A 56,151-nucleotide genomic window follows, 5' to 3' on the forward strand; every position below is an offset into this window, starting at 1 on the left:
CCATGTCGCGACGTATTCGAAGCTGGTGCTGGGCGTCGTCCTGCTCGCGCTCGTGGTGTTCGTGACCAGACGGGTGATCAGGTCCCGTAACGAGCGGCGGCGCGAGTGAGCCGCCGCAGGATCTCCTCCCCCGCGGCCACCCCGGTCTCCGTCAGCGTCTCCACGTGCGGGGCGCTCCAGCCGGTGTCGGCCAGCTCGCCGTGGCCGGGGCGCCAGCCTCGGTCGGCGGCCAGCAGCAGGTCGGCGTCGAGGAGGGAGTCACCGGCGGCCAGGGTCAGGTCGGCGCCGGTCCGCCGGGCGACCTCACGCATGGCGGCGGACTTGGTCAGCGGACGCGGTACGGCGTAGATCTTCCGGCCCTGGAGGGAGACGGTCCAGCCGCGGCCGTCGGCCCACTCGGAGAGCTCTTTCACCCAGCCGTCGGGCAGCAGCGCGCGGTCGACCACGAGATAGGCGAAAAGGCCCTCGGCGACGCGCTCCTTGAGCAGCCAGGCGGGGTCGGCGGCGGCGAGAAGGTGCTCCCTGACTTCCCTGAGCGGTGCGCAGCTCACGGCGAGGCGCTCCTTCACCCGGGTCTGCCAGGCGGGGTCGGACTCGCCGTCGACGAGGAGATGCCCCCCGTTGGCGCAGATCGCGAACCGGGGGGCGGGACCCGGCAGATGGATCCGGAAGTACTGCTCACGGGTGCGGGTCGTGGTGGGTACGAAGACCGAGGTGGCGGCCAGGTTCTCGAGCAGCCCGGCGGCCGTCTCCGTCAGGTACGACAGGGGCCGGCTCTGGTAGATCTCGACGCAGAGCAGGCGGGGGGCCCCGGCGTCCGGCATGGGGAGCTGGAGCGCGGCGGCCGAGTAGACGAGGGTGCGGTCGAGGTCGCTGGCGACCAGCGCGGGTGAGGGGGTGGGCGCGTTCACGAGGTGGCCACCGCCGTACCGTCCGCACCGGTGGCGCCGCGGGTGTAGCGGGGGTGGATCAACCCGACGCAGGTGTAGGGAAGTCCGTCGACCTCTTCGACCGGTACGCCGCGCTGCTCGGCGAGCAGCCGGACATGATCGAGGTCGGCTCCCGCACCGCGTTTGGCGAGGATCTTCCAGGGGACGCGGCGCAGCAGGACGCGGGTGGTCTCGCCGACGCCGGGTTTGACGAGGTTCACGTCGTGGATGCCGTACTCCTCGCTGATCCGCTCGACGGCGGCCCAGCCTTCCCAGGTGGGTGCGCGGTCGGTGGAGAGGAGCTCCTTGACCTCGGTGTCCACCGCGTCCGCGACGTCGTCGAAGCGGGCGGCGACGGTGTCCAGGAAGTAGCCGGACACATCGGCGCTCGCGAGTTCACGGTAGTGCTTCGCGCCGTGGAAGTCGTCCGGGCCGACGAGGTCGGCGCGCAGGACGGTGCGGGAAATGAGCCCGGAGACCGTGGAGTTGAGGCAGGCGGAGGGGATGAGGAAGTCCTCACGGGTGCCGTAGGTCCGTACGCAGCCGCCGGGGTCGGCGAGTACGGCGATCTCGGGGTGGAAGCCGCCGAACTCGGCCAGCGCGTCGGCCAGTTCGCGGGTGATGGCGCCCTTGCCGGTCCAGCCGTCGACGAAGACGATGTCGGCCGGGTTGTGGTGGGCCGCGAGCCAGCGGATGGCGTTGGTGTCGATGCCACGGCCGCGCACGATGGAGATGGCGTAGTGCGGCAGATCCAGGCCGTGCCGGTGCTGGGCCCAGCGGCGCATCAGGACACCCACGGGTGTGCCGGCGCGGGCGAGGGAGACCAGGACGGGCAGGGCCTGGGTGGCTTCCGGCGAGGCGGGGTCGGCGTAGCGCTGCGGGTGCTCGGCCAGCACGGTCTCGGTGACGGTGCCGACGGCGCGGGCTATGCGGGCGGCGGAGGCGCCGAGCGCGGAGCGGAAGAGTTCCTGGTACTCGGCGCTCGGCTGGTACTCCACGGGCAGTGACTCCGCGTAGTGGGCGCCACCGCTCTGGATCGCCTCTTCGCGCTCCTCCGTCGGCGCTTCCAGTTCCACGTCGGACAGGTCCTGGAGGAGCCAGCCGACGTCGTCGGCGGCGTACGAGGAGAAGGCGGGGCCACGCAGGGGGTCGGGCAGCACGGGGGATTCCTGCCGGTCGGGGAGGTGCGGGAGGGCGGGGAGGTACGAGGGGACGACGGCGAGCAGGACTCGCGGGACATGGGCGGCGAGCTGGGCGAGCAGGCCGCCGGGGGCACGCAGCTCCGGGGAGTCACCCAGGGAGTCGACGACCGCGACGACGGCGTCGAAACCGCCACCGGCCACGTTGTAGGCGTACCGGTCGCCGGCGCCGTCGCCGGCCGCCTCCCCGGCGGGGAAGGCCGCGGTGTCGTGGGCCGGGAAGACGAGGCGGCTGCGTATCGCGTAGCCCGGGTCGTCCACGGCGAGGACGGGCGAGCGGGTCGTGGTCGAGTAGCGGACCTCGATGCCGGGGACGGAGCGCTCCAGCTCCAGGGCGAGGCGCAGGGGCGCGTACATCAGCTCCTCGAAGCCGAGGACGAGGACGCGCCGGGCGTCGCCGAGGTTACGGGCGAGCGCGGCGGCCATGCCGGGCGCGGCGCCCTCCAGGCGGGCGCGGTGGGCGGGCGTGAAGCCGTGCCGCCCGCCGTCGGGCAGCCCTGCGGGCCAGCCGAGCGGTACGCGCACGAGGTCGCCGTCCGCCGTGGGGGCTGGAGCCTCCGCGGCCTCCCCCGAAGCGGAGTCGTACTCCGCGACCAGTGCCTGGCCCCGGGCCAGTACGCCCTCCGGCAGCGTGACCGTGCCCGAGGCCATCGCCACCAGGTCGACGCGGGCACCGATCTCCTGGGCGAATTCCGCGAGCCGTCCCTGGTCGGCGGCCGAGCGCATGTCGACGAGAGCCACGATCACGTACCACCGGCGCGGGTAGCGGGCGTGCAGAGCGCGAATCGTGTTGAGAACGGTGTTCCCCGTGGAGAACTCGTCGTCCACGAGAACCAGCGGCCCCTCGCCCGCCAGCAGATCAGGCCGCTCCGGCAGCAGGAGGTGCGAGGTGGCGTGCGAGTGGGACTCCTCGAAGCCGCCCGCGGAGGCGACACCCGGCACCGGGCGGCGGGTGGAGTGCAGATACGGGGCGTCCGCCACACCGTCGGCCACCGAGTGGCCGAGGCCGGTCGCGGTCTCCGCGTAGCCGAGGACCACGGTCTGCTCCACGGCGTCACCCAGCAGGTCCCGCACGCGTTCGCCGAGGGCGACCCCGGCACCGTGCACGACGGAGGGCCGCTGGGGGACATGTTTGCCGAGGACGTTCGAGACGAGGAGGTGGGCGCGCTTGGGGTTGCGCCGCAGGGCCACGCCCAGCAGTTCGCGCAGTTCGTCCCCGCCGGCGAGCTCTATGCCCAGCCGTTCGGTGACCCACGACCCGGACCACGTCACGTCGCCGTTCTCCTCTGCCGTCTCGTCCGCGTTCTCGATCTTGATCTCGCCCGTCCCGTCGTCGTCCGGCGGCGTGCCCGGCACGCTCACGCCACCAGCCCGGCGGCCAGCAGCTCCACGAAGCCGATGTCCTCCCTCGCGACGCCGAAGACCTCGGCGCGCCGCATGGTGCGTTCTGCCCACGCCCGGTGGGGCTTCACCTCGTTCATCTTGTTCGTGTACGAGGAGCGCAGCACGCCTCCGCCGCCCCGCTCCGGCCGCAGGATGTCCTGGGCGTCGCTGAACTCCTCGTGACTGACCACCGACAGCGCGTGCACCGGCATGACGTGCGAGGGATGGATGCAGGTCTTGCCCACCAGGCCGTTGGCCTGGTCGAGCTGGATCTCGCGCAGCAGTCCGTCGAGGTCGTGCTCGATGAGCGCCGTGCGCAGCTCCTCAGCCCGTCCCGCGAGGAAGGGGCTCTGGCGCAGCTGCGGCTTGAACATCCGCTCGTGGAGCCGGAAGTACTCCCAGACCGGGCCGGTGATCGTGAAGCCCGTGCCGTCGGAGCGGCCGAAGACGTTCACCACGTCGGCGATGACGGCGGAGATGATGCGTACGTCGTACGCCGTCATATCGGGCGAGCGGCGGAGTCCGTACGCGGAGCAGAAGTCCGTGACGCCGAGCCGCAGCGCCAGTACCCGGTCCCGGTATTTGTCGACCGTGTGGGCGATGCCGGTGAGGGTGTCGGTCCGCGTTTCCAGATGCAGCAGCTCGGGCGACTCGAGTACGGGCATGGCGAAGAGCCGGAGCCCGCTCTCATGTTCGGCTGAAATCAGCGCCTCAAGGAAAGGCACCCCCCGCTCATCCGTGAACTTCGGCAGTACGAATCCGGACAGGATCTGTGCGGCGGGGCCGAGTCGGCGTACGAGGTCGGATATCTGGTCCGGCTCACGGACCCGGACGAACAGAAGCGGCAGCTCCACACCGCGCCTGTCGAGGTCGGCGAGCTGCCTGACCAGGTTCTCCTCGGCCCACTCGACCTCGGAGTCGTCGATGGAATCCTCCAGGCACAGCACCATCGACACGACCCCTCGCCCCGCCAGCTTGACCACGTCGTCCGCCAGCTGTGGCCTGGTCGCGGGGCTGTAGAGGGTGGCTCCGAGGGCCGTCGACAGCATGTGTGCCGGGGAGGCCGCGGTGAACTCGCCGGGCTCCCGGTGGAACAACGCCTGCCGAGCAGGGGGCGGAATATGCCCGAAGTGACGCATTTACTTCCCCCGTACTGCCACGGTGGTCGTGTTGACATGTGGCCGGTAATAGTACGTATGGACGGTAGTCATGAGTTCCTCCCGTGCATGAATTTCAGGTAACTCGTCCAGTTCTCGCCCCTGTCCCGTGCCCGCCACGCTCCTCTCCACCATGCCCCCACGTTGTCCGGGCGGCCTGCGGGGAGGCAGGATGACGGGCATGACGCACGCGATGGTGAAGGGCTCGAACGTTCCCCTCGATGCCATGGCCGTAAGGGCCGTGCTGCGCTGGAGCCCGGGGGCGGGGATTCCCGACGTGGACGCGTCCGCGCTCCTGCTGGGCCCTGAGGGGCGTGTGCGCTCGGACGAGGACTTCGTCTTCTACAATCAGCCTCGTCACCCGTCGGGCCTGGTACGGCGGCTGCCCAAGAAGCAGGTGCCCGAGGGCCTCACCGACACCGTCGAGGCCGATCTGGCGGCCCTCGATCCGAGCGTAGACCAAGTGGTGCTCGCGGCGTCGTCGGACGGGGCGAGCTTCCAGCACGTGCGCGACCTACAGGTTCTGCTGTACGACGCGGGTCAGGCAGACGGCGACCCGCTGGCCGTCTTCGATGTGCGCCCGGAGACCGGCGAGGAGACCGCGATCATCTGCGGCGAGCTCTACCGGCGCGGGAACCGGTGGAAGTTCCGGGCCGTGGGCCAGGGGTATCCGACCGGTCTGATCGGACTGGCCACGGCCTTCGGCATCTCGGTCGACGAGACGGAAGGGGCCGACGGGGCCGGCCGGGCGGCGCCGGGCTCGGAGGGGGCGACCGCCCAGCTTCCCGGCCCGCCCAATCACCACGCCGCGGCGCACGCCGCCCCGCAGGCACCGGCCGTACCGCCGACGCGGCAGCCGCAGTTCCCGGGGCAGCCGCAGGGGCAGCCCGGCTACGGCTATCCGCAGCCCGCGTCGGGCCAGCCGGCCTACGGGTATCCACAGCCGGCGTCGGCACAGCCCGGTTACGGCTACCCGCACGCGTCGGCCCCGGGTCCTCAGCCACCGCAGTCGGCGCCGTTGCCGCAGGGGGCTCCCGCGTACGGCTATCCGCAGCCGGCCGCGGCGGCGGCCCCCGCGCCCGACCCCAATTTCCGGCTGCCGCCGATGGGGCCGCAGTTCGTACGCCCCTAGGGCGTGCCCGACACATGGCGCCGTCCGCCCGCAGGGCGGGGCGCGCGCCCGCCGCGGAGCGGCTGATGACTCGTCGGTGCGTGCGATCGCAAGCCGGAGGATCATTCTCGTACTGGACGTACGTGAATGAGTCCGACAACGCGGCGAGCGTGCGGGCAGGGCGTCGCGCGCCAGGCGGGATTTGTCAGAAACGGCCCAGGGCGTAACCGTCGCGGCCGGGGCGGCGGCTCAGGTCTTCGTCTTGTAGCCCCGTCCCCACTGCAGGCCCCACCCGTACAGCCGGTCCAGCTCCGCCTGGAAGCCGTACACGAACTTCACTTCGCGCCGTACCACCAGCTCACCCTTGACGGTCTCCATCGAGAAGACCGCGCAGGACCGGGCCTGCGGGGCCCGCTCGTCCAGTTCGATCTCGACACGCGGGCCGTTGCTCGGGTAGAGCGTGACGTTGGCGTGTGTCCGGTCGAAGGCCGGGGTGCGGTCGTAGATGTAGACGAAGACGAGCAGCCGCTTGAACTCCTCGCGGTGGTCGAGGTTGATGAATATCGTCTCGCCCGAAGGGGCGCCGAAGCGGTCGTCACCGCTGAGTTTGACGTAAGGCGGCTCGTTCAGGCTGCCGAAGAACCCGCCCAGCGGCTGCACAACGCCCTTGCTGCCGTCCGCCAGTTCGTACATGCAGCCGATGTCGAGGTCGACGTTCACCACGCCCAGGGTGTGCGCCTGCACCACATCGGGCTTGAAGAGCTTGAAGGGGTGCCGCAGCAGTCCGTTCCCCTGCCTCGACCGTCCCTCGATGTCCGAAGTACGCATCCGCCACGACAGGTTGACCCGTAGGTTCCCCGTGGCCGCGCCCTGCTTGGTGAGCGAGACCGACGGATTGCGCTTGGTCAGCTCGATCGAGTTCGTCGAGGCGCTGCCCGAATCGAATTGCGATGCCTTGCCTCGCCATAGATTGTCCCAGAAGGCCATCCCCACCCCACCCCCACCATCCGTTGCCGTACAAGACATGAACAGCGGGACGGCCGGAAGGCTTCCGCCTCAGGCCGCCCCGCTCAGAGCGTTCCCTCTATCCCCTCCTGGTCACACCCCGGAGGGGGACTCAGACAGCGACTGTTTTCTTGTCCTCCGAATCCTCGTCACCTTCGACCCCAACTCGCCTGTTGCGGACCACGGATGACCAGAACGAGGCGGCGATCAGGATCACACCGACGAGGCCGGTGATGATCTCGCTGATCTCGTGCTCGATGGTGATGAGCAGGATCGCGGCGAGCGCGCCGATCGCGTAGTGGGCGCCGTGCTCCAGGTAGACGTAGTCGTCGAGCGTGCCCTGGCGGACGAGGTAGACGGTGAGCGACCTGACGTACATCGCGCCGATACCGAGGCCGAGCGCCATCCAGAAGATGTGGTTCGTGATGGCGAAGGCGCCGATGACTCCGTCGAACGAGAAGGAGGCGTCAAGGACTTCGAGGTAGAGGAAGAGGAAGAACGCGGCCTTGCCGGCGAGGCCGACCGCCGAGACCTGCTTGCCCTCGGCCTTGGCCCTCTCCTCCTCCTCGTGTTCGCGCTCCTCCTCTTCTTCGAGTTTGTTCTCGAAGAAGCTGGAGAGCCCGTTGACGGCGAGGTAAGTGACCAGACCCGCGACACCGGAGAGCAGGACGGTCGCCGATTTGTCGGCGTACCCGCTGCTGGTGTGCGCGTGCGTCGCGAACGTCATCGCGGTGACGAGCAGAATGATCAACGCGACGCAGACCGACAGCATGTCGACCTTGCCGAGCTTGGCCAGCGGACGCTCCAGCCAGCTGAGCCACTTGATGTCACGCTCTTCGAGGATGAAGTCCAGGAAGATCATCAAAAGGAACATGCCACCGAAGGCGGCGATCGCCGGGTGCGCGTCGGTGACGAGCGACTCGTACTTCTCGGGGTTGTCCAGCGCCAACTGGACGGCCTCGATGGGGCCTACCTTGGCGCTGATCGCCACAATGGCGACGGGGAACACCAGCCGCATACCGAACACGGCGATCAAGATGCCGATCGTGAGGAAGATCTTCTGCCAGAAGGCATTCATCTTCTTCAAGATTCCCGCATTGACAACGGCGTTGTCGAACGACAGGGAGATCTCAAGGATCGACAGGATCAGTACGATCCCGAACGCCTCCCACCCCCACTGCCAGGCCGCGAAGGCAAGGCCGAGCGCCGTAATGGCGAACGACCAGCCGAAGGTTTTCAGGATCACTGGCTACCCCATCTGGTATCTAACGGGTTTTCCCCCGCGCAGAGCACTGCTTTACGAAACGTTGACCCCGAAGTCTAGAGCGATGCCTCGAAGACCCGACGCGTACCCCTGTCCCACTGCACGGAACTTCCACTCGCCCCCATAGCGGTAGAGCTCGCCGAAGATCATCGCGGTCTCCGTCGAGGCGTCCTCGGTCAGGTCGTACCGCGCCAGTTCCTGACCGTCCGCCTGGTTGACGACGCGGATGAACGCGTTGCTGACCTGGCCGAAGGTCTGCCCCCGGGCGTCGGCGTCATGGATCGACACCGGGAAGATGATCTTGTCGACATTGGCGGGCACGGCGGGGAGGTTGACCAGCAGGGACTCGTCGTCGCCGTCGCCCTCACCGGTCAGGTTGTCGCCCGTGTGCTCGACGGAACCGTCGGGGCTGGTGAGGTTGTTGTAGAAAATGAACCAGTCGTCGCCGAGTACGCGCCCTGACTGGCAGAGCAGTGCGCTGGCGTCGAGGTCGAAGTCCGCTCCGGTGGTGGAGCGTGCGTCCCAGCCGAGACCGATCAACACCTGGGTGAGGTTCGGTGCGGCTTTGGAGAGGGAGACATTGCCCCCCTTGGCGAGTGTGACGCCCATGATTGGTGAGTCCTCCCCGAGGTGACGTGGTGCCGGGCACGGCGCGCCTGACGCCGTGCTCGTGGTGCGTGTGCGGGTACGAACCCCGCACGGTGAGGCGCGTCCGGCGCCGCACTCGGATGTGCGACGCCGGACGACAGATCAGCGGCTCAGACGTTGACGCCGAAGTCCTGCGCGATGCCACGCAGGCCAGAGGCATACCCCTGTCCGATGGCGCGGAACTTCCACTCGGCGCCATTTCGGTAAAGCTCTCCGAAGACCATCGCCGTCTCCGTCGACGCGTCCTCGGACAGGTCGTACCGAGCCAACTCGTTGTTGTCCGCCTGGTTGACGACGCGGATGAACGCGTTGCGCACCTGGCCGAAGGACTGCTGGCGGTTCTCCGCCTCGTAGATCGAGACCGGGAACACGATCTTGTCGACATCCGCGGGGACCGCGGCGAGGTTGACCTTGATCGCCTCGTCGTCGCCCTCGCCCTCACCGGTGGTGTTGTCGCCGGTGTGCTCGACCGAGCCGTCCGGGCTCTTGAGGTTGTTGAAGAAGATGAAGTTTCCGTCACTCGTGACCTTGCCCTCGGCGTTCGTCAGCAGAGCGCTGGCGTCGAGGTCGAAGTCGTTACCGGTGGTCGTGCGGACGTCCCAGCCCAGACCCACGGTGACCGCGGTCAGGTTGGGCGCGGCCTTGGTCAGCGAGACGTTGCCGCCCTTGCTGAGGCTGACTCCCACGAGTCCTCCCTTGATGGGTTTCACAGGGGCGCCGCCCCGGCACCGGCCGTTTCGGCAGCCGTCACCGCGCGTAGCGCGCCCCCTGGTGCAATTGGCATCGGATCAACGACTGGATCCTAGTGACCGGTTCCCACCCCTTGTGCGGTTTACAGCGGACAAGCCCGCTCCCACAAGGCTTTTCCCGAGATACCGCGATCACAGGTGGCGAGTTGTCGTCACAGTGCGGCAAGAGCCTTGACGTAGTCGTCAAGGTCACGTGCGTCCGAGAGGGCGTTGACGACCGTCCAGCGCACCATGCCCGCCTTGTCGATGACGAAGGTGCCGCGCAGCGCGCAGCCCTTGTCCTCGTCGAAGATCCCGTACGCCCGCGAGGTCTCCCCGTGCGGCCAGAAGTCCGAGAGCAGCGGGTACTCCAGCCCCTCCTGATCGGCGAAGATCCGCAGGGTGTGGATGGAGTCGGTGGACACCGCGAGCAGCTGGGTGTCGTCGTTGACGAAGGTGGGCAGCTCGTCGCGGAGCGCGCGGAGCTCGCCGGTGCAGACGCCGGTGAAGGCGAACGGGTAGAAGATCAGCACCACGTTCTTGCCGTCGTCGTCGGGGCCGGCCCGGAAGTCGGAGAGCCGTACGGTCCGCCCGTGGTTGTCCTTCAGGGTGAAGTCCGGCGCCCGCGCGCCGACCTCGATCCCCGCCGGTCCCGTCCCCGCCGCTGTCCCAGTCCCCATCCCCGCCACTCTCTCCGTCATGGGCCGTGCTCCCCTCGCCCACGGTCCCCACGCCCCCCGGCCGTGCCGACCACTCCCGACACCCTACGCAAGGGCCCCCGGCGGCGGATGCCGGCGGGGGCCGTCAGTGCGTGCGAGGCTTGCGAGGCATGTCTGCCCGGCCGCCGCTTCGGCTTTCGCGCTCGGATGCGGCGCCGGTTCTCAGCGCTTGGACTTCGCCGCCTTGGGCGTGACCAGTCGGCTGCCGGTCCAGTCCTTGCCCGCGTTGATGCTCTTGGTCTGCGCCAGGCCGGCGGTCTGTGCGGCCTCGTTGATGTCGCTGGGCTCGACGTAGTTGTCACGGCCGGTCTTGGGCGTCAGCAGCCAGACCGCCCCGCCTTCGTCGATCAGACCGATGGCGTCCACCAGCGCGTCCGTCAGGTCGCCGTCGTCGTCGCGAAACCAGAGAACGACGGCGTCGGCCACGTCCTCGTAGTCCTCGTCGACGAGCTCCTGGCCGATGACGGCCTCGATGGACTCACGGAGCTCCTGCTCGACGTCCTCGTCGTAGCCGATCTCCTGGACCACCTGTCCGGGTTCGAACCCAAGCCTCGCGGCAACGTTGGTTCGTTCCTCCGCGTGGTCCGCGGTCGCGCTCACGGATTGCCTCCTGATCATGTTTTGGAAAATGCTTCAGCCACGCGCGTACGCGGGGCGCTGGCCGTAGTCCACACGGGCCGGGCGGATCGCGCAAGTACCCGACGGCCGAGACCGCCGAAACGGGTACGTTCCGGGCCGCTTCACCGCATCTCCTGACACCCCGCTAACACGGCCCGTGATGGCCCCGGAGAGCTTCTTCCCTTTTTGTCATCCTACGCGGCTTCGGTAGGCCAATCAGGTCCGAACGACCGAACGAAACGCATAGCCGCCTTGGGCGTAAGATTCCGGTTTGGCCGGACCCGGAACACGGCGGACGACCAAGCGGGCGACGTTGTCCCGCGGAATTCGTCGCAGTGTGTGGGTTACCCCTCGGTAGAGGTGACGTTTCCGTCGGCGCGGTACACGATGGAGAACGCCGTACGGCCCGCTTTCGTGCCTGTTCCCTGGCGGCAGAAGAGGCAAGCACCCCCAAGCACCAGCGCAGTACCCGCAGGACCCACAGGCGTGCCCCGCATGGATGGTGTGGCCGGTCGGACGACCGGCCCGGATGCGGGGCCCGACACGACCCGAACAGCGAAGGAAAAGTGTGGCTTCCGGATCCGATCGCAACCCGATCATCATTGGCGGCCTTCCCAGCCAGGTCCCGGACTTTGATCCCGAGGAGACCCAGGAGTGGCTCGACTCGCTCGACGCCGCCGTCGACGAGCGGGGGCGTGAGCGCGCCCGCTATCTGATGCTCCGCCTGATCGAGCGCGCGCGCGAGAAGCGCGTGGCCGTGCCCGAGATGCGCAGCACCGACTACGTCAACACGATCGCCACCAAGGACGAGCCGTTCTTCCCCGGCAACGAGGAGATCGAGCGGAAGATCCTCAACGCGACCCGCTGGAACGCCGCGGTGATGGTCTCCCGCGCGCAGCGTCCGGGGATCGGCGTCGGCGGTCATATCGCCACCTTCGCGTCCTCCGCCTCCCTGTACGACGTGGGCTTCAACCACTTCTTCCGGGGCAAGGACGGCGGTGACGGCGGCGACCAGATCTTCTTCCAGGGACACGCGTCCCCGGGCATCTACGCCCGCGCCTTCCTGCTCGACCGGCTCAGCGAGGCGCAGCTCGACGCCTTCCGTCAGGAGAAGTCGAAGGCCCCGGACGGGCTGTCCAGCTACCCGCATCCGCGGCTGATGCCGGACTTCTGGGAGTTCCCGACCGTCTCGATGGGTCTCGGCCCGCTCGGTGCGATCTACCAGGCCCGGATGAACCGCTACATGGAGGCCCGCGGCATCGCCGACACCTCCCGGTCGCATGTGTGGGCGTATCTGGGCGACGGCGAGATGGACGAGCCGGAGTCGCTGGGACAGCTGTCGATCGCGGCCCGTGAGGGTCTGGACAATCTGACCTTCGTCGTCAACTGCAACCTTCAGCGGCTCGACGGCCCGGTGCGCGGAAACGGCAAGATCATCCAGGAGCTGGAGTCGCAGTTCCGTGGCGCCGGCTGGAATGTGATCAAGCTGGTCTGGGACCGCTCCTGGGACCCGCTGCTCGCGCAGGACCGTGACGGTGTGCTGGTCAACCGGCTGAACACGACGCCGGACGGGCAGTTCCAGACATACGCCACGGAGACCGGCGCGTACATCCGCGAGCACTTCTTCGGTGACGACCAGCGGCTGCGCGCCATGGTCGAGAACATGTCGGACGAGCAGGTCCTGCATCTGGGGCGCGGCGGTCACGACCACAAGAAGGTGTACGCGGCGTACGCGGCGGCCAAGGCGCACAAGGGTCAGCCGACGGTGATCCTCGCGCAGACCGTGAAGGGCTGGACGCTGGGTCCGAACTTCGAGGGCCGCAACGCGACGCACCAGATGAAGAAGCTGACCGTCGCCGACCTGAAGGGCTTCCGCGACCGGCTGCACCTGCCGATCACGGACGACCAGCTGGAGGACGGACAGCCGCCGTACTACCACCCGGGCAGGGACTCGGAAGAGATCCAGTACATGCACGACCAGCGCAAGAGCCTGGACGGCTACGTACCGACCCGTGTGGTGCGCTCGAAGGCGCTCCAGCTGCCGGGCGACAAGGCGTACGCGGCTGCGAAGAAGGGCTCCGGTCAGCAGTCGATCGCGACGACCATGGCGTTCGTGCGGGTACTGAAGGACCTCATGCGGGACAAGGAGATCGGCAAGCGTTTCGTACTGATCGCGCCCGACGAGTACCGCACGTTCGGTATGGACGCGTTCTTCCCGAGCGCGAAGATCTACAACCCGCTGGGCCAGCAGTACGAGTCGGTCGACCGTGAACTGCTTCTCGCCTACAAGGAGTCGCCGACCGGGCAGATGCTGCACGACGGCATCTCGGAGGCGGGCTGTACGGCGTCGCTGATCGCGGCGGGTTCGGCGTACGCGACGCACGGCGAGCCGCTGATCCCGGTGTACGTCTTCTACTCGATGTTCGGTTTCCAGCGGACCGGCGACCAGTTCTGGCAGATGGCCGACCAACTGGCGCGCGGTTTCGTACTGGGCGCGACCGCCGGGCGCACGACCCTGACCGGTGAGGGTCTCCAGCACGCCGACGGCCACTCGCAGTTGCTCGCCTCGACCAACCCGGGCTGTGTCAGCTACGACCCGGCGTTCGGCTACGAGATCGCGCGCATCATGGAGGACGGGCTGCGCCGGATGTACGGGCAGCCGCACCCGGGCGAGGACCCGAACGTCTTCTACTACCTGACGGTCTACAACGAGCCGATCCAGCACCCGGCCGAGCCCGAGAACGTGGACGTCGAGGGCATCCTCAAGGGCGTCTACCGCTTCAAGCAGGGCGAGCGGGGCTCGATCCCGGCGCAGATCATGGCGTCCGGCGTGGCCGTGCCGTGGGCCGTCGAGGCACAGCGGCTCCTGGCCGAGCACTGGGACGTGCGCGCGGACGTGTGGTCGGCGACGTCGTGGAACGAGCTGCGCCGTGAGGCCGTCGAGGTGGAGCGGTACAACCTGCTCCACCCGGAGGAGGAGCAGCGGGTTCCGTACGTGACGAGCAAACTCTCCGGCGCCGAGGGCCCGTTCGTCGCGGTCTCGGACTGGATGCGGTCCGTGCCGGACCAGATCTCGCGCTGGGTGCCGGGGACGTACCAGTCGCTGGGCGCGGACGGTTTCGGCTTCGCGGACACGCGTGGCGCGGCCCGCCGGTTCTTCCACATCGACGCTGAGTCGATCGCTCTGACGGTGCTCACGGAGCTCGCCAGGGAGGGCAAGGTCGACCGCTCGGTGCTGAAGCAGGCGGTGGACCGCTACCAGCTGCTGGACGTGGCGGCGGCGGACCCGGGCGCCGCGGGCGGCGACGCGTAGGCGCCAAGTAGCGAGCAGTACGCGGCAGGTGGCCGGTCCCGTGGGTAAGGGACCGGCCACCGCTCGTCGAGGGGGCTTGTCGCGGTTCCGGCTGGGCGTCGCGTTGCCTACTCTTTTCGGCCATGAAGGAAATACCCTCGCGCGTCCGCTGGGAGCGCCGCACGCAGCGGCCGTTGCTGGCGCTCGCGCTGCTCTTCGGCGTCGCGTACGCCCTGCCCATCGTGATGCCCGACGCGGACAGCGCCCTCACCCGCGCCTGCACGCTCGTCGAGTGGGTGGTGTGGGGTCTGTTCGCCGCCGACTACGCGGTGCGGCTCGTACTGGCCCGCGCCCGTTGGCAGTTCGTACGCCGTCATCCGCTGGATCTGCTCGCCGTACTGCTCCCGATGGTGGCGCCGCTGCGGCTGCTGCGCGTCGTCGCGACACTGCTGCTGGTCGGGCAGCGGGCGAGGATCGCGAGCCAGATCAGGCTCACGACCTATGTGGTGGGCTCGGTCGCCGGGCTGATGATGTTCGGTTCGCTCGCCGTCCTGGAGGTCGAACGGGACTCCCCCGACGGGAACATCAAGACCCTGGGCGACGCGGTGTGGTGGTCGTTCACGACGATGACCACGGTGGGGTACGGCGATCTCTCGCCGACGACCGGGCTCGGGCGGCTGCTCGCCATCGGTCTGATGCTGAGCGGGATCGCGCTGCTCGGGCTGATCACGGCGAACATCGCCACCTGGTTCATCTCCCGCTTCGAGCAGGAGAGCGCGGGCGAGAAGCGCCAGACGGCAGCGATCGAGCTGCTGACCGAGGAAGTGCGGGCACTGCGCGCGGAAGTGGGCCGGCTGTCGGGTGCCGCCCTGCCCGCTCAAGAGCGGGAGGCCGACGGTACGACAGCCGGCCGCACACCGGTCTGATTCCGCTGGCCGGTCCTTCGGTGGGTACCGAAGTGGCCGGTCAGACCAGCCACATGAGCGCCAGTACGGTGTCGACGATACCGAGCGCGAAGGCGATCACCGCGGGTACGTACGCGGTGCTCCAGCGCCTGCCCATGCCCAGCCAGCCGAGCACGATGGCCAGCGGGCCGAGCACGATCGACAGGACGAACAGGCCCGCGACTGCGAAGACCAGGCCGACTATTCCGATGGTCACGCGATCCGTCCCGTTCCGCGACCCCATCCGGCCGCGTGAACGAGGGTGCTTGCGTGTCCGGGTGTTTCCGAAGCCCGTCATCATCACTCCCTGTGTCGGTGGATGTGGGCTGTCTGGAAAGTCGGGTACCCCCGCTCAGCGCTCCCAGACCTTGAAGGCCCGCACGCGGTAGGGCGACCGCGGAACCCAGGTGCCGTTTCCGGGGTACGTCTCGAACTCGCCGGTCTCCTCGCACTCGTGCGACTGGTAGGTGGTGACGGGCCGTCCGGTGCGGTTGACCAGGGACTGGGCGTCGGTGCCCGGCGGCAGCGGGACACAGCTCTGGATCTCGGTGCGGAAGAGCTCATGGGTCTGGCGGGCGCCGCGGAAATCCGGTTTTCCCCACAGACAGAGTTCGCCGGGTCCGCACGCGTCGCGTGGTGCGGCGGCGGCTTCGGCGGCCGGGGCTGCGGCCGGCAGCAGGACCGTGGCGGCGGCCAGGGTGGCGGCGGTGAGCAGGGTGGCAGGTGTGGTCGTGCGCATGGCTGTACGCGTCGCTGTACGCATGATGATGAACCCCCGTGTGGTGCTGATCAGTTGTCCGCACTCTGGCCCGGCGGCCCGCGCCACGGGAAGAGGATCGTGCCCGGCTCCACCCGAAAAGGCGACGGCCCCGCCGGGATGTCCGGGCGGGGCAGTCGCGCCGAATCGCACCATGTTGACGCGGACGCCGACGCCGACTTGGACGCCGACGCCGACTCGCGCATGGCGTCGCGTCAGATGTGCACGCCGCCTCCGGCCGCGTCCGCGTTGTCTCCGCGCTTGGTCCGGGTGGCGACGAACGCCGCGACCACCGCCACCACACCGGCGACCAGGAACGCCGGGCTCATCCCGGACACGAAGGTGTCCTGCATGACCCCGGTGATCTTGGCGAAGATGTCCGGCGTCACGCCGGGCGCCTCGGCCAGCGCGGGCGGGGCGACACCGATCTCGGCCGCCTGTTCCAGCGACGGGTCCAGCGGCAGCTGAATGCCGGCAACGTCCGCCCCGGGAAGCCCCGTTCGAGGCCATGCACAACGCGGTGCTGGGCGCCTGGAACTCCATCAACGAGGCGATCGAGGCCCTGGTCCCGGTCGAGCTGCGTCTGCGCACCTACCGGATGATCGAATCCACGCCCTCGCTGCTGGCCGCGCATCTGCGGCGCGTCACGGAGATGGAGGAGCGGGTCGCGCTGGTGATCGCCGAGCGCGAGGGGCTCGATGTGGAGACGGATCCCCGTCCGCGCGTGGCCGTCGCCGCGTTCTCCGGGGTGATGCGGGTGACGGGCAGGCTGTGGGGACAGCGCGAGACGGGCCTGGACGGGCTGCTTGAGCTGACGGAGTCGTATCTGGACCAGCTCGTGCCCACTCTCGCGGGCGACTGGCCGCGCGCGCACCGACCCTGAACGGCGCTCAGCGACTCTCCGGGCAAGGCCGATTCGCACCTTGCGCCCTGTTACGTACGCCACATCTGAGCACCACTGCGTGTCCGCTACCCCGACAGGGGGTTAACAAACGCCAGTTCGCCCGTCCAAAAGGGGTGATCTGTCTCACGCTCACCACGGGGAGCACCGGGCTTCTCCTAGTGTGTCGCGCAGTGACTTCTCCAGACTCCTCCCCGTCCCTCACCGCATGGCGCACCCTGCTGGCACTCGCCGTGGTCTTCGTGATGCTGGCGTCCACCGGATGGACCGCGCTCCAGCGGCACGGCGAAGACGGCACGGCACGGACAAGGGCGCTCTCCGCCTGGGACAAGGGTCGCGTCGGTCTCTTCGATCTGCCCGACCCCCACTCGCCGCCGAAGCGGCTGGCCGCGTTCTTCGCCTCGCTCAGCGCCGCCCAGCAGGTCGGGCTCGCCGACCGGTACCCCCTCGTGGTGGGCAATCTCAACGGCGCGCCCCTGACACTCCGCTACCGCGCCAACCGGCTGGCCGTGGTCCAGGCGCGCGACGACGAGCGGGAACGGACGCACGACAGCAGGCTCTCCGTCGAGGGCCGGCATCAGGCGGACAGGCGGATGCGCCGCTTCGAGTCGATGGCGGGCGAAGGGCGCCAGATCCTCGCGTTCGACCCGTCCGGCGACGGCCGCGCCGCCGAGGTCTTCGGCGATCTCGGCAGCGCCGCGCGCGTGTCGGTGGTCGTCCCGGGCGCCGACACGAACCTGCTGACGTTCGAGCGGACCAAGCGCCGCTACGCCGCGCCGGTCGGCATGGCCAGATCGCTGTACGACGCGGAGCGGGCGGCCGCCCCCCGTACCCGTACCGCCGTCATCGCGTGGGCCGACTACACCGCGCCCGCCGGTCTCGGCGTGGACGCGGTGACCGGGAGACTGGCATCGGCGGGTGCCGTACGGCTCAACGCGCTCACCTCGGCGCTGCCTGGCACCTCGCGGGTCTCGCTGATCTGCCACAGCTACGGCTCCGTGGTGTGCGGCATCGCCGCGCGCGCCCTGCCCGCCCGGGTCACGGACGTGGCGGTCGCGGGCAGTCCCGGGATGCGGGCCGAGTCGGCGGGGCAACTGGACTCCCACGCCCGGGTCTGGGCGATGCGGGACCACGACGACTGGATCCACATCGTGCCCCATCTGGAGGTCGGCGGGCTCGGCCACGGCGCCGACCCGGTGACGCCGGACTTCGGCGCACGGGTGCTGTCCGCACGGGGCGCGGCCGGCCACACCGGCTATTTCGAGCCGGGCACGGAGAGCCTGAGGAACTTCGCGGACATCGGGGTCGGTTCGTACCGGAACACCAGTTGTGCGGACGACGGTGACGGGTGCCGGAGCGGAATCTCCGGCGGCGAAGTGATCTGACGCGCGTAGAAGTGGGTCCTTCGGGGTCCTCGCCGAGGGGCGACGTGCGGCCGCACGCCGCATACGATGAGGCACATGGGTGATGTGCTGGCCGGAATTCATGCCACCTGGGAGTTCGAAAGCGACTCCGTGCTCATCCGCTTCGAACGGGGGATACGCACGCCAAAGCTCTTCCAGGCACTGCGCGAACGGCGCGTACCGCACGAGGCGCTGGCGTCGGTGACGCTCTCCCCGGGCAAGCGCGGGACGGTGGTGCTGCACGCGGTGCCCAGACCCGGCGCCGACCCGCTGATGGAGGCGGCGGCCGGTCAGCTCAAGGACTCCGGCGATCCCTACCGGCTGGTGCTGCCCGCGGAGCGCGAGACGCTCGCCGAGTACTACGCGGACGAACTGAGCGCCGCCCTCACCACGACCGGGCCGCCCGTCGACGAGCCGCCCGACCGCTATCTGGTGGCCCCTCCCCCGGCGCCCCTGAACTTCAAGGCGTACGACGGCAAGGCGTCCTTCGACGGGGCCAAGGTGTCCTTCCGCTGGTTCTGGACGGGCGCGTCGTCGGCGAAGTGGAAGGCGGGCGACCAGCGCTTCACCGTCTCGGAGCTGAGCGGGGTCGAGTGGCGCTCCCCCGAGGTCTTCGACGGCTACCTGCGGCTGCTGCGTCACGGCGACCAGCAGCCCGCCCGGGCCGACCACGACCCGGCGGCCGTGGTCTTCGGCCTCGGCTACGGACCGGTCCACGAGTCCCTGCCGTTCGCGGCGGCGGTGCTGGCGGCCGTACGGACGTCGGGCCCCGGCGCCGCCGTGCACCCCGGATCCGTCCCGGTGCCGGTGGCGGCGGGCCGGCGCGACCCGGCGGACATCGCCGAGCGGATCCGGCATCTCGGCGAGCTGCACGAGGCGGGGCTGGTGACGGACGAGGAGTTCAGCGCGAAGAAGGCGGAGCTGCTGGCCGAGCTGTGACGCGCGTAGGCGAGAACCCCCTACGGGGGTATGAGTCCGGGTGTGGCTCCTGGGTATGACGCCGAGCGGCACAGGCGCTGCATACGCTGAATCGGCCATGAGCCCCGAAGAACCGCCACCCCCGCCCCGCGCCGCCCTCCGGTCGCTGCGCTCGCTCGGCGGCGCCCTGACCACCCCGGCCGCGTCCACCGAACCGCTTCTGGCCGGCGCCTCCAAGCGGTGGCAGCGCCACGCCCCGTACGTCGTCGCCTTCGGCTTCGCCGTCGCGCTGCTGTCCAGCACCGTCACCGTGCTTGTCCAGGACTACCGGCTGGAGGGCGGCTGGGCGGGGGCGCTCGCCACCGCGCAGGCCGCACCGCTGCTGCTCGCCGTCACCCGGCCGCTCCAGGCGTGGCAGATCATCTTCGTCGCCGACATCGCCGGCGGGGTACTGCTCCTGACCTCGGCGGGGAATCTCGACGGCCGGTCCTGGCCGTGGCCGCCGACGGTCGTCGTCGGCTACCTCCTGCTGATGGCGTGCCTGGGACTGCGCGAGCCTCGCCGTACGCTGCTCGCCGTCTGGCTCGCGACAGGAGCGGCGGGGCTGGTCTTCGAGCTGATCTCGCAGGAACACAGCGACGGCGTCCATCTCCTGCTGTTCGTGCTCAGCGGGGTGGTCCTGCTCGTCACGGCCGCCCTGCGCGAGCGCGGTGACGCCCAGCGCAGACTGGTGGAGCAGGAGACCATCAGCGAGGTCGAACGCGCCCAGCGGACGCTGCTGGAGGAACGGGCCCGGATCGCACGCGAGTTGCACGACGTGGTCGCCCACCACATGTCGGTGATCACGGTGCAGGCCGACTCGGCGCCGTACCGGATCGAGGGGCTGCCCGACGCGGCGCGCGAGGAGTTCTCCACGATCGCCGCCGGCGCGCGGGAGTCGCTGACCGAGATGCGACGGCTGCTGGCGGTGCTGCGCAGCGACGGGTCGGCGGGCGAGCGGGCGCCGCAGCCGGGGCTCGGCCGGGTGCAGCAGCTCGTCGAGGCGACGGTACGGGCCGGAGTGCCGGCCGAGCTGTCCCTCGCGGCGGATCTCGGTGCCGTCCCGCCGTCGGTGGACCTCTCCGCGTACCGCATCGTCCAGGAGGCCCTGTCCAACGTCGTACGGCACGCGCCCGACGCACCGACCCGCGTCTCGGTGACCTCGGACGCCGACTGGCTGACCGTCCTGATCGTCAACGGGCCCGCGACGGCCCGCACTTCACCGCTGGAGAGCTCCGGGACCGGCCACGGGCTTGTCGGTATGCGCGAACGCGTACGGTTGACCGGCGGCACGCTCGACACCGGGCCGCTGCCGGACGGCGGGTTCCGGGTGGCCGCGCGGCTTCCGCTGGCACCGGCCGCCCCCGACCCGACCACGGAGGATCCGTCGTGACCATCCGCGTGATCATCGTCGACGACCAGGCCATGGTGCGCGCCGGGTTCGCCGCGCTGCTGTCGGCGCAGGCCGACATCGACGTGGTCGGCGAGGCGCCGGACGGGCGCCGGGGCATCGAGGTCAGCCGCAGTACCCATCCCGACGTGGTCCTGATGGACGTCCGGATGCCGGAGATGGACGGCCTGGCGGCGGCGCGCGCGCTGCTGGACCCGCCGGTGGGAGTGGTGCACCGGCCGAAGGTGCTGATGCTGACCACGTTCGACGTGGACGACTACGTGTACGAGGCGCTGCGCGCCGGGGCCTCCGGGTTCCTGCTGAAGGACGCGCCGCCGGCGGACCTGATCTCGGCGGTCCGCGTGGTCGCGGCGGGCGAGGCGCTGCTGGCCCCCTCTGTGACGCGCCGGCTGATCGCGGACTTCGCGCAGCAGCGGCCGGCACCGCGCAAGAACCGTTCGCTGCGGCTGAAGGGGCTGACGCCGCGCGAGACGGAGGTTCTGGAGCTGATCGCGCGGGGGCTGTCGAACCAGGAGATCGCGGAGCACCTGGTGCTGGCGGAGCAGACGGTGAAGACGCATATCGGACGGGTGCTGGCGAAGCTGGAGCTGCGGGACAGGGCGCAGGCGGTGATCTTCGCGTACGAATCGGGGCTTGTCGCCCCTGGCGGTTGACCGGCGGCCCGCGCCCGCGGGCCGGTGGTCGGGGTGTCCTCAAGCGCCGGACGGGCTGGGGGTGGTCTCCGTCGTGTCCGGGTGCCGCTCCGGGGTCATGCCCGGACGGAGGCCCCGAACCCCGCCCGTCAGCCGACAACCTCAACCCAGCACCCCGCCCCGCGACCGCCGGACGGCAACCCGCCCCCTACCCCAGTAGCACCCGCGACTTGGCTCCCCGGTGTGACGCCCCCGAACCCGTCGTCTTCCTACCTTCCTCCCGCCACACACCGTGGCCACTACGAGGGAGACGCGAATGCGCCGCTACAGAAGGACCGTGGTCGCCGCCGCGCTGATGGCCACCCTGGTGTCCGGCACCGCCGGCTGGGCCTCCGGGAGCGGGCAGAACGCCGTCACCGGCCCCCCGCCCGGCACCACCGCCTGGCGGGACGACACGTCGCTGGGACGCGCCCTGCCCGACCCGGAGAAGGCGGGCCCCGCCCAAGTCGCGGCGTTCTTCCGTACGTTGACCCCCGCCCAGCAGCGTGAGCTCATGACGCGGCACCCCTCCGTCGTGGGGAACCTCGACGGCGCCCCTGTCCAACTCCGGTACCGGGCCAACAAGCTGGCCGTCGCCGAGGACCCGCGCTACGCCCGCCTCGCCGAGAACGATCGGCAGATCATCGCCTTCGATCCGCGTGGTCGCGGCACCGTCGCCGAGGTGTACGGCAATCTGCTGACGTCCCGTCATGTCGCCGTCGTGGTCCCGGGTTCGGACATCGACGCCAGGACGTACGACCGGGCGAGGGACCCGTACGGCACCCCCGCCGGGATGGCCACCTCGCTGCGGACCGCGACGAACGGCCGTACCGCCGTGGTGGCGTGGGCCGGTTACACGACGCCCCTCGGCGTCGGGCTGGACGCCGCGACGGGCGGGCTCGCCGAGGCGGGCGCGGAGCGGCTCGCCCGGTTCACCGGGGGCCTGACCGCCGCCGGGGTCAGGACACCGAAGCTGTTCTGCCACAGCTACGGCTCCGTCGTGTGCGGCATCGCCGCGAGCGAGTCGGCGGCGAGCGACATCGTGGTCCTCGGCTCCCCCGGCATGCGCGCCGCGAACGTGGCCGCGCTGCGGACGGACGCCCGGGTGTGGGCGGCGAAGGACCCGTCGGACTGGATCTCCAAGGTGCCGAACGTCGAGTTCCTGGGCCTGGGCCACGGCACGGACCCGGCGGCGGAGGACTTCGGGGCGCGCCGCGTCCCCGCCAGGACCGCGCACGGTCACACCGGCTACTTCGCCCCCGGCACGGACTCGCTCCGCGCCTTCGCCGCGATCGCCACGGGTGGTGACGTGCGATGAGGCTCGTCGAGAAGATCGAGGCGCGGACGCCCGCGTCCCGTGACCGCGCGATCGACGGTCTGCGCGCGCTCGCCCTGCTCGCGGTGCCGACCGGGCACTGGCTGCTGGGCGGATTCACCCTGGACGAGGGGGCGTTGCGCAACGCGAGCCCGCTGAGCACGTTCGGGTTCTTCGCGCCCGTGAGCTGGGTGCTCCAGATGCTGGGCATCTTCTTCCTGGTCGGCGGTTACGCGTCGGTGCTCTCCTACCGCCGGCGGAAGGGCTCCACCGCGGACTGGCTCCGGCAGCGCGTGACCCGGCTGGGGCGCCCGGTACTGGGCGTGACGGCGGTGTGGGCGGTGCTCATCCCGGTGCTGTACGCGGCCGGTGTGCCGGGGACGACGCTGCGTACGGGCTCGACGCTGGTGGTGCAGCCGCTGTGGTTCGTGGGGGTGTACGTCGGGGTGACGGCGCTGACCCCGTACTGCGTGCGGGCCGCGCGGCACCTGGGAGCGTATGCGGCGGCGCCGCTGCTGGGGGTGGTGGCCGTCGTGGATGTGCTGCGCTACGGCCCGTACGGCGACGCGATGCCCGGGTGGCTGAGCGTGGTGAACATCCTGCCGGGCTGGCTGTTCGCGTATCAGCTCGGCGTGTCGTGGGGCGAGGGCCGGATCGGCCGGCGCGGCGCGCGGGTGCTGCTCGTGGGCGGCGGGGTGTTCTTCGCCGTCCTGCTGGTGGTCTTCCACTACCCGGCGTCGATGGTCGGGGTGCCCGGTGAGGCGCGGACCAATTCGCATCCGCCGTCGCTGCTGGTGCCGGCGCTGGCCGCGGTGCAGAGCGGCGCGGCGATCCTGCTGCGGGAGCGAATCGCGCGTGCGCTGCGCAGGCCCGCGCTGTGGGCACCGGTCGTGGTGATCAACCTGTCCGCGATGACGATCCTGTGCTGGCACCAGACGGCGATGCTCGCGGCCGCGGTGCCGGGTTCGTTCGCGGGGGCGGTGCCGGGGCTGACGACGGCTCCGGATTCGTACGGCTGGATTCTCGGCCGGGTGCTGTGGATGCCGCTGTTCGCGGTGCTGCTGGTGGTGATCGCCCGGTACGCGCGGGTCTTCGAGACGCCGTGGCCCTCGGGTACGGGGGCGGCGAATGCCCGCCGGGCAGCGGCGGGGCTGCTCGCGGCGGGCTTCGCGGTGTACGCGCTGGCGTGGTGAGGTGGTGCGACGGGGCTACTCGCGGGCGGCGGACGTCGCGGACATGTCGGCGTAGCGGTCGCCGGTGACCTGCCCGGCGATCGGCTCCAGGAGCGCCAGGTCCTCGGGGGTGAGGGTGATGCGGGTGGCGGCGGCGTTCTCCAGCAGGCGCGAGCGCTTGCGGGTGCCGGGGATCGGTACGACGGTCAGACCGTGCACCTGGGCCCGCTGCTGCACCCAGGCGAGCGCGATCTGCCCGGCGGTCGCCGCGTGGGCCGCCGCGACGGTGCGGACGGGTTCGAGGAGCGCGGCGTTGCGGCCCGCGTTCTCGCCGGTGAAGCGGGGCATGCCGCGCCGGAAGTCCTCGCTCTGGAGTTCCGTGTCGGCCCGGGTGAACGAGCCGGTCAGGAAGCCGCGTCCGAGCGGTGAGTACGGCACGAGAGCGACGCCCAGTTCGGCGGCGGCGGCCGCGGCGCTCGTCTCGACGTCGCGGGAGAACAGCGACCACTCGGACTGGAGCGCGGTGATGGGGTGCACGGAGTGCGCCTCGCGCAGTTCGGCGCCGGTGACCTCGCTCAGGCCGAGGTATTTGATCTTGCCCTCGGCGACGAGTTCGGCCATCGCGCCGACGGACTCGGCGAACGGCACGGCGGGGTCGTGGCGGTGCATGTAGTAGAGGTCGATGACGTCGACGCCGAGGCGCCGCAGGGAGTCTTCGACGGCCTGTTTGATGTACCCGGGTTCGTTGCGTACACCCCGGTACTTCGGGTCGTCGGTGCGCTCGATGCCGAATTTGGTGGCGAGGGTGATCTCGTCGCGGTGGGCGGCGACGAACGGCGCGAGGAATGTCTCGTTGGCGCCGAGTCCGTACACGTTGGCGGTGTCGATGAGGGTGACGCCCGCCTCGACGGTGGCTTCGAGGGTGTCCCGGGCGGCCGTCTCGTCCGTGTCGCCGTAGAACTCGCTGATGCCCATGGCACCGAAGCCCTGGACACCGACCGTGGGTCCGGCGGTGCCGAGCGTTACGGTGGTGATCTTCTCAATGGTCATGATGCCCTTTCCGACGCGCGGTGCGCACCGGCGTAGAAGTCGATCTTGTAGTCGAGTACGGCGAGGGTGTCCTGGAGTTCGGCTATCCGTGAGCGCACGTCGCGCCTGGTCTGCTGGAGCAGCTCCTGCCGCTGTTCGAAGGTGTGCTCGCCCTCCCGGACCAGCTCGGCGTAGCGGACCATGTCGGCGACCGGCATGCCGGTGAGGCGTAGTTTGCCGACGAGGGCGAGCCAGTCGAGGTCCCGGTTGCTGAAGCGCCGCTGCCCGGTGTGCGACCGGTCGACGTGCGGCATGAGTCCGATGCGCTCGTACCAGCGCAGGGTGTGCGCGGTGAGGCCGGTGAAGGCGGATACTTCGCTGATCGTGTACCGGTCGTCGCCGGCGGGGCGGGGATGGGTCGACGGGGCTGTCACACAGATGTCCTCGGTCTCCGCCGTGACGGGGGTGCTTTCGATCAGCGTCATACCTCCAACGTAGGACCTTGGAGCGCACTCGAAGCAAGGGGACCGGGGGGCGATTTTCGCGAGCTCCCCTACCGGGGTCCGGCGGTGGAAGCCGCCCGTCTACGCTCGTGGCCATGCAGAGCCTGGCGATGATCGAGAACTGGCCGGTGCCGACGGCCGCCACAGCCGTCGTACGCGCGGACGGCACGGTGAGCGGGTCGTACGGCCCGACATCGCACCGTTTCCCGCTGGCGTCGGTGACCAAGCCGCTCGCCGCGTACGCGGTGCTCGTGGCGTACGAGGAGGGGGCGGTCGAGCTGGACGAGCCGGCCGGTCCTGAGGGCTCCACCGTCCGCCATCTTCTCTCGCACACCAGCGGGCTGGCCTACGACGAGCACCGGGTGACGGCCCCGCCCGGCACCCGGCGGCTGTACTCGAACGCGGGCTTCGAGGCGCTCGGCGAGCACCTCGCGAAGGCGACGGACATCCCGTTCCCCGAGTATCTGCGCCAGGCGGTCCTCGAACCTCTGGGCATGGCGTCGACCGCCCTGGAGGGCTCGCCCGCGAAGGACGGTGTATCGACGGTCGACGACCTGATCCGGTTCGCCGCCGAACTCCAGGCGCCACGGCTGCTCGACCCCCGTACGGTTCTTGAGGCGATGACGGTGGCCCACCCGGGACTGTCGGGGATCCTGCCGGGTTACGGGCATCAGAAGCCCAACGACTGGGGTCTGGGCTTCGAGATCAGGGACTCCAAGTCGCCGCACTGGACGGGGAGTTCGTCGTCACCGCGTACTTTCGGCCATTTCGGGCAGTCGGGCACGTTCCTGTGGGTCGACCCGGACGCGGGGGCGGCGTGTGTGGCGCTGACCGACCGGGACTTCGGCCCGTGGGCGATCGACGCGTGGCCACCGTTCACGGACGCGGCGCTGGCGGAGCTGCGGTCGGACAGCTAGGGCGTGTCCGGGCTCAGCTCCCAGATCAGCACCTCGGCCGGCTCCTCCGCGGTGACCTCCAGGCTCGCGGAGTCCGTGACACGCGCCGAGTCGCCGGGGCCCAACTCCACGCCCGCCAGGACCACCAGGCCCCGCACCACATGCAGATACGCGTACGCCGCGTCGGGGATCGCGGTCCGCTCGCCGTCCTGGAGCCGGCGCACATGAAGCATCGCGCCCGCCTCGGGGAGCGCGTACGGCGTGGAGTCGGCGATGCCGTGCACGATCTCGTAGCGAGGGGCGCCGCCGGGCGCGAGCGGGGCGAGCCACATCTGGACGAAGACCAGCGGCTGCCCGCTGTCGTTGCGCTCCACATGCCGTACGCCGCCGCCCGCGCTGAGCCGCTGCACATCGCCGGGCCGTACCAGCGTGGCGTTCCCGGCGGAGTCGCGGTGGGTGAGTTCCCCCTCGACGACCCAGGTGACGATCTCCGTGTGGCTGTGCGGGTGTTCACCGAACCCGGCGCCGGGTGCGAGCCGTTCCTCGTTGCAGGCGAGCACCGCGCCGAACCGGAGGTTGTCGGGATCGTAGAACTCCCCGAAGGAGAAGGCGTGGAAGGACTCGATCCCGGCGGACAGGTCACCGCCGGGATAGCGGTCGTCGGCGTACCGGACGGAAATCACGGTGCCTACGTTAGGGCCTGTCGTCTGGATCTCGCCGGGCTCGCGGTCCCTGGTGCCGCTCCCTGATCCGGCCTGATCCAGACGACAGACCCTGACCCGGCCCGGCACGCGGCCGTCCTGATAAGGCAGTCTTGTCCCGTGCCTGAACCCTCGAACGAAGCCCATCCGCATCCCGCGACCCTGCGCCGACTGGAGAAGTCGGCAGGCAGGCTGGCCGCGAACGCGATCGCCCGCATGGACGAGAAGCTGCCGTGGTACCGGGCGATGCCGCCGGAGAACCGTTCATGGATCGGTCTGGTGGCCCAGGCCGGTATCGCGGCCTTCACCGAGTGGTTCCGGCACCCCGAGACCCCGCAGGCCATCTCCACCGACGTGTTCGGTACCGCCCCGCGCGAGCTGACCCGGGCGATCACGCTGCGCCAGACCGTCGAGATGGTGCGCACCACCATCGAGGTCATGGAGTCGGCGATCGAGGAGGTCGCGGCGCCCGGCGATGTGTCGGTGCTGCGCGAGGCGCTGCTCGTGTACGCGCGGGAGATCGCCTTCGCCACGGCCCAGGTGTACGCGCAGGCCGCCGAGGCGCGCGGCGCCTGGGACGCGCGGCTGGAGTCGCTGGTGGTGAACGCGGTGCTCTCCGGCGAGGCCGACGAGGGCGCCGTGTCGCGGGCCTCCGCGCTGGGCTGGAACTCGCCCGAGCATGTGTGCGTACTGCTGGGCACCGCGCCCGACGGGGACAGCGAGCTGACCGTCGAGGCGATCCGCCGGGCCGCGCGGCACGCCAAGCTCCAGGTCCTCACCGGGGTGCTCGGCGACCGGCTGGTCGTCATCGCGGGCGGCAGCGACAATCCGCTCCAGGTCGCGAAAGCCCTGATCGGACCGTACGCGGCCGGGCCGGTGGTGGCGGGCCCCGTGGTGCCCGACCTGCTGGCGGCCACGCGGTCCGCGCAGGCGGCGGCAGCCGGTCTCAAGGCGTGTTCGGCCTGGCAGGACGCGCCGCGTCCCGTACTCTCCGACGATCTCCTGCCGGAGCGCGCGATCGCCTCGGATCCTGCCGCTCGTGAGCAGTTGGTGGAGGAGATCTACAGACCGCTTGAAGAAGCGGGCTCGGCGCTGCTGGAAACTCTGAGTGTTTATCTGGAGCAGGCGAGCAGTCTCGAAGGCGCCGCCCGGATGCTGTTCGTGCACCCCAACACCGTGCGCTACCGGCTTCGACGTGTGACCGACGTCACCGGATGGTCACCGTCCGACGTCCGTTCCGCTTTCACTCTGCGAATCGCGTTGATCTTGGGGAGGCTGGCCGACGGGGAATCGCCTTCGTAACCTTTTGTTGGACACCAACAATTACCCCGACGGTTCTTCGTCCTTGTCCCCACGGGCGGCGGAGGCCGTCCGCACGAGAGAGTGTGAGGGTGCTCGTACTCGTCGCTCCCGGCCAAGGCGCTCAGACGCCCGGCTTCCTGACTCCCTGGCTCGATCTGCCCGGCGCCGAAGACCGGCTGCGGGCGTGGTCGGCCGCCATCGACCTCGATCTGGTCCACTACGGCACGAAGGCCGACGCGGACGAGATCCGTGACACCGCCGTGGCCCAGCCGCTGCTGGTCGCCGCGGGTCTGCTCTCCGGCGACGCCGTGCGCGGCCTGCTGGCGGGCACCGCCGGCGCGGGCGCGGTCGCGGGGCACAGTGTCGGCGAGATCACCACCGCCGTGTACGCGGGTGTGCTGAGCGAGGAGGCCGCGCTGGGCTTCGTCCGTACGCGCGGTCTGGCCATGGCCGAGGCGGCGGCCATCACGCCGACCGGCATGGCGGCGCTGCTCGGCGGCGACCCGGAGGTGACCCTGCCCCATCTGGAGAGGCTCGGTCTGACCCCGGCGAACGTGAACGGTGCGGGCCAGATCGTGGCCGCGGGCACCCTGGAGCAGATCGAGGCTCTGGCGGCGGACAAGCCCGAGGGCGTACGCCGCGTGGTGCCTCTCAAGGTCGCGGGCGCCTTCCACACCGAGCACATGGCCCCCGCGGTGGCGAAACTGACGGAAGCGGCCGGAAAGCTCGCCGTGTCAGACCCCGCCTTGCCGTATGTGTCCAACAAGGACGGGCAGACTGTGGGCATGGGGGCCGAGGTCGTCGCACGACTCGTGGGCCAGGTCGCCAACCCGGTCCGCTGGGACCTGTGCATGGAGACGTTCACGGAGCAGGGTGTGACGGCGCTGATCGAGCTGTGCCCGGGCGGCACATTGACCGGCATCGCCAAGCGCGCCATGCCCGGTGTGAAGACCCTCGCGCTCAAGACCCCCGCCGACCTCGACGCGGCTCGCGAGATCGTCGCCGAGCACGCTGCCTAAGGAGCCCGAGAGAGCATGGCGAAGATCAGGCCCAGCCAGGGCGCCCCGTACGCCCGCATCATGGGTGTCGGCGGTTACCGTCCGACGCGCGTGGTGCCCAACGAGGTGATCCTGGAGACGATCGACTCGTCCGACGAGTGGATCCGCTCCCGCTCCGGCATCGCGACGCGGCACTGGGCCTCCGACGAGGAGACCGTCGCCATGATGTCGATCGAGGCGTCCGGCAAGGCCATCGCCGACGCCGGGATCACGCCGGAGCAGATCGGCGGCGTGATCGTGTCGACCGTCTCGCACTTCAAGCAGACGCCGGCCGTCGCGACGGAGATCGCTTACCGGATCGGCGCGGGCAAACCGGCCGCGTTCGACATCTCGGCGGGCTGCGCGGGCTTCGGTTACGGGCTGACGCTCGCCAAGGGCATGGTCGTCGAGGGCTCGGCGGAATACGTCCTGGTCATCGGCGTGGAGCGGCTGTCGGACCTGACCGACCTCGAAGACCGCGCCACGGCCTTCCTGTTCGGCGACGGCGCGGGCGCGGTCGTCGTCGGCCCGGCGCAGGAGCCGCAGATCGGTCCGACGGTCTGGGGTTCCGAAGGTGACAAGTCGAACACGATCATGCAGACCGTACCGTGGGACGACTACCGCAAGGGAACGGTCGAGCGGTTCCCCGCCCTCACCCAGGAGGGCCAGGCGGTCTTCCGCTGGGCCGTCTTCGAGATGGCGAAGATCGCCCAACAGGCCCTCGACGCGGCCGGGATCACCTCCGCCGACCTGGACGTCTTCATTCCGCACCAGGCCAACATGCGGATCATCGACTCGATGGTGAAGACTCTGAAGCTGCCTGAACACGTCACGGTCGCCCGCGACGTGGAGACCACCGGCAACACGTCGGCCGCCTCGATCCCGCTCGCGATGGAGCGGCTTCTGGCGACCGGTCAGGCGAAGAGCGGCGACACGGCGCTCGTCATCGGCTTCGGGGCGGGTCTCGTGTACGCCGCGACGGTCGTTACCCTCCCCTAGGCACACCGGATCTTTCCGGACCGTGCTTGTGCAAATCCCTCTGCCCACGCTGAATATCGAAGGAGCGCCCACATGGCCGCCACTCAGGAAGAGATCGTCAACGGTCTCGCGGAGATCGTGAACGAGATCGCCGGCATCCCGGTCGAGGACGTCCAGCTGGACAAGTCCTTCACCGACGACCTGGACGTCGACTCGCTGTCCATGGTCGAGGTCGTCGTCGCCGCCGAGGAGCGCTTCGACGTGAAGATCCCGGACGACGACGTCAAGAACCTGAAGACCGTCGGCGACGCCGCCGACTACATCGCGAAGCACCAGGTCTGACCCAGGTCGCGCGGCTGACGCCACCCGGTGGTGGCGCCGTACAAATTCCGCACCCTCTACACGTGGAGAAAGAATTCCAGTGAGCCCGACCAATCGCACCGTGGTCGTCACCGGTATCGGCGCGACCACACCGCTGGGTGGCGACAGCGCATCGACCTGGGAGGGCCTGCTCGCCGGCCGCTCGGGCGTCAAGCCCCTCGAAAGCGAGCGCTTCGCCGAACTGCCCGTCCGGATCGCCGCGCTCGCCGCGGTCGATCCGGCCGACGTGCTGCCCCGCCCGCTCGCCCGCAAGCTCGACCGCTCCGCGCAGTTCGCACTGATCGCGGCCCGTGAGGCGTGGGCCGACGCGGGCTACAAGGCCAAGGCGGGCGAGGACGAGAACATCGCCCCCGAACGTCTCGGCACGGTCATCGCCTCCGGCATCGGCGGCGTGACCACCCTTCTCGACCAGTACGACGTGCTGAAGGAGAAGGGCGTACGCCGCGTCTCCCCGCACACCGTGCCGATGCTGATGCCGAACGGGCCGTCCGCCAACGTCGGTCTGGAGGTGAACGCCCAGGCGGGCGTGCACACTCCGGTCTCCGCGTGCGCGTCGGGCGCCGAGGCCATCGGCTACGCCGTGGAGATGATCCGCACCGGCCGCGCCGATGTCGTGGTGGCGGGCGGCACGGAGGCGGCGATCCACCCGCTGCCGGTCGCCGCGTTCGCCAACATGATGGCCATGTCGAAGAACAACGACCAGCCCGAGAAGGCGTCCCGCCCGTACGACAAGGCCCGTGACGGCTTCGTCCTCGGCGAGGGCGCGGGAGTCGTGGTCCTGGAGTCCGCCGAGCACGCGGAGGCGCGCGGCGCGCGCGTCTACTGCGAGGTGCTGGGTCAGGGGCTGTCCGCCGACAGCCACCACATCGCGCAGCCGGAGCCGACCGGTCGCGGGGTCGCGGCGGCGATGCGGAACCTGCTCGACAACACCGGCGTGAAGCCGTCGGAGATCGTGCACCTGAACGCGCACGCCACCTCGACGCCGCAGGGTGACGTGGCGGAGATCAAGGCACTGCGCAGGGTCCTGGGCGAGGACCTCGACCATGTCGCCGTCTCCGGTACGAAGTCGATGACCGGCCATCTGCTGGGCGGCGCCGGCGGTATCGAGACCGTGGCGACGGTGCTCGCGCTGCACCACCGGCTGGCCCCGCCGACGATCAACATCGACGAACTGGACGAGGAGGTCGACGCGGACGTCGTGCGCGGCGAGGCACGGGCGCTGCCCGAGGGCACGATCTCGGCGATCAACAACTCGTTCGGCTTCGGTGGCCACAACGTGGTGCTGGCGTTCCGCTCGGTCTGATCCACCCCGACCCCGACATGCCGGAGGCCCGGCTCCCCGTCCTCCACGGGAGCCGGGCCTCCGGCGTGTCGGCCGTGGGGCGTGTCGGCCGTCAGTCCCCGAAGCTCGCGAAGTACGTCGCCGCCATGTCCTTGTCGCCGTGCCCCTGGGCCTGGGCGCGGGCGAAGCGGTTCGCGCCCGCCTCGGCGACGTCCACCCGGACGCCTTCCGCCTCCGCCGCCTGCACGATGAGGCGGGCGTCCTTGGCGGCCGTGGCGAGACCGAAGTTCGGGGTGTAGTCCTCGTCGAGGATCGCCGACGCCTTGATGTGGAGGTAGCCGCAGTCGAGGGTGCCGCCGCTCATGACGTCGAGGAACGCCCGCGGGTCGACGCCGAGCCCCTTCGACAGGGCCATGGCCTCGGCCGCCCCGTTGGTGACGGCCAGGACCCAGCTGTTGCAGACGAGCTTGAGCCGGGTCGCCGCCCCGGACACGCCGTCGTCGCCCACCCAGAGGGTGCGGCTCCCGACGGCCTCCAGAACGGGCGTGACGGTGTCACGCGCGTCCTGCGGGCCCGCGGCGAGGACGGTGAGCCTCCCCTGCTCGGCGGGCGCCCTGGTGCCCAGCACGGGCGAGTCGAAGAAGACCAGTTCGTGCGCGGCGGCCAGTTCGGCGAGCGGGACGAGTCCGTCCAGGCCCGCCGTCGACGACTGGAGCCAGATCATGCCGGGCCGAAGCCCCGGGGTCGCCTCCGTCATCGTCTCCAGGGCGGCGGCGCCGTCGTACAGGATCGTGAGGACGATGTCCGCGCCGCGTACGGCGTCCGCCGGGGTGTCCGCGATCCGCGCCCCGTCGGCCGCGAGCGGCTCCGCCTTCGCGCGGGTACGGTTCCAGACCCTCACCGCGTGTCCGGTCCGGCAGAGATTTCGGGCCATCGCCGCGCCCATGATGCCCGTGCCGAGAACTGCTACTTCGAGTTGATCAGCCATGTGTCCACCGTAGAAGGCGGCGGCGCGGTCCGTCCCGGGGCCCCGCCGTCCGGTGTGCGCCCGTGTACGGTCCGGCTCAGACGACCTGGTGCAGCCAGCGCACGGGGGCGCCCTCGCCGGCGTACCGGAAGGGCTCCAGTTCGTCGTCCCACGGCTTGCCGAGCAGCTTCGCGACCTCGGCCTCCAGCTGGGTCTCACCGCTCAGTGACCGGGCGAGAGCGGCGCGCAGCCGGTCCTCGGGGACCAGGATGTCGCCGTGCATACCGGTGACGGCGTGAAAGATGCCCAGCTCGGGCGTGGCGCTGTAGCGCTCGCCCTCGGCCGTGGGGCTGGGCTCGGCGGTCACCTCGAAGCGCAGCATCTGCCAGCCGCGCAGCGCGGAAGCGAGCTTGGACGCGGTGCCGGCCTCGCCCCGCCAGGAGAACTCGGACCGCCAGGTGCCGGGCGATGCGGGCTGCCTGATCCAGTCGAGCTGGACGCGCACGCCGAGGACGCCCGCCACCGCCCATTCGACGTGGGGGCACATCGCGCGTGGCGCGGAGTGCACGTACAGAACACCACGTGTGGTCACCGGGACCTCCAGTGTGGGACGAGGTTCGCCTTTCCCAGCGGCCTCAGTAAACAGCATCGAGAGTGAAACCCCGCAAAACGGGCAGCATGTGACGGGATGCAACTTACCGGAGCCGTGGGGGGCGCGGTTGACTCTGGTTCGACGCCTGAAAGCTACCTTGCGCGGGGGGCACGGGGGTGCCGTACTGTCGGTCACAGGCGCGATATACGCGAAGCTTTCACTCGCCAGGACGCCGCCGTACGCATGACGACGCCCACGCGGAGGGTTCACAGCATGCAGGAGAGCCCTCAAGGACGTGCCGGGCGACGCCGGGGTGGTCACGGCCCCCGCCGCCGGAAACCGTACGCGAGTGTCGCGGCCTCCTGTGCCGGGCTGCTGGTCGGCGTCGTCGCGCTGGCGGGGTGCACGTCCTCGGACGGCACCGACCCGGACTGGACGAAGGCGAAGACGAGCCAGCCCCCGCCGAAGCCGGTCTGGGACCGCAGTCCCACCTCGATCGCGGCCGTCGGCGACTCCATCACACGCGGCTTCGACGCCTGCGGGGTGCTGAGCGACTGCCCCGAGGTGTCCTGGTCGACCGGCTCGGACGACACGGTGCGCAGCCTCGCGCTGCGGCTGCTCGGCAAACCGGCCGTCGCGGAGAACAGCTGGAACTACGCGCGCACGGGTGCCACCCTCGGCGATCTGGCCCAGCAGATGACAAAGGCCGCGGCGCACAAGCCGGATCTGGTCACGGTCATGATGGGCGCCAACGACGCCTGCAAGGACGAGGTGGCGCTGATGACGCCGGTGGAGGAGTTCCGCGCGTCGTTCGAGGAGTCGATGCGCCTGCTGCGCGCGCGGGCGCCCAAGACGCAGGTGTACGTGGCGAGCGTGCCCGATCTCAAGCGGCTCTGGTCCGAGGGCCGGGAGAACCCGCTGGGCCGGCAGATATGGAAGCTGGGGATCTGCTCGTCGATGCTGGGCGACTCGCAGGACATGGACGCCGCGGCGCAGAAGCGGCGCTCCACGGTGCAGGCGCGGGTGGTGGCGTACAACACGGTGCTCAAGGACGTGTGCGCGAAGGATCCGCGCTGCCGCTACGACGGCGGGGCGGTCTTCGACTACCGCTTCACCGGCGATCAGTTGAGCGCGTGGGACTGGTTCCATCCCAGCAAGAACGGCCAGGGGAAGCTGGCGGACATCGCCTACCGCAACGTCGTCGCGGCCGATCCCCCGGCGTAGGGTCGGCGACCGTGGACGAGCCGACCGGGACCGATGTGACCGCGAACGACATTCCCGGGACCGAGCCGTCGGGCCCCGGCCGGACGCCCGAGCGCGTCGGGGCTGCGCCCGACGGGACCCCGGTCCACCGCTGGGTCCTGGAGCGGGCCGGTGTGCGGGTGAAGGTGCTCACCTACGGCGGGATCCTCCAGTCCGTCGAGGTGCCGGACAGCGAGGGCGCCCTCGCGAACGTGGTGCTCGGTTTCGATGACGTCGCGGGCTACGTCGACTGCCCGTCGCCCTACTTCGGGGCGCTGATCGGCCGGTACGCGAACCGCGTCGCGGGCGGGACGTTCACGCTCGACGGGCGGACCTACCGGCTGCCGCGCAACAACGGGCCCAACTGTCTGCACGGCGGTGAGCGCGGCTTCGACAAGCGCGTGTGGGACGCGGAGCCGGCGGCGGAGGGGCACGGCGTACGGCTGTCGCTGGTGAGCCCGGACGGCGAGGAGGGCTTCCCGGGCCGGCTGGAGGTCTCCGCGACGTACGCGCTGGAGGCCGACGGGGCGCTGCGGATCGGCTACCGGGCTGTGACGGACGCGCCGACGGTGGTGAATCTGACGAATCACTCCTACTGGAATCTGAGCGGCGCGGGCAGCGGCGGCGCCGGTGGGCATGTGCTGCGGATCGCCGCCGGTCATATCACGCCGCTGGACGGAGACTCGGTGCCGACGGGGCCGCCCGAGCCGGTCGCGGGGACCCGTTTCGACTTCCGTGAGCCGCGCAAGGTGGGGTCGGGGTACGACGACAACTTCGTTCTGGATCAGGGGAGTTCCGGGAGTTCGGTCGCGGCGGAGCTGTACGACCCCGCGTCGGGGCGGATGTTGACGGTGACCACGACCGAACCGGGCATGCAGCTGTACACCGGTGACCACTTCGACGCGGGTCCTTTCCGGCCCGGCGAGGGCATCGCTCTGGAGACCCAGCACTTCCCGGATTCGCCGAACCGGCCCGACTTCCCGAGCACGGCGCTGCGGCCGGGTGAGGTGTTCACCTCGGCCACGACGTACGGGTTCTCGGCCGGACGGGCCATGGGCCCGTCCGGCACTGGAGAACCGACGCCCTGAAGCGTCCGGCGTTCAGCGCTGGACGGTGGCGCTCAGCCTGCGGTCGGAGAGCGAGCGGCCCGCCTGGATCTCGTACGCGCCGGGGACGGCCGTCCAGCCGTTCTCGTTCTCGTCCCAGATCTCGAAGGCGCGGGCCCTGAGCGGGACCGTCACCTCGACGCTCCCGCCGGGACCCGCCTCGGCCGAGGCGAATCCGGCCAGCCAGCGGACCGGGCGCTCGGGCGCGTCGGGCGCACCGCCGGGGACGGGCGCGAGATAGATCTGGACGGTCTCGCGGCCGGGGCGCGCGCCGGTGTTGCGCAGCCGTACGGTGGCCCGCTCGGTGGTGGCGTGCAGGGTCTCGTACTCCCAGTCGGTGTAGCCGAGTCCGTGGCCGAAGGGGTACGCGGGGGTGGCGCCGGCCCGCTCCCAGGCGCGGTAGCCGATGAACACGCCTTCGGTGTAGCGCAGTTGACCCGCGTCGGGGGTGGTGTCCGTGACGGGGACGTCGGCCAGGGCGACCGGCCAGGTGGTGGTGAGCCGGCCGCCGGGCTCCTCGGCGCCGGTGAGGACGTCGGCGAGCGCGGCGCCGCCCTCCTGGCCGGGGAACCAGCTGAGCAGTACGGCGGCCACCGCGTCGCGCCACGGCATCTCGACCGGTGAGCCGGTGTTGACGACCACGACGGTGTTCGGGTTGACGGCGGCGACGGCCGCGACGAGCGCGTTCTGGTGGCCGGGCAGCTCCAGGCTCGTACGGTCGAAGCCCTCGGACTCGACGGCCGTGGTGGTGGCGACCACGACGACGGCGGTGTCCGCGGCCCTGGCGGCCTCGACGGCCTCGGCGATCAGGTCGTCGGGGTCGCGGCGCGGGCCGAGGTGGAGCAGCGAGAAGGCGACCGCGTCCATCGGGGCTCCGGGCAGCCGGGGCACGGTCAGGTGCAGCGACACCTCGACGGTCTGGCCTTCGATGAGGGTGACGCGGGCACGCTCCAGGCGTTCGCCGAAGAACGCGTTGAACGGGTCGGTGCTTGTCCCGAGCCCTTCCTCGCCCTCCCAGACCTTCTCCCCGTCGACGGTCAGGACGAGGGGGCCGATGCCGCGGGTGCCGAAGGTGTGGTCGCCGCTCTCGCGCGGGGTGAAGGTGCCGGTGAACTCGACGGTGTGCAGTTCGTCGTACGTGACGCCGTCGGGCAGGTCGACGCCGACCCACTGGACCATGCCGGAAGGGAGGTCGGTGGTGCCCAGCTCGCGTCCGTCGGCGGCGCGGCAGACCGCTCGCAGGGTGAATCCCTTGCCGGCGACGGCGAGTTGGTCGCTGGGGTCGGCGCCGACGCTGTAGCTGAGAGCGCCGTCGGGCAGGGCGGCGGTGAGGCCGTCGAGCGGCGAGACGGTGTGCGGCGGGAAGACATGGGCCGAGCCGCCGCCGAGGATCCGGGCGTCGCGGGCGGCGGCGCCGCTGAGGGCCACCGTGCGGGTCCTGGCCGGGTCGAGCGGCAGGGCGGGCTGCCCGTCGCGTACCTCGTTGCGTACGAGGACGAAGGAGCGGCGGGCGACCTCGCGGGCCAGCGCGTCCCCGTCGAGGGGCGCGGGCAGTGCGGACGCGAGGACGACGGCGGGCGCGTCGTCGAGGGCGCCGGTGCGGGCGGCGAGCCTCAGCACGTTGCGTACGGCGTCGTCGACGAGGGACTCCTCCACCTCGCCGGCCCGGACGGCGGCGGCGAGCGCGGGGCCGTAGACGGTCTTGGGGCCCGGCATCGCGACGTCGAGGCCGCCGAGGATCGCGCCGGTGGTGGAGCGGGCGGCCAGCCAGTCGGAGACGATGTAGCCGTCGAATCCCCACTCGCCGCGCAGGACTTCCTTCTGGAGATGGCGGTGCTCGGTCATCGACTGGCCGTTGACCTGGTTGTAGGCGGCCATGATGCCCCAGGGGTGGGCGTTCTTGACGATGGCCTCGAACGGAGCGAGGTAGAGCTCGCGCAGCGGGCGCGGGGCGACGACGTTGTCGACGGTGAAGCGGTCGGTCTCGGCGTCGTTGGCGACGAAGTGCTTGACGGTCGTGCCGACGCCGCCGTCCTGGACGCCGAGGACATAGCCGGTGCCGATCTCGCCGGTGAGGTACGGGTCTTCGCTGTACGCCTCGAAGTGGCGTCCGCCGAGCGGGGACCGGTGGAGGTTGACGGTCGGCGCGAGCAGGACGTGCACACCCTTGCGGCGGGCCTCCTGGGCGAGCAACCGGCCTGCCCTGCGGGCCAGCTCGGGGTCCCAGGTGGCGGCGAGCGCGGTGGGCGACGGGAGCGCGACCGACGGGTCGTCGGCGGTCCAGCGCACACCCCGGACACCGATCGGGCCGTCGGACATGACGAGGGAGGCCAGCCCGATCTGCGGGAGCGCGGGCAGCGACCAGTTGTCCTGCCCTGCCAGCAGCCGCGCCTTGTCGTCCAGATCCAGCTTGCCGAGCGCCGCGTCGACGGCCGCTTCGCGTGTCTGGTCGGCCGGAGTGATGGGTGCGCCGGTCACGGCGGTACCTCCTCGTCAGTGCCCCGCGTTCGTGCGGACGGTTACATGGTGACCCGAAATTCTGTAGCCGAGTAGGCTTCGTTATCTTTTTGTTACTCATGTACGGTCCGGAGACGACGGCCGGTGAGCGGACAGGTGCGAGAGATGAGGACCGGTGGGATGGCGAGGGCCAGAAGCATGGAGCGGCGGGCGGAGATTCTCCGCGCCACCATCGAGGTGATCGCCGAACGCGGCTACCGCGGCACGACGCTGGGCGCGGTGGCCGAGCGGGTGGGCCTCACCCAGCAGGGGCTCCTCCACTACTTCCCCACGAAGGAGGCGCTGCTCCTCGCCGTCATGGACGAGCGCGACCAGTGGGACACCGGGGGCGGCAGCCGGGGCGCGGACGGCTGGCGTCTTGAGCTGCTGACTTCGATGGTCGACTACAACGCGATGCGGCCCGGCATCGTGCAGACCTTCTCGGCGCTGCTCGGCGAGAGTGTGACGGAGGATCACCCGGCCGGGGAGTTCTTCACCCGCCGCTATGTCCAGGTGCGGCGCAACATGGCGGGCGTGCTGCGCGACGAGTTCGGCGACCGGCTGCCGAGCGGCCTCACGCCCGAACAGACGGCCCCGCTGCTGGTGGCCGTGATGGACGGGCTCCAGTACCAGTGGCTGCTCGCGCCGGAGGAGGTGGACATGCCGGCGGCGTTCCGGGCATTCGTGACGCTGCTGCGGGGTGGGGCGGAGGGGCCGGAACGGTAGTTCCGGGGCGGGTGTTCAGGCGCCGTAGCCATCCGTGGGGTGCGGAGGTGATACTTCCGCCACCCGAAGGAAGGACTCCCGTGAGACTCGTGCGCACCAACAGCAACACCGCGGGCCGGCCGCGCGTCCGGCCGGCCAGGCTTGGTCTCGTCCTGCTCGCATCGGCCGCTCTGGTCGCCGTGGCGCCTCCGCCAGGTGCCACCGCCGCCGGGCCGGCTGCCGCCGCCCCGGCGGTCACCGTCGAGGAACGGCGTCTCGACGGGGCCGTACCGCGCCAAATACTCGACGACAGCGGCTTCGACCAGGTCGCGCCGGAGTTCGCGAAGTCACTGCGCGGCGCCGGCTCCTACGCGCAGGCCGAGCGCGCCGCCGTACGGCATGGCGAACGGCTCTGGCAGCGGGCGGTGGACCGGGCGCAGGGCCGGGGCCCGGCGGGCGGTGAGCTGAGCCGGGACGACGACCGGCCGCTGTACTGGGCGCGGCTGGCCATGACCCGCGAACTGCGCGCGTGGCACGCGGACTCGGGCCTCTCGGAGGCGGCGGGCGTACGTCTCCTGGAGCGGCTGGAGAGCGCGTCGCGCGGCCAGGACTCGATGGCCTTCGGCGGCGGCGACCGGGCGCGGGAGAGCGACCGGGCGAAGGGCGTCAAGCGGATCGTGGTGACCGGCTTCGACCCGTTCACGCTCGACAGGGACATCCGCATCAGCAATCCGTCCGGAGCCGTCGCGCTCGCGCTGGACGGCACCGTGATCCGTACGGCCGACGGGCCGGCGCGCGTCGAGACCGCCGTGTTCCCGGTCCGCTGGGGGGACTTCGCCGACGGTACGGTCGAACGCGCCCTGCGCCGTACGCTGCCGCGCGCCGACCTTTTCGTGACGGTCAGTCAGGGGCGGGTGGGGCGTATCGACGTCGAGAGGTACAACGGTGCCTGGCGCGGCGGCTTCGGGGACAACGAGAACCTGTCCGAGACCGGGCTCGTACCGGTGAAGGACCCGGCGACGCAGCCGCAGTGGACGCGGACCACGCTCCCCTACGCGGACATCGTGGCGGCCGGCACCGGGCGCTTCCCGGTGTACGACAACACGTCGGTCACCGAGATCCCGGCGGGCGGCACCGCGCCCGTCGTACGGCCGGACGGACCGACGTCCGGCTCGGCGGCCCGCGCCGGTGGCGGCGGGGACTATCTGTCGAACGAGATCGCCTACCGGGCGACACTGCTGCGCGACCGGCTCGGGCTGGAGATCCCGGGCGGCCATGTCCATACGCCGGTGCTCGAATTCGGTCCGGGCAACACCGACCCGGCGACCGGGACGGTGTCGGACCCGGTCTTCGTACAGAACAGGCTGGACATCACGGCGCAGCTGCGGACGATCGTGCGGGTGGCGGTGGAGGAGTCGTAGGGCGGGGGCGGGCTCGGTTCACCGGATCCGCCCGGTGGGCCGGTTCGTCCTCAATCGCCGGACGGGTTTGGAATGCCCGCCGGACGGGCCGCGCATGCGGCCCGTCCGGCGATTGACGACAAGCGCGGCCCCCCGAGCCGCGCAACCCGGCCAACCGACCGCGTTCACCAGTCGCGCGGGACGTCCGACGCGGGGCCCGAGCGGTCGGGCGCCGGAGCCGTACCCCCGGTCGGGGGTGAACCAGGGTCCCCGGGACCGGACCCGGAACCCGCACCCGCACCCGTCAGTTCGCGGGCCATCAGCGTCGCTCCCGCCACCGCGCCCGGCATCAGGAACACCGCGACGAACGGGACCAGGAAGGCGAGCGTCAACGGGACGCCGAAGCCCAGCGTGAGCAGTCGGCGGCTTCGCAACAGCGGGAGCCGTTGCTTCAGTTCGATGCCGCGCCGCTGCATCGCGACGGCGGTGAGCTCCTCGCAGAGGAAGAAGCCGGAGACGCAGAAGCCCAGCACGGGGACGACGGTCTGGCCGATGACGGGGATGAACCCGAGGGCGAAGAGCAGGACGGCGTACAGCACCACCCGTCCCAGGATCCGCAGGCTGTCCCGCGCGGAGACCCACAGCTCGCGCCAGAGCGGCAGTCCCGACTCGGGTACGTCACCGCCTTCCGAGCGGTCCACGGCCTCGGAGAGCGATTCGTAGAAGGGCTGCCCGACCAGCAGTGTCACGGCCGTGAAGGTGATCACGGCCAGGAACAGGGCGAGCGCGAAGAACAGCACGGTGAGGAAACCGCGGAACAGCCCCTGCCACGGCGAGGACCAGTCGTCCGCGAAGGGCGTCGCCCAGGCCGTCAGATCGTCGGCGCCGTAGAGCAGGCCGACGAGCGCCGCCGCGTACAGCACAAGGGTCACCAGGCCGGGCAGCAGCCCGAAGCCCAGCCATCTGCCGTGCGCGCCGACCCAGCGCTGGCCCTTCACCAAGTAGCCGAAGCCCACACCGAGATCACGCATACAGCCACCCTATCGGCCTTGTTCCAGGGCTGTTTCGGAGCGGTTCCCGACGAGTTCCATGAGGCACGTGGGACGAACGAGGCCGCGAACACCCCTTGTTGTTGACACGTTCAACCGGTATGACCTGCCTATTGAACCGAACGATCGCCGCCGCACGACCCGGAGGTACATCCGCATGGGGATGCCCAGACCCGTCCTGCTCGCCACCGCCACCGCCACCGCGGCGCTGATGCTCTCGCCCCTTCCCGCGACCGCCGCTCCCGGCGCCGACGGCGCCCGGCCGTCGCACCCGGTGCGGGACGGCGGCACCACGGACAGCCGCGTGGCGTCGCCCGCACTGCCGTCGGCCGGCGCCGCCGCTCTCTCCTCGGTGGGCACGACGTCCCTCGGGCTGCGCGAGGACGGCGGCTACCCGCGCCGCACCGTCCTCGACACGCTGCCCGAGAACCCGGCCGACAAGGCCATCAAACTGGGCCTGGCGCCGTACCACTCGCTCGCCCCGCGCCTCAACGCCCTTCAGGAGCTGGGCAATCGGGTGAGCGTCGAGGTCGCCGGCCGGTCGGCCGCCGGGCACGACCTGTACCTCGTCACAGTCACGGCGCCGGAGAGCGCGAAGGAGGCCGCCGAGCAGGAAGGGATGCGCGAGCGCATCGAGAACTCCCCCGCGTCGGCCGCCAAGGACCGGCGCATCAAGGAGAGTTACAAGACTCCCGTCTTCATCAACAACAACATCCACGGCAATGAGTGGGAGGGCACCGACGCGGCCCTGAAGCTCATCGAGGAGCTGGCGAAGGCCAAGGACAGCCGTACGAATAAGCTGCTCGCCACGAGCCGGATCCATCTCAACGTCACGGCCAACCCGGACGGCCGAATAGCGGGAACCCGCGCAAACGGCAACGGCATCGACCTCAACCGTGACTTCATCACCGCCTCGCAGCCGGAGGCGCGCGCGATCCGGCAGATAGCCGTCGACAAGCAGCCCGCGGTCATGCTCGACCTCCACGGGTACGTCAACGGCACGCTCATCGAGCCGACGACGCCGCCGCACGGCGAGAACTACGAGTACGACCTGTTCCTCAAGAACTCCTACGCCAACGCCCTCGGTATGGAGGAGGCGGTCAACGACCTCGGCTACACGGCCGAGAAGGACGGCGTCCAGCCGCCCGTCATCCCCTTCCGGGACCAGGAGGAGGGCTGGGACGACTGGCCGCCCATCTTCACGCCGCAGTACATGGCCTTCCAGGGCGCGGTCGCCTCGCACACCATCGAGATACCGATGCGGGTCAACAACAACGACTACAACAACCTCCCCGTCGAGGAGCTGCGCCGCAGGTCGAAGATCAACACGGACGTCGCGGGCGCCGCGATGCGCTCCACGCTCGACTTCGCGCGGGAGAACCGCGAGACGCTGATCGCCGACCAGATCGAGACGTTCCGGCGCGGCGTCGCGGGCGAGAAGCAGCGGATCATCTCCGAGGAGACGGTGCCCGGTGTGCCCGGCATCGGTCCGGAGGACATCTACACGACCGACTTCCCGCGCGCGTACGTGATCCCGGCGGGCCCCGGCCAGCGGTCGGCGTCGGCCGCCGCCCGGCTCGTCGACCACCTCATCGCCAACGACGTGAAGGTCGAGCAGGCCCGTAAGAGCTTCAAGGTGGCGGGCCGCGACTACCCGGCCGGTTCGTACGTGGTCGACATGGAGCAGGCCAAGCGCGGTATCGCCAACGTCATCCTCGACGAGGGCCGCGACATCAGCGCCGACGTGTCGTCGATGTACGACATCTCGGGCTGGAGCCTCGGGCTGCTGTGGGGCGCGAACGTCACCAAGGTCCAGCGGGGCGGCCTGGACTTCTCCGGGCGGACCGTGAACGCGGCCTCCCCGGTGGGCTCGGTGGCCCGGAGCGGCGACCTGAAGCTGCGGCTGGACGACCCGAAGGAGTTCGCCGCTGTCAACTCCCTGCTCGCGCAGGGCGTGAAGGTACGCAGGACGGCGGACGGCGCGGCGATCGTGCCGTCGTCGGCCCGCAAGAAGGCCGAGATCCTGGCCGACCGGTACGGCGTCGTCTTCACGGCCACGAAGGACAAGGGCGTCGCGGCGCTGCGCCGTACGACGGTCGCCGCGGCCGTGAACGCGGGCGAGCTGTTCGCGCTGCGCGAGATGGGCTTCGAGGTGCTGCCCGTCTCGACGGCGACGGCGAACGCGGGCTTCGACTGGTCGAAGGCCGACGCGCTGTACGTGTCGACGGGGCTGAGCCACGGGGCGCTCAACGAGACCGCTCGCGCCGCGCTGGTTACGTTTCTCGCCGGCGGGGCGCCCGTGGTGGCGCTCGGCTCCGGCGGCGCGGCGTTCAACGCCGAGGCCGCGCTGCTGACGGCGACAGCGGTACGGGGCGAGGGGAACGCCAACGGCGTGGTGCGGGTGGTCAACACGCCGGGCCCGGTCACCGGCGGCACACAGCCCCACTCGTTCGTCTACTCGCCGATCTGGTTCACCGGGCTCGGCAAGGGCGTCCGTACGGAGCAGTCGTACGGCGGCGGCAACCCGCTCGTCTCGGGCCACTGGCGCGCGGACGACGAGGGCGCCGGCGATCCCCAGGCCGCGGCGGGACAGGCGGCGATCGTGAGCGGTACGTCGGCGGCGGGCGCGCCGGTCACGCTGTTCGGCACCGAGCCGCTCTTCCGCGACCACCCGAAGGGCTCGTTCGCCCAGGTGGGCAGGGCGCTGCTGAACCGCCTTCCCTAGGAGGCGCGTTCGGGCCGCGTACACACGGCGTCGCCCGCGTACGGCGAACCGTCGGAACGCGAAGGGCCGCACCCCTCTCTCGGGGTGCGGCCCTGCCGTACGTACGGGGCGGTCGTGCCGTCGGTCAGACGACGGACAGCTCGACCTTGATGTTGCCGCGGGTGGCGTTGGAGTACGGGCACACCTGGTGCGCCTTCTCCAGGAGGTCCTGCGCGGTGGCCGCGTCCACGTTCGGGATGGAGGCCGTCAGTTCGACCGCGAGGCCGAAGCCACCGCCGTCGGTCTTGCCGATGCTGACCTTGGCGGTCACGGTCGAGCCGGAGATGTCGGCCTTCTCCCGGCGCGCGACGACGCCGAGCGCACCCTGGAAGCAGGCGCTGTAGCCGGCGGCGAAGAGCTGCTCCGGGTTCGTGCCGGCGCCGCTGCCGCCCATCTCCTTGGGCGGGTTGACGACGACGTCGAGCTGCCCGTCGTCGGTGGAGACGCGGCCGTCACGGCCGTTCTCCGCGGTGGCGACGGCGGTGTAGAGGGGGGCTATCTGCTGGATGGTCATTCGGGTTTCCTTCTTCTCTGTACGCCGCGGCTCGCGCCCACGGACCGCGACGGTCTGCCAAGAGCCTAGCGGGTACGGGTCAGTTGAGTGTGACGATCATTTTTCCGGTGTTCTCACCGCGGAGGAGTCCGAGGAAGGCGTCGAAGCCTTTCTCGATGCCCTCGACGGTCGTCTCCCGGTACTTGAGCTCGCCCGATGCGAGCCAGCCGGACACGTCCTTGACGAACTGCGGCATGAGAGCACGGTGATCGTTGACGAGCATGCCCTGGAGGCGCAGCCGCTTGCCGATGACCAGGGCGAGGTTGTGCGGCGCGGGGCTCGCCCCGGTGCTGTTGTAGAGCGAGATCATTCCGCAGATGGTGGCGCGGCCGTGCACGTTGAACGAGGACAGCGCGGCTTCGAGGTGCTCTCCCCCGACGTTCTCGAAGTAGACGTCGATGCCGTCGGGCGCGGCATCCTTGAGCTGCTGCTTGACGGAGCCGTTCTTGTAGTTGAAGGCGGCGTCGAAGCCGTACTCCTCCACAAGAAGCTTGACCTTGTCGTCGGATCCCGCCGAGCCTATGACGCGCGACGCACCCTTGATCCGGGCCAGCTGGCCCACCTGGCTGCCGACGGCTCCCGCGGCGCCGGAGACGAACACGGCGTCGCCCTCCTTGAAGGAGGCGGTCTCGAAGAGCCCCGCGTAGGCGGTGAGGCCCGTCATACCGAGGACACCGAGGAAGGCGCTCAGCGGCGCGAGCGAGGCATCGACCTTGGTGGTGTACCGGGCCGGCACCCGCGCGTACTCCCGCCAGCCGAGACCGTGCACCACATGGTCGCCGACCGCGAAGCCCTCGGCGTTCGAGGCGATGACCTCGCCGACGGCGGCGCCGTCCATGGGGTGGTCGAGCTGGTACGGCGGGGTGTACGACTTCACGTCGTTCATCCGCCCGCGCATGTACGGGTCGACCGAGAAGTGCTTGTTGCGGACGAGGACGCTGCCCTCGTCCGGCTCGGTCACCGGGGCCTCGCGCAGGGCGAAGTCCGTGGACTTCGGCCAGCCGTGCGGGCGGGCGACGAGATGCCATTCGCGGCCGGACGCGGGAAGAGCGGTCATAGGTGCGGTGCCTCCTCTATTAAAGCTTCACTGCCTGAAACAACCATGCTCTTCAATATTTCATGTTGTCAAGCAAACGGGTACCCTGGTGACCATGCCCACTGAGCACACGGATCCCCTGACCCTCGAAGTCGTCGAACTTATCGGCACGGTCGTGGCCCGGTACTACGAGGAGTACGACCACGCCGCCGCGGAGCACTCGCTCACGGGCGCGCAGGCGCGCGTACTGGGGCTGCTCTCCATCCAGCCCATGCCGATGCGCCGGATCGCCCAGAAGCTGAAATGCGAGCCGTCGAACGTCACCGGGATCGTGGACCGGCTGGAGACGCGCGGCCTGGTGGAGCGGCGCCCGGACCCCTCGGACCGGCGGGTGAAGCTCGCCGCGCCCACCGAGAAGGGGCGGCAGACGGCGCGGCAGCTGCGGGACGGCCTGAACTTCGCGCGCGAACCGCTGGCGGACCTTTCGGTGGAGGAGCGGACGGTGCTGCGCGATCTGCTGCGGCGGATGCTGGGCGGCGACGCCGGGGAGTGACCGAGGGAGCCTCGGTCACTCCGGGCGGTGCGGTGGATCAGGAACGGCGGGCGGGTGTGCGCCGGGGCGCCGCACGCCGCACGCCGCACGCCGCACCAGATGCTTCGGACACGTGAGAGGGGTCAGACGCGTCAGACGCAGATGATCCACAGGACGCAGTCGTCGTCGTCTTCCTCCGGCGGCGTCGTGCTGGTGGAAGGCTGTGGCGCGGAGGGCTGATCCGAGTCCCCCGGCGTGCTCGGACCGTCCGTGGGGTCGGTGGAGCCCGTGGGATCGCCGGGGTCGCCGGGGCCGTCCGGCGTGTCGCTCGGGTCGGGCGAATCCGTCGCCGACGGGGACTCCCCGTCCGACGTCCCGGCCCCGGTCCCGGTCCCGGTGCCCGACGGGTCGGGCGAGCCGTCCCCGCCGCCGGGGCGCGCGGAGCCGGAGGATGTGGAGGGCGTGCCCTCCACGGGGCCCGGGTCCTTGGGTTTCGGCGGGCCGGACGGCGGCCGGCCGCCATCGAGGTCGATGGCCCTGTCCTCCTGTACGGAGGTGGCGTCACCGTCGTCGCCGGACGATTCCAGCGCCAGCTCGGCCAGGCTCAGCGCGCCGACGGCGAGGACCAGGCCCATGACGACGAGCAGCACGGTGCGGCCTTTGCGCCGGTGGGCGCCACGCTCCGCGCGTAGCTCCCGGCGCTCACGCCGGGAAAGTTTGCGCTTGCGGGAGCCGCGCTGACGGCGTGCGCCGACGACGGGTTCCTCGCTGTGTCCGTGCGTGGCAAGGACCACCTCGGCCTCGTGCGGGGCGGGATCGTGGAGCCGTAGCTCCTCGGCGGGCGTACCGCACCCGGCGCACGCCAGGGCGCCGTTGAGGTGCCGCCGGCAGTGATGGCAGTAGTCCATGGCGCCCTGAAGATAATCCTACGGAACCTAACTCGGGCACCTCTCATGTGAAGATCTTGTGCGGAGTTGGCCGTTCCGTGATTTTGCTGCCCGACCTGCCCCGAAGGGGCACGATGTCGCTATGAATGCCACGACATCAGCCGGAGCAGACGGGCGCTCCCGGCCGTTCGGGCCGCGCGACTTCCAGCTCGTACTGCTGCGCCGGATGGCCGACCACCAGCCCGAACTGGTCGAGGACGCCCGGCGTGAACTGGGCGCCCCGCTCTCCGAGATGCGGGAGGCCAACCGGCGCTGGCAGGCGATGGTCCGCTCCCCGCGCGCCCGCGGCACGCTGTCGCGCTACCGCTCGGTGCTAGGCGCGCCGGAGGCGACGTTTCCCCGGCAGATCGGCGATCTGGCGTGCGAGGTGCTGCTGTGGCCCGTGCCGCTCTGGCCCACCCTCCGCTTCGAGGTGACGGCGGCGCCGGGGGGCGGCGTGTGGAACGAGTGGCTGGTCCGGGCGCCGGGCCAGCCGGGGCCCGAGCTGCGTACGCCGGAGGATCTGCGTCCCTGGTCCTGCACGGTCGACGAGGTCGCCCGCGCGTTCGCCCCGGCCCGGCCGATGGAGGGGACGGCACCGACCCGCTGGGGGCTCGCGTTCGACGTGCCGGGGACCGGGCCGTGCGTGGCGGAGTTCACGTGGGGCCTGCTCCAGCGCTGGTCGCCGGTGTCGCGGGACGCGTAAGCCCCTGGCGGGGCGTCAGGACCGGCGTCCCGGTGTGACGTCGGCTCCGGTACGCCCGACCGGCGCATCCCAGCGCGCGCACCGCCTCTCCCGCGGCCACGATCGAAGAGGACCGGCCGCCTGCCGGTGATCCACCTCAGCGCTCCCGGGAGAAGAACCCGCCGTGACCGTCAGCCTTGAGCAGTTGCGCCGTTGCCATGTCGCCGTCGATCTCGGGGCCGCCAGGACCCGGGTCTTTGTGAAGGGATCGGGGCTCGTCGTGGACGAGCCCAGCGTCGCCGCAGTGAACACCCGGACCGGCGCGCTCATCGCCGTCGGCGCGCTGGCCGAACAGATGACGGGCCGTACGCCGGACTACATCCGTGTCGCCCGCCCCGTGACCGGCGGCACCGTCGTGGACATCGAGATGGCCCAGCGGATGCTCCGCCATCTCCTCGGCGAGAAGCTGCGTCGCCAGCTGCGCCGCAAGCCCCGGCTGCGGGCGGCGGCGTGCACTCCCCACGACAGCGACCCGCTCGCCCAGCGCGCGGCGGTCGAGACGCTGGTCGGTCTCGGCGCCCGCCGGGTCGAGCTGGTCGACACGCTCATCGCCGCGGCCGTCGGCTGCGGGCTGCCCGTGGAGAAGCCGACCGCCACCATGATCATGGTGTGCGGGGCGGCGACGACGCAGGTCGCGGTGTTGTCGCTCGGTTCGATCGTGACCGCCCAGCGGATCCCGGTCGGCGGCAACGCGATCGACCACGCGGTCATCCAGCACCTGCGCCACCAGCACGAGTTGATGCTGCCGAGCCAGTCCGTCCGGCCGCTCCAGCTGGCGCTGCGCGGCAACGGCATCACCTCGGACGGGCCCACGTCGACGGAGATCCACGGCCGGGACGTGGCGACGGGGCTCGCCCGGTCGGTCTTCGTGGACACCGCCGCCGTACGCCAGGCCATCCACACACCGCTGACCGCCGTGCTCGACGGCATCGGCAAGGTGCTGCGCGACTGCCCGCCGGACCTGGTCGCCGACCTCGCCGACACGGGGATCATGATGGTCGGCGGCAGCGCACTGCTCCCGGGCCTCGACCAGATGCTGCGCGACGCGACGGGCATGCCGGTACACATCGCCGAGCGCCCGGACGTCTGCGCGATCCTCGGCCTCGGCGCGATGCTGGACGGCAAGATCCAGCCCCTGGTCCTCAACCCCCTGGCCCACGCCGAGTGACGTGACGACGGACGACGGCCCCCCGGAGGGGGAGGACCGGGGCGGCGGGGCCGGCCAGGACGGACCGGACGGACCGAGCACCACGAACGGCCGGGACGACTCGCAAGGACCGGACGGCCAGGACGGCCAGGACGGCGGCCCCGCCCACCAGGGCCACCGGGACGGCGACGCCGGCTCCCGTGAGCAGCAGCGAGGTGGCCGGGCGCCGCGGGCCGCTCCCCGGTTGCCCATGCTGCTGGACGCCGTTCTCGACGTCGGGAGCGAGGGGGAGCTCGCCTCCACCCTCCAGCATGTCGTCGACAGCGCCGCCGATCTCACCGGCGCGCGTTACGGCGCGCTCGCGCTCGCCGGGCCCGCCCACGGCCGGGTGCCCGAGCGCGGGCGGAGCCGGATCGCCGAGCTGTTCTCCTACGGACTCAGCGAGGACGAGCGCCGTCGCATCACCCGGCTCCCCACCGGACACACCGGCCTGCTCGGCCACCCCGGCAGCTCCCTCAGCCTCGGCGTCCCCGTCCGGGTGCACAACGACGTACTCGGGTATCTCTGTCTGGCCCGCAAGCACCACGGCCCCTTCACCGAGGAGGATCTCGCCCTGCTGCGGGTGCTCGCCTCGCAGGCCGGGATCGCGATCGGCAACGCGCGCCTGTACGGAACCGCCCGCCAGCGCGCCCGCTGGATCGAGGGCGCCGCCGCCGTCACGACCGCGCTGCTCAGCGGCGAGAGTGCGACGGAGGCGCTGACGACGCTCGCGAGGTCCGCGCGGATCCTGGCCGGAGCCGCCGCCGGCGTGGTGCTCCAGCCCACCGACGAGGGCGGCATGGAGATCGTCGCCGCCTCCGCGCTGGACGACCCCGGGGACATCGTCGGTACGAGCATCGCGCCCGGCGCCCCCGTACTGACCCAACTCCTCGGCGGCGAACCGGTCTACATCGACGACTCGGCGACCGACCCCAGGATGACCACCCATGTACGGAGCCGCTTCGGCCCCAGCATGATGCTGCCCCTCCAGAGCGGCGGCCGGCTGATCGGCACACTCGCCCTCCCGCGCAAACGCGGCGGACGCCCGTACACCCCCGTGGAACGGATGCTGGCCACACAGTTCGCCTCCCAGGCCGCGCTCGCCCTGGTGCTCGCCGACGCGCAGCACAACCGCGAGCAACTGGCGGTCTACGAGGACCGCGACCGGATCGCCCGCGACCTGCACGACCTGGTCGTACAGCGGCTGTTCGCCACCGAGATGATGCTGGAATCGACCCGCCGGCGCACGGACGACGCCGAGCTGTCCGACCTCCTCGGCCACGCCGTGGACGAGCTGGACTCCACGATCCAGGAGGTACGGACCACGATCTTCGCCCTCCAGCAGCCGCCCGCCGACGCCCCGACGGGCCTGCGCGGCAAGGTGCTGCGGGAGACGGCGGGCGCGGCCGTCCTGCTGGGTTTCCAGCCGTCGGTGCACTTCACCGGGGCGGTGGACACCCTTGTGGGGGATCCGCTGCACGCGGGGCTGCTGGCCGCGCTGCGCGGCGCGCTCGCCGCCGCGCACCGGCGGCCGGGGGTGACGTCGATCGAGGTGGCGGTCGACGCGGCGGCGCGGCTGCCGAACGGCCGGGAGGGGGTGCGCCTCGTCGTCTCGGACGACGGGGAGCGCGACGACGGGGGCGAGGGCGGTACGACGGTGACCTGGGAGGCGGAGCGGTAGCCCCGTACGCCCGCACGCCCGTCGGCGCACAACAGAAGGCCCGGTACGGCAGGTTCGCCGTACCGGGCATCTGCTTCATCGCCCGGACCGGGGTTGACCCTCACCCGGCACGGGCCGCTCTCACCGCAGCTTGGCCGCTCGCGCCGCCTCGAACTGGTTCACCCAGTACTGCGTCCGGTCCAGATACGCCGTCTCGGCATCCGCCCCGGTCTTCCCGTACGCGCCCGAGAAGGTCTGGTAGCCGTGCCCGGCCGGCGGGTTGCTCGACGCGGGTTCGATCGAGCTTCCCTCGTGCCACTCGTTGAAGGAGGTGACGGAGACCCAGGTGGGCGATCCGCCGATGGCCGGGTCCAGCGCGTTGTTCCACTGCTTGTCGTACGCGGCGCCGTTGTCCCTGCCCAGGGTGGGCGTGGTGTTGCCGGGTACGGCGCGGTCGTCGATGTAGCCGGGGGCCACCGACGGCGCCCAGACCAGGTCGTTGGCCGCCGCGTAGTCCCCGGCGTTCTTCCAGCCGGGAGCGGTGGCCCCGGCGATGCCGTCGTAGGTGTAGATGCCGTTGAAGTGCGCGATCTTCGACGTGTCGGTGGTCTGGGCCAGGACGATGTTGTTCTCCGTCACCTGGTCCAGGGCCGTCCAGTCGGGCACGTCCAGGCTCTGGAAGACGTAGAACGCGTTGCTGTTGTTGCGCTCCGCGTCCCGGAAGTACGCCGGGTGGTCGCCGTAGTTCTCGTTGATGTAGTTGATGTCGTCCACCGTGGACGCACCCGTCCGGCCGCTGTACGGCTCCAGATGCCAGGCGACCTTGATGCCGTGGCGCTGGGCCGCGTCCATCACACCGTCGACCAGACCGTCCTCGTAACTGCCCTGGCCCCACCAGCTGTAGACCAGGACGTTCGCGCCGGACTGCTTGATCCACTTCATGTGCTGTTCGACGGCGCCGGTGAAGTCACCGGAGTCGTACGCCCCGAGCTTGGGGTAGAGGTCGGCGCCGACGTCCTCGGGCGGGTTCTGACCGCCCTGCTGCCAGTGCCGCCAGCTTCCGTTGACCTCGGGGCTGCCGTACCAGGGGTAGTAGAAGAGGTGCACGTTCTCCGACGTCGCGGCCTGGGGGTCCTCGGCCGCGCCCGACAGGGTGAAACTGTCGATGTCGAAGAGCGCGCCCGCTCCCCCGGTGAAGCGCAGGAACAGCGCGCCCGTCCCGGTGGCGGTCAGCGTCGTGGAGACCTCGGTGAAGGTGTCCCAGCCGCCCGTCGGGGCGATGTCGACCGAGCCGAGCAGGGTGCCGGTGGCCGAGCCGGAGCGGATCTCGACGGTGCCGCCCGCGCCCGCCGACGAGACGTCGGCGGTGAAGGTGGTGGCACCGGCGGTGTCGACCTGCGAGTACCCGGCCCAGTCACCGTTCTCGATGTGGCCGAGGGTCTGGCCGCCGCCGGCCGAGCCGTGGTTCGCGCGCTCCACGCCCGAGCCCGAGGTGTACGCCTCCCCCTCCACCGTCCTGGGCCCCGGATCCGGGTCGCCCGGATCCGCGCCGCCGGACGAGCAGTCGGCGTCGACCGCGCCGGCCGCGTACTGGATGCCGCCGAGCAGTACCTGCCGGAAAGCGGGATCGGCGTACGACTCCTGGGTGTGGCCGAGCCCGGTGTAGAACGACCGGCCCGCGGCCTGCTCGTCGCACCAGGTGATCGGGTGGTCGTCGCCCATCTCCCCACCGCTGTAAGTGGATTCGTCCAGGCTCTGGAGCACATGGACGCTCTCACGCGGATTGGTGCGGTAGTTGTACCACTCGTCGGTCCTGGACCAGGTCGGGTCCAGGTGCGAGGTGGCCGGGTGGGTCCGGTCCTCGTTCTTGAGAGTCGCCTGCTGGATCGCCGGGTGGCTCTTGAACCAGGCGCCGACCAGGCCCTCGTACTCGGGCCAGCCGTACTCGGTGTCGGCCGCGGCGTGGACACCGACGTAACCGCCGCCCCCGTCGACGTACGACGTGAGCGCCGTCTGCTGCGCGTCGTTGAGCACGTCGCCGGTGGTGCTGAGGAAGACCACCGCCTCGTAGTTGGCGAGGTTGGCCGTGGTGAAGGCGCCGCTGTCCTCGGTCGCCGTGACGGTGAACTCGTTGTCGGCGCCGAGTTCTTGGATCGTCCTGATGCCGACCGGGATCGAATCGTGCCTGAAACCGGCCGTCTTGGAGAAGACGAGCACCTCGTACGGGTCGGCCGCCGCCTGCGCCGAGGCGCCGGTGGGCGCGAGGAACGCGGCCCCGAGCGCGACGGCCAGCACGCAGGACAAGTGCCGCATGCGCCGTGCGATCTGACGTCTCATCGCTCAGCCCCCTTTGCTGCCGAACCGGTGGCGAAGGTGAAGGCGTCCAGGTCGAACAGGTTGCCCTGACCCGTCGCGCCCTTGAAGACGAGGAACAACTCGGTCGTCCCACCGGGGGCGTTGGAGATGTTCCCGGTGACGTCGACGAAGTTCTCCCAGCCGCCGGTCGGCGCCACGGCCAGCGTGCCGAGCAGGGTGCCGGTCGCGGAGCCCGCGCGTACTTCGAGGCTGCCGCCGACGCCGCCGGACGCGACGCGCGCCGAGACGCTGGTCGCGTTGTCCAGCGCGTACGGCTTGAAGGAGACCCAGTCGCCGTTGTCGGTGAAGCCGACCGTCGCACCGCCCTCGGCATTGCCGTGGTTCGCCACCTCAATGCCGGACTGGGCGCCGAAGTGCTCCCCCTGCCGGTGCCGGGGCTGGAGGATGCTGTCGCTGTGCGTGGTCAGGCCGCCCTCGTCGGTGTACTCGGCGTCGAAGACCCCGTAGATGTTGGCGGCGGTGTCGTGCTCACCGTCGACGGGGACGTCGATGGTGCCGGAGCAGCCGTTCTTCGAGGTGATCTGGTGCCGGTGCTCGTCGTGGCCGAGCAGATACGTGACCTTGACCTTGGCGCAGTCGACCGCACCGTCCTCGGGGTCACTGGCCGTCACGGTGAACGGGACGCTGTCGCCCCAGGAGAACAGCTCGCCGTCGGCGGGCGTGTTCAGGGTCACGGTGGGCGCGCTGTTGCCCGCCGTCACGACGAGGCTGGCGGAGCCGGTCAGGCCCTCCGGGTCGGTGACCGTGAGGGTCGGCTGGAACGTCCCGGCCTCGGTGTAGGTGTGACTCGGGTTGGCGTCGGTGGACTTCGTACCGTCACCGAAGTCCCAGGCGTAGCTGAGCGCTCCGCCCTCGGGGTCGGCGCTTCCCGCGGAGGAGAAGGCGACTTCGAGCGGCGTCGGGCCGGACGTCTTGTCGGCGGCGGCCTTGGCGACCGGGCTGCGGTTGCTGCCGGCGAGGTACTCGATGCGGTACAGGGCCTGGTTGTTGGAGCCGGTGCCGTAGTCGAGGACGTACAGCGCGCCGTCCGGGCCGAAGGCCTGGTCCATCACCTGGGTGCCGGTCCACGGGAATGCCTCGATGACGCCGGGGGCGCCGTCCGGCTTGACCTCGATGGCCTTGATCCACTTGCGGCCGTACTCACCGGCGAAGAAGCGGCCGTCGAGCGACTCGGGGAACTTCACGGCGGAGTCGAGGCCCGCGTCGTAGTTGTAGACGGGGCCGCCCATGGGCGACTCGGAGCCGCCGCCGAACTCGGGCGGGGAGCCCGCGTCACCGGAGTAGCGGATCCACGCGGCCTTGGCCGGGGGGAGCTTGCTCTGGCCGGTGTTGTGGAGGGAGTTGTTGGTGGCGCCGCCCGCGCAGTCGTACTTACCGGCGGAGGGGCCGTCCGGGAACGCCCACTCGCCGTAGGTCTCGGTGGCGGTGTTGGTGCCGGTGCAGTACGGCCAGCCGAAGTTGCCGGCCTCGGTGACGCGGTTGAACTCGACCTGGCCGCTGGGGCCGCGGTCGGCGCTCGTGGAGCCGGAGTCGGGGCCGTAGTCACCGAGGTAGACGATGCCGGTGGCCTTGTCGACGGACATCCGGAACGGGTTGCGGAAGCCCATCGCGTAGATCTCGGGACGCGTCTGCGCCGTGCCCGGGGCGAAGAGGTTGCCTGACGGGACGGTGTAGCCGCCGTCGGCCGTGGGCTTGATGCGGAGCACCTTGCCGCGCAGGTCGTTGGTGTTGCCCGAGGAGCGCTGGGCGTCGAACTGCGGGTTGCGGTTGGCGCGTTCGTCGATGGGCGAGTAGCCGGCGGACTCGAACGGGTTCGTGTCGTCGCCCGTCGTCAGATAGAGATTGCCCTGCGCGTCGAAGTCGATGTCACCGCCGACGTGGCAGCACTGGCCACGGTCGTTGGGGACTTCGAGTACGACCTTCTCGCTCGCGGTGTCGAGGGTGCCGTCGGCCTTGAGCGTGAAGCGGGAGAGGTTCAGATGCCCCTTCCACGCCTCGAAGTCGGCCGCGCTGCCGGTGACCGGGGCGTCGCCGCCGGGGGTGTTGAGCTTGGGCGAGTAGTACAGGTACAGATACCGGTTGGTCTCGAAGTCGGGGTCGGCCGCGACTCCCTGGAGACCTTCCTCGTCGTGCGTGTAGACGTCGAGCTTCCCCGACGTCTTGGTGTTGCCCGCGGCGTCCGTCAGGCGGACCGTGCCGTCCCGCGACGTGTGCACGACCGAGCGGTCGGGCAGGACGGCCAGCGACATGGCCTCACCCAGTTCGGAGCCACCGAGGGCGAGTTGCACCTGCTGGTAGTCCGATGCCGGAATCTCGGCGGCCTCGTGGCCCGGGTGACCGGGGTGGGCGACGGCCGCGGGGGCGGCGGTGAGACCGGCCGACAGAACGAGGGCGAGCGCCGTGAAAATTCTGGACCACGCTGGTGGGCGTCGTGACATGAAAATTCCTTCCTGACCAGAGGTGGGGTGTGTCAGGCAAGGCGCGCGCCGTCGCGCTTTGCTGCTGGGCGGATGGTGCGGTGCGGGGGGTTGGGGGGGGATGCCGTGTGTTGGCCCGCAGGCCACGTCCGTAGTCCGAGCGAGTTGCATGCTGGCAACGCCGAATTAATTTGTCAAGGTCGTGTCAAAATTGACTTCGGCCGTCCTGACGGGAGCCCGCGTACGCGCGCGATGCCGAACTCGCCCCGCGTAGACCGGCCTTGGCCTGCCCCGTTCCATGGACGATCTTGCGGCATACGGCACCGGCAACTGCCCACCTTTCGGACAGTGTTGTGTGACTGAACAAATGCGCGGGGATTACGGGAAACACCGGCGTAACGCGCCGCCCGACCCGGCTCAGCCCGACCCGACCCGGCTGAGCCCGGCTCAGCTCAGCAGCGCGCGCAGCGAGACCATCGTCCGTGCGATGAACGCGTCGCGGGTCGTCTCGTCCAGCAGTTCCAGCGACAGGAACGGATTGAGGTCCTCCAGCTCCACGAGCAGAAGCTCCCCGTCCGGCGCCCGGCACGCGTCGACCCGCTGGATGCCGTGGTCGAGGGTGTTCCAGTCGATGAACTTCCGCGCGAAGTCGAGATCGACGGCCCTGGCCTCGTACGGCACGAGTTCCCACCGCCGGTCCGGGTCG

50 protein-coding genes and 1 pseudogene (2 of these 51 cut by a window edge) are annotated in these 56,151 nt (G+C 70.7%); 26 read left to right on the forward strand and 25 right to left on the reverse strand.

The features are described from left to right. A protein-coding gene (locus ACIBBB_RS09005; protein WP_398980339.1) for a DedA family protein crosses the window boundary here: on the forward strand, window positions 1-109 show its 3' end. It extends 518 nt beyond the left edge of the window; only the last 109 of its 627 coding nucleotides appear in the window; the start codon falls outside the window, past its left edge; its stop codon occupies window positions 107-109. On the opposite strand, the gene ACIBBB_RS09010 is transcribed toward ACIBBB_RS09005, so the two are convergent. From ACIBBB_RS09010 to ACIBBB_RS09020, 3 genes are all read right to left on the reverse strand, one after another. Then, window positions 78-911: an HAD family hydrolase gene (locus ACIBBB_RS09010; RefSeq protein WP_398980340.1), complete on the reverse strand. Its 834-nt coding sequence runs from the start codon at window positions 909-911 to the stop codon at window positions 78-80. The two genes, ACIBBB_RS09005 and ACIBBB_RS09010, sit on opposite strands and share 32 nt — an antisense overlap. Further along, complete coding sequence (locus ACIBBB_RS09015; RefSeq protein ID WP_398980761.1) at window positions 908-3,400, reverse strand: phosphoribosyltransferase; 2,493 nt, start codon at window positions 3,398-3,400, stop codon at window positions 908-910. The genes ACIBBB_RS09010 and ACIBBB_RS09015 overlap by 4 nt, the downstream gene beginning before the upstream one ends. A gap of 86 nt (window positions 3,401-3,486) precedes the next feature. Beyond that, the gene (locus tag ACIBBB_RS09020; RefSeq protein ID WP_398980341.1) at window positions 3,487-4,650 is read right to left on the reverse strand and encodes an HpcH/HpaI aldolase/citrate lyase family protein; all 1,164 of its coding nucleotides are present in this window, start codon (window positions 4,648-4,650) and stop codon (window positions 3,487-3,489) included. A 199-nt stretch (window positions 4,651-4,849) separates the two neighbouring features. On the opposite strand from ACIBBB_RS09020, the gene ACIBBB_RS09025 reads away from it, so the two are divergent. Further along, a complete protein-coding gene (locus ACIBBB_RS09025; RefSeq protein WP_398980762.1) occupies window positions 4,850-5,800 on the forward strand; it encodes a TerD family protein in 951 nt (316 codons plus the stop codon). 228 nt (window positions 5,801-6,028) lie between these two features. Here ACIBBB_RS09025 and ACIBBB_RS09030 read toward each other — a convergent pair whose 3' ends face one another. From ACIBBB_RS09030 to ACIBBB_RS09055, 6 genes are all read right to left on the reverse strand, one after another. Beyond that, window positions 6,029-6,766 carry a Tellurium resistance gene (locus ACIBBB_RS09030; RefSeq protein WP_398980342.1) on the reverse strand — a complete coding sequence of 246 codons (738 nt, stop codon included), beginning with the start codon at window positions 6,764-6,766 and terminating at the stop codon, window positions 6,029-6,031. Between the two features lie 130 nt (window positions 6,767-6,896). Beyond that, the gene (locus ACIBBB_RS09035) at window positions 6,897-8,030 is read right to left on the reverse strand and encodes a DUF475 domain-containing protein (RefSeq protein WP_398980343.1); all 1,134 of its coding nucleotides are present in this window, start codon (window positions 8,028-8,030) and stop codon (window positions 6,897-6,899) included. A 51-nt stretch (window positions 8,031-8,081) separates the two neighbouring features. Next, entirely contained in the window at window positions 8,082-8,657 is a 576-nt protein-coding gene (locus ACIBBB_RS09040) for a TerD family protein (RefSeq protein ID WP_398980344.1), read from the reverse strand. A 149-nt stretch (window positions 8,658-8,806) separates the two neighbouring features. Continuing rightward, window positions 8,807-9,382 (reverse strand): TerD family protein, encoded by a 576-nt coding sequence (locus ACIBBB_RS09045; protein WP_398980345.1) that lies wholly within the window; start codon window positions 9,380-9,382, stop codon window positions 8,807-8,809. 215 nt (window positions 9,383-9,597) lie between these two features. Further along, the gene (locus ACIBBB_RS09050) at window positions 9,598-10,104 is read right to left on the reverse strand and encodes a peroxiredoxin (protein ID WP_398980346.1); all 507 of its coding nucleotides are present in this window, start codon (window positions 10,102-10,104) and stop codon (window positions 9,598-9,600) included. A gap of 201 nt (window positions 10,105-10,305) precedes the next feature. Then, window positions 10,306-10,743, reverse strand: coding sequence for a DUF3052 domain-containing protein (locus tag ACIBBB_RS09055; RefSeq protein WP_164250122.1), 438 nt, complete (start codon window positions 10,741-10,743; stop codon window positions 10,306-10,308). Window positions 10,744-11,329: 586 nt separating this feature from the next. Here ACIBBB_RS09055 and aceE point away from each other — a divergent pair. Further along, window positions 11,330-14,074, forward strand: a complete 2,745-nt coding sequence (gene aceE / locus ACIBBB_RS09060; protein WP_398980347.1) for a pyruvate dehydrogenase (acetyl-transferring), homodimeric type — start codon at window positions 11,330-11,332, stop codon at window positions 14,072-14,074. Window positions 14,075-14,196: 122 nt separating this feature from the next. After that, complete coding sequence (locus ACIBBB_RS09065) at window positions 14,197-14,979, forward strand: potassium channel family protein (RefSeq protein WP_398980348.1); 783 nt, start codon at window positions 14,197-14,199, stop codon at window positions 14,977-14,979. A 40-nt stretch (window positions 14,980-15,019) separates the two neighbouring features. Here the strand turns inward: ACIBBB_RS09065 and ACIBBB_RS09070 are convergent, their stop codons facing one another. The 3 genes from ACIBBB_RS09070 to ACIBBB_RS09080 all read right to left on the reverse strand — a co-directional run bounded on the left by ACIBBB_RS09070 (window position 15,020) and on the right by ACIBBB_RS09080 (window position 16,143). Continuing rightward, window positions 15,020-15,214: a hypothetical protein gene (locus ACIBBB_RS09070; RefSeq protein ID WP_398980349.1), complete on the reverse strand. Its 195-nt coding sequence runs from the start codon at window positions 15,212-15,214 to the stop codon at window positions 15,020-15,022. Window positions 15,215-15,349: 135 nt separating this feature from the next. Beyond that, window positions 15,350-15,736, reverse strand: coding sequence for a peptidase inhibitor family I36 protein (locus ACIBBB_RS09075; protein ID WP_398980763.1), 387 nt, complete (start codon window positions 15,734-15,736; stop codon window positions 15,350-15,352). Window positions 15,737-15,969: 233 nt separating this feature from the next. After that, complete coding sequence (locus ACIBBB_RS09080; RefSeq protein ID WP_398980350.1) at window positions 15,970-16,143, reverse strand: hypothetical protein; 174 nt, start codon at window positions 16,141-16,143, stop codon at window positions 15,970-15,972. Between the two features lie 77 nt (window positions 16,144-16,220). Here ACIBBB_RS09080 and ACIBBB_RS09085 point away from each other — a divergent pair. From ACIBBB_RS09085 to ACIBBB_RS09115, 7 genes and pseudogenes are all read left to right on the forward strand, one after another. Further along, a pseudogene (locus ACIBBB_RS09085) lies at window positions 16,221-16,637 on the forward strand (TetR family transcriptional regulator); the annotation flags it as partial. A 191-nt stretch (window positions 16,638-16,828) separates the two neighbouring features. Next, window positions 16,829-18,040, forward strand: a complete 1,212-nt coding sequence (locus ACIBBB_RS09090) for an alpha/beta hydrolase (protein WP_398980352.1) — start codon at window positions 16,829-16,831, stop codon at window positions 18,038-18,040. A gap of 75 nt (window positions 18,041-18,115) precedes the next feature. Next, window positions 18,116-18,997 carry a DUF4429 domain-containing protein gene (locus tag ACIBBB_RS09095; RefSeq protein ID WP_398980353.1) on the forward strand — a complete coding sequence of 294 codons (882 nt, stop codon included), beginning with the start codon at window positions 18,116-18,118 and terminating at the stop codon, window positions 18,995-18,997. Between the two features lie 97 nt (window positions 18,998-19,094). Then, window positions 19,095-20,408 carry a sensor histidine kinase gene (locus tag ACIBBB_RS09100; protein ID WP_398980354.1) on the forward strand — a complete coding sequence of 438 codons (1,314 nt, stop codon included), beginning with the start codon at window positions 19,095-19,097 and terminating at the stop codon, window positions 20,406-20,408. Beyond that, window positions 20,405-21,079, forward strand: coding sequence for a response regulator (locus ACIBBB_RS09105; protein ID WP_398980355.1), 675 nt, complete (start codon window positions 20,405-20,407; stop codon window positions 21,077-21,079). The genes ACIBBB_RS09100 and ACIBBB_RS09105 overlap by 4 nt, the downstream gene beginning before the upstream one ends. Before the next feature lie 295 nt (window positions 21,080-21,374). After that, window positions 21,375-22,415, forward strand: a complete 1,041-nt coding sequence (locus ACIBBB_RS09110; RefSeq protein WP_398980356.1) for an alpha/beta hydrolase — start codon at window positions 21,375-21,377, stop codon at window positions 22,413-22,415. After that, window positions 22,412-23,605, forward strand: a complete 1,194-nt coding sequence (locus ACIBBB_RS09115; protein WP_398980357.1) for an acyltransferase — start codon at window positions 22,412-22,414, stop codon at window positions 23,603-23,605. The genes ACIBBB_RS09110 and ACIBBB_RS09115 overlap by 4 nt, the downstream gene beginning before the upstream one ends. Window positions 23,606-23,620: 15 nt before the next feature. On the opposite strand, the gene ACIBBB_RS09120 is transcribed toward ACIBBB_RS09115, so the two are convergent. Together ACIBBB_RS09120 and ACIBBB_RS09125 are read right to left on the reverse strand one after the other, a co-directional pair. Further along, complete coding sequence (locus tag ACIBBB_RS09120) at window positions 23,621-24,634, reverse strand: aldo/keto reductase (protein WP_398980358.1); 1,014 nt, start codon at window positions 24,632-24,634, stop codon at window positions 23,621-23,623. Beyond that, a complete protein-coding gene (locus ACIBBB_RS09125) occupies window positions 24,631-25,098 on the reverse strand; it encodes a MerR family transcriptional regulator (protein WP_398980359.1) in 468 nt (155 codons plus the stop codon). Before ACIBBB_RS09125 ends, ACIBBB_RS09120 begins: the two co-directional genes overlap by 4 nt. Before the next feature lie 113 nt (window positions 25,099-25,211). Here ACIBBB_RS09125 and ACIBBB_RS09130 point away from each other — a divergent pair, with 113 nt between their 5' ends. Next, entirely contained in the window at window positions 25,212-26,033 is an 822-nt protein-coding gene (locus ACIBBB_RS09130) for a serine hydrolase domain-containing protein (protein ID WP_398980360.1), read from the forward strand. On the opposite strand, the gene ACIBBB_RS09135 is transcribed toward ACIBBB_RS09130, so the two are convergent. After that, window positions 26,030-26,692 carry a pirin family protein gene (locus ACIBBB_RS09135; protein WP_398980764.1) on the reverse strand — a complete coding sequence of 221 codons (663 nt, stop codon included), beginning with the start codon at window positions 26,690-26,692 and terminating at the stop codon, window positions 26,030-26,032. The two genes, ACIBBB_RS09130 and ACIBBB_RS09135, sit on opposite strands and share 4 nt — an antisense overlap. A gap of 141 nt (window positions 26,693-26,833) precedes the next feature. Here ACIBBB_RS09135 and ACIBBB_RS09140 point away from each other — a divergent pair, with 141 nt between their 5' ends. The 5 genes from ACIBBB_RS09140 (at window position 26,834) to fabF (ending at window position 31,714) form a co-directional block, all read left to right on the forward strand. Further along, window positions 26,834-28,015: a CdaR family transcriptional regulator gene (locus ACIBBB_RS09140; RefSeq protein WP_189108187.1), complete on the forward strand. Its 1,182-nt coding sequence runs from the start codon at window positions 26,834-26,836 to the stop codon at window positions 28,013-28,015. Window positions 28,016-28,104: 89 nt separating this feature from the next. Continuing rightward, window positions 28,105-29,034, forward strand: a complete 930-nt coding sequence (locus ACIBBB_RS09145; protein WP_398980361.1) for an ACP S-malonyltransferase — start codon at window positions 28,105-28,107, stop codon at window positions 29,032-29,034. A gap of 15 nt (window positions 29,035-29,049) precedes the next feature. Further along, window positions 29,050-30,051, forward strand: coding sequence for a ketoacyl-ACP synthase III (locus ACIBBB_RS09150; protein WP_398980362.1), 1,002 nt, complete (start codon window positions 29,050-29,052; stop codon window positions 30,049-30,051). Window positions 30,052-30,123: 72 nt separating this feature from the next. After that, entirely contained in the window at window positions 30,124-30,372 is a 249-nt protein-coding gene (locus ACIBBB_RS09155) for an acyl carrier protein (RefSeq protein ID WP_189108190.1), read from the forward strand. A 79-nt stretch (window positions 30,373-30,451) separates the two neighbouring features. Then, on the forward strand, window positions 30,452-31,714 hold the full coding sequence (fabF, locus tag ACIBBB_RS09160) for a beta-ketoacyl-ACP synthase II (RefSeq protein WP_398980363.1): 1,263 nt from the start codon (window positions 30,452-30,454) through the stop codon (window positions 31,712-31,714). Window positions 31,715-31,805: 91 nt separating this feature from the next. On the opposite strand, the gene ACIBBB_RS09165 is transcribed toward fabF, so the two are convergent. Both ACIBBB_RS09165 and ACIBBB_RS09170 read right to left on the reverse strand, forming a co-directional pair. Further along, on the reverse strand, window positions 31,806-32,681 hold the full coding sequence (locus tag ACIBBB_RS09165) for an NAD(P)-dependent oxidoreductase (protein WP_398980364.1): 876 nt from the start codon (window positions 32,679-32,681) through the stop codon (window positions 31,806-31,808). Between the two features lie 76 nt (window positions 32,682-32,757). After that, the gene (locus tag ACIBBB_RS09170) at window positions 32,758-33,252 is read right to left on the reverse strand and encodes a DUF3145 domain-containing protein (RefSeq protein WP_383647788.1); all 495 of its coding nucleotides are present in this window, start codon (window positions 33,250-33,252) and stop codon (window positions 32,758-32,760) included. Between the two features lie 273 nt (window positions 33,253-33,525). Between ACIBBB_RS09170 and ACIBBB_RS09175 the strand changes: the two genes are divergently transcribed. Next, window positions 33,526-34,476, forward strand: a complete 951-nt coding sequence (locus tag ACIBBB_RS09175; RefSeq protein ID WP_398980365.1) for an SGNH/GDSL hydrolase family protein — start codon at window positions 33,526-33,528, stop codon at window positions 34,474-34,476. A gap of 50 nt (window positions 34,477-34,526) precedes the next feature. Next, on the forward strand, window positions 34,527-35,582 hold the full coding sequence (locus ACIBBB_RS09180) for an aldose epimerase family protein (protein ID WP_398980765.1): 1,056 nt from the start codon (window positions 34,527-34,529) through the stop codon (window positions 35,580-35,582). A 12-nt stretch (window positions 35,583-35,594) separates the two neighbouring features. On the opposite strand, the gene ACIBBB_RS09185 is transcribed toward ACIBBB_RS09180, so the two are convergent. Continuing rightward, window positions 35,595-38,078, reverse strand: a complete 2,484-nt coding sequence (locus ACIBBB_RS09185) for a glycoside hydrolase family 3 protein (RefSeq protein ID WP_398980366.1) — start codon at window positions 38,076-38,078, stop codon at window positions 35,595-35,597. 159 nt (window positions 38,079-38,237) lie between these two features. Here ACIBBB_RS09185 and ACIBBB_RS09190 point away from each other — a divergent pair, with 159 nt between their 5' ends. Both ACIBBB_RS09190 and ACIBBB_RS09195 read left to right on the forward strand, forming a co-directional pair. After that, window positions 38,238-38,822 (forward strand): TetR/AcrR family transcriptional regulator, encoded by a 585-nt coding sequence (locus ACIBBB_RS09190; protein ID WP_398980367.1) that lies wholly within the window; start codon window positions 38,238-38,240, stop codon window positions 38,820-38,822. 80 nt (window positions 38,823-38,902) lie between these two features. Continuing rightward, window positions 38,903-40,222 (forward strand): pyroglutamyl peptidase, encoded by a 1,320-nt coding sequence (locus ACIBBB_RS09195; protein ID WP_398980368.1) that lies wholly within the window; start codon window positions 38,903-38,905, stop codon window positions 40,220-40,222. A gap of 164 nt (window positions 40,223-40,386) precedes the next feature. Here ACIBBB_RS09195 and ACIBBB_RS09200 read toward each other — a convergent pair whose 3' ends face one another. After that, on the reverse strand, window positions 40,387-41,232 hold the full coding sequence (locus tag ACIBBB_RS09200) for an EI24 domain-containing protein (protein WP_398980369.1): 846 nt from the start codon (window positions 41,230-41,232) through the stop codon (window positions 40,387-40,389). Between the two features lie 175 nt (window positions 41,233-41,407). Between ACIBBB_RS09200 and ACIBBB_RS09205 the strand changes: the two genes are divergently transcribed. Beyond that, on the forward strand, window positions 41,408-43,975 hold the full coding sequence (locus ACIBBB_RS09205) for a M14 family zinc carboxypeptidase (RefSeq protein ID WP_398980370.1): 2,568 nt from the start codon (window positions 41,408-41,410) through the stop codon (window positions 43,973-43,975). A 124-nt stretch (window positions 43,976-44,099) separates the two neighbouring features. Here ACIBBB_RS09205 and ACIBBB_RS09210 read toward each other — a convergent pair whose 3' ends face one another. Continuing rightward, window positions 44,100-44,528 (reverse strand): organic hydroperoxide resistance protein, encoded by a 429-nt coding sequence (locus ACIBBB_RS09210; RefSeq protein ID WP_398980371.1) that lies wholly within the window; start codon window positions 44,526-44,528, stop codon window positions 44,100-44,102. Window positions 44,529-44,607: 79 nt separating this feature from the next. After that, window positions 44,608-45,624 (reverse strand): NADP-dependent oxidoreductase, encoded by a 1,017-nt coding sequence (locus ACIBBB_RS09215; RefSeq protein ID WP_398980372.1) that lies wholly within the window; start codon window positions 45,622-45,624, stop codon window positions 44,608-44,610. A gap of 94 nt (window positions 45,625-45,718) precedes the next feature. Between ACIBBB_RS09215 and ACIBBB_RS09220 the strand changes: the two genes are divergently transcribed. Further along, the gene (locus ACIBBB_RS09220) at window positions 45,719-46,156 is read left to right on the forward strand and encodes a MarR family winged helix-turn-helix transcriptional regulator (RefSeq protein WP_398980373.1); all 438 of its coding nucleotides are present in this window, start codon (window positions 45,719-45,721) and stop codon (window positions 46,154-46,156) included. 131 nt (window positions 46,157-46,287) lie between these two features. Here the strand turns inward: ACIBBB_RS09220 and ACIBBB_RS09225 are convergent, their stop codons facing one another. After that, entirely contained in the window at window positions 46,288-47,043 is a 756-nt protein-coding gene (locus ACIBBB_RS09225; protein WP_398980374.1) for a hypothetical protein, read from the reverse strand. A gap of 121 nt (window positions 47,044-47,164) precedes the next feature. On the opposite strand from ACIBBB_RS09225, the gene ACIBBB_RS09230 reads away from it, so the two are divergent. The 3 genes from ACIBBB_RS09230 (at window position 47,165) to ACIBBB_RS09240 (ending at window position 50,673) form a co-directional block, all read left to right on the forward strand. After that, window positions 47,165-47,767, forward strand: a complete 603-nt coding sequence (locus ACIBBB_RS09230; RefSeq protein WP_398980375.1) for a hypothetical protein — start codon at window positions 47,165-47,167, stop codon at window positions 47,765-47,767. 163 nt (window positions 47,768-47,930) lie between these two features. Then, window positions 47,931-48,974: a rod shape-determining protein gene (locus ACIBBB_RS09235; protein WP_398980376.1), complete on the forward strand. Its 1,044-nt coding sequence runs from the start codon at window positions 47,931-47,933 to the stop codon at window positions 48,972-48,974. 229 nt (window positions 48,975-49,203) lie between these two features. Next, window positions 49,204-50,673, forward strand: a complete 1,470-nt coding sequence (locus tag ACIBBB_RS09240; protein ID WP_398980766.1) for a GAF domain-containing protein — start codon at window positions 49,204-49,206, stop codon at window positions 50,671-50,673. Between the two features lie 120 nt (window positions 50,674-50,793). On the opposite strand, the gene ACIBBB_RS09245 is transcribed toward ACIBBB_RS09240, so the two are convergent. The 3 genes from ACIBBB_RS09245 to ACIBBB_RS09255 all read right to left on the reverse strand — a co-directional run. Next, window positions 50,794-52,989, reverse strand: a complete 2,196-nt coding sequence (locus ACIBBB_RS09245) for a ThuA domain-containing protein (protein WP_398980377.1) — start codon at window positions 52,987-52,989, stop codon at window positions 50,794-50,796. Then, the gene (locus tag ACIBBB_RS09250) at window positions 52,986-55,466 is read right to left on the reverse strand and encodes a PQQ-dependent sugar dehydrogenase (protein ID WP_398980378.1); all 2,481 of its coding nucleotides are present in this window, start codon (window positions 55,464-55,466) and stop codon (window positions 52,986-52,988) included. The genes ACIBBB_RS09245 and ACIBBB_RS09250 overlap by 4 nt, the downstream gene beginning before the upstream one ends. 426 nt (window positions 55,467-55,892) lie before the next feature. Next, window positions 55,893-56,151 carry the 3' end of a hypothetical protein gene (locus ACIBBB_RS09255; RefSeq protein WP_398980379.1) on the reverse strand. It continues 593 nt past the right edge of the window, so only the last 259 of its 852 coding nucleotides appear in the window; its start codon lies off the right edge, out of view — the gene reads right to left on this strand; it ends in the stop codon at window positions 55,893-55,895.

Source organism: Streptomyces sp. NPDC051217 (assembly GCF_044455465.1).
In the GTDB taxonomy this organism is placed as follows: Bacteria; Actinomycetota; Actinomycetes; order Streptomycetales; family Streptomycetaceae; genus Streptomyces.

What these genes read in the sequence shown, in the direction of transcription:
- ACIBBB_RS09020 (WP_398980341.1), bottom strand. Translation starts at nt 4,650, where the DNA reads ATGCGTCACTTCGGGCATATTCCGCCCCCTGCTCGGCAGGCGTTGTTC.
- ACIBBB_RS09025 (WP_398980762.1), top strand. Translation starts at nt 4,850, where the DNA reads ATGACGCACGCGATGGTGAAGGGCTCGAACGTTCCCCTCGATGCCATG.
- ACIBBB_RS09030 (WP_398980342.1), bottom strand. Translation starts at nt 6,766, where the DNA reads ATGGCCTTCTGGGACAATCTATGGCGAGGCAAGGCATCGCAATTCGAT.
- ACIBBB_RS09040 (WP_398980344.1), bottom strand. Translation starts at nt 8,657, where the DNA reads ATGGGCGTCACACTCGCCAAGGGGGGCAATGTCTCCCTCTCCAAAGCC.
- ACIBBB_RS09050 (WP_398980346.1), bottom strand. Translation starts at nt 10,104, where the DNA reads ATGGGGACTGGGACAGCGGCGGGGACGGGACCGGCGGGGATCGAGGTC.
- ACIBBB_RS09065 (WP_398980348.1), top strand. Translation starts at nt 14,197, where the DNA reads ATGAAGGAAATACCCTCGCGCGTCCGCTGGGAGCGCCGCACGCAGCGG.
- ACIBBB_RS09075 (WP_398980763.1), bottom strand. Translation starts at nt 15,736, where the DNA reads ATGCGCACGACCACACCTGCCACCCTGCTCACCGCCGCCACCCTGGCC.
- ACIBBB_RS09095 (WP_398980353.1), top strand. Translation starts at nt 18,116, where the DNA reads ATGGGTGATGTGCTGGCCGGAATTCATGCCACCTGGGAGTTCGAAAGC.
- ACIBBB_RS09100 (WP_398980354.1), top strand. Translation starts at nt 19,095, where the DNA reads ATGAGCCCCGAAGAACCGCCACCCCCGCCCCGCGCCGCCCTCCGGTCG.
- ACIBBB_RS09110 (WP_398980356.1), top strand. Translation starts at nt 21,375, where the DNA reads ATGCGCCGCTACAGAAGGACCGTGGTCGCCGCCGCGCTGATGGCCACC.
- ACIBBB_RS09115 (WP_398980357.1), top strand. Translation starts at nt 22,412, where the DNA reads ATGAGGCTCGTCGAGAAGATCGAGGCGCGGACGCCCGCGTCCCGTGAC.
- ACIBBB_RS09120 (WP_398980358.1), bottom strand. Translation starts at nt 24,634, where the DNA reads ATGACCATTGAGAAGATCACCACCGTAACGCTCGGCACCGCCGGACCC.
- ACIBBB_RS09125 (WP_398980359.1), bottom strand. Translation starts at nt 25,098, where the DNA reads ATGACGCTGATCGAAAGCACCCCCGTCACGGCGGAGACCGAGGACATC.
- ACIBBB_RS09130 (WP_398980360.1), top strand. Translation starts at nt 25,212, where the DNA reads ATGCAGAGCCTGGCGATGATCGAGAACTGGCCGGTGCCGACGGCCGCC.
- ACIBBB_RS09150 (WP_398980362.1), top strand. Translation starts at nt 29,050, where the DNA reads ATGGCGAAGATCAGGCCCAGCCAGGGCGCCCCGTACGCCCGCATCATG.
- ACIBBB_RS09155 (WP_189108190.1), top strand. Translation starts at nt 30,124, where the DNA reads ATGGCCGCCACTCAGGAAGAGATCGTCAACGGTCTCGCGGAGATCGTG.
- ACIBBB_RS09165 (WP_398980364.1), bottom strand. Translation starts at nt 32,681, where the DNA reads ATGGCTGATCAACTCGAAGTAGCAGTTCTCGGCACGGGCATCATGGGC.
- ACIBBB_RS09175 (WP_398980365.1), top strand. Translation starts at nt 33,526, where the DNA reads ATGCAGGAGAGCCCTCAAGGACGTGCCGGGCGACGCCGGGGTGGTCAC.
- ACIBBB_RS09190 (WP_398980367.1), top strand. Translation starts at nt 38,238, where the DNA reads ATGGCGAGGGCCAGAAGCATGGAGCGGCGGGCGGAGATTCTCCGCGCC.
- ACIBBB_RS09200 (WP_398980369.1), bottom strand. Translation starts at nt 41,232, where the DNA reads ATGCGTGATCTCGGTGTGGGCTTCGGCTACTTGGTGAAGGGCCAGCGC.
- ACIBBB_RS09205 (WP_398980370.1), top strand. Translation starts at nt 41,408, where the DNA reads ATGGGGATGCCCAGACCCGTCCTGCTCGCCACCGCCACCGCCACCGCG.
- ACIBBB_RS09210 (WP_398980371.1), bottom strand. Translation starts at nt 44,528, where the DNA reads ATGACCATCCAGCAGATAGCCCCCCTCTACACCGCCGTCGCCACCGCG.
- ACIBBB_RS09215 (WP_398980372.1), bottom strand. Translation starts at nt 45,624, where the DNA reads ATGACCGCTCTTCCCGCGTCCGGCCGCGAATGGCATCTCGTCGCCCGC.
- ACIBBB_RS09220 (WP_398980373.1), top strand. Translation starts at nt 45,719, where the DNA reads ATGCCCACTGAGCACACGGATCCCCTGACCCTCGAAGTCGTCGAACTT.
- ACIBBB_RS09225 (WP_398980374.1), bottom strand. Translation starts at nt 47,043, where the DNA reads ATGGACTACTGCCATCACTGCCGGCGGCACCTCAACGGCGCCCTGGCG.
- ACIBBB_RS09230 (WP_398980375.1), top strand. Translation starts at nt 47,165, where the DNA reads ATGAATGCCACGACATCAGCCGGAGCAGACGGGCGCTCCCGGCCGTTC.
- ACIBBB_RS09240 (WP_398980766.1), top strand. Translation starts at nt 49,204, where the DNA reads ATGCTGCTGGACGCCGTTCTCGACGTCGGGAGCGAGGGGGAGCTCGCC.
- ACIBBB_RS09245 (WP_398980377.1), bottom strand. Translation starts at nt 52,989, where the DNA reads ATGAGACGTCAGATCGCACGGCGCATGCGGCACTTGTCCTGCGTGCTG.
- ACIBBB_RS09250 (WP_398980378.1), bottom strand. Translation starts at nt 55,466, where the DNA reads ATGTCACGACGCCCACCAGCGTGGTCCAGAATTTTCACGGCGCTCGCC.